We start from the raw sequence: 55,501 nt of genomic DNA on the forward strand, positions 1-55,501 counted from the left end.
AATGGTGAAGCCGGCCTCGCGCAGACGTCGGTGACGCTCACGCTGATGGGCAAGCGCCTTCGCGGGGATTATGTCGATGAGGTAGGCGTTGTTGATGCATAGGGCGGTCGTGATGCCGGGCAACGCGGTGAACGACGCCTCGAAGAACATGGGCCAAGGGAAATCGGCCTCAATGAGGAGAGCGCGGGCGAAAGACTCGTAGGGAGAGCGGGAAAGAGGTGAGGCGTGGTGGATTACGGCGCGGACGATGCAGCTATTGCGCACCCGGCCCATGTGGGCAAACTCTTCCTTGAGGTCTTCCCGGCTGAGGCCGGAACGCAAAGCCGAGTCGGCGGCGATGAGGCCGTCGGTGAAGCCGTGGTAGCGGGCGACGTCGATAACTGCGCGGGCCTTGGAAACGCAGCGGGTGCCGTCCACGAGGACGGGCTCGGGAAGGGAAGCCTTGCGATAAATGCGCTCGGGATGGCGGCGGTCCTTGTGGGGAAGCGTATTGGTGGGAAGGGCCAGTTCAATCTTTTCCTCGGCTGTGGCGATGACCCACAGTCCGTGCACGCGGGCGGCGGACTTGGAGATGAGCACCGCGGTATAGGCGCTGCGGGCGGCGGCGATGGCGCGCAGGCGCAGCTGGGAGGGGAAGTCGAGGTAATGGTAGTGATCGCGCCGGACTGCGATGCGCGGTGCGAGTTTGAGGTAGGTGCCGTTTTTCAGGTCGGTCCAGAAGGTGGGGTGGTTGGCGCGGATAGAGTCGATATTGGTCAGTGGTGGTGTCATGCCTCCTAGGAAAGGGCACGTTGCCGGCCGGCGCGAGGAGGTGGCGGCCGGGCCTGTGGATAACAAGGCCCCAGAGAAAGGCGAGTGAGCGAAGTGGCGGCTGGGAAAGTTGCGGCCACAGTTATCCACAATCGGGGACGACATCCCTTGCGCGCGGGTGCGAAAACGGCAAAGCCCGCGCCGGCCACAAAGAAGTGGGCGCGGGCGAGGTCGCGGCAGGAACTAGACGGCTGGGGGAGGGGTGACCTTATCTAGCTGCTCGGTAATCTGCGGCCATAGCTGGCCCATGATGTCATCCCAGGTAAGGATCCATACGGCATTGTCTTTATCGGCCTTGCCCACCATGACAAGCTGCTCGTTGCGAGCGCGCATATGGTCCAGAGTCTTCTGGACGGTGGTGGAAGAAGACACGGACAGGGCAGGGCGGGAGAACTCGAGAACCGGGGTCTCTGGTTCTGCCAGCAAGGTATCGCGCACGTGGACCACGCGCGGGACGCGGGAGTCCTTAGGGAAGACCAGCACGCGCATGATGTTCTTGCGCACAACGAGGTCTTGGAGGTCTTCCACGGTGGCGTCGGAAGGCAGGGGCACTACCTCAGAACCATGCTCGCGAGCCATGGCACCAACGGTGGAGTTTTCCAACTCGATGACATCAGAAATCTGGTTAGCAGACTCATCGTCCAACGCACCGGTCTCGCGGGAGTGCTCGACCAAGGTGCGCAGGGTTTCGGCGTCGTAGCCGGCCGCACCGGCGCGGTCGACAGGCTCTTCGCCGGCTAGGGACACCATTTTGTTGGCCATGACGTTGATCCACTTCAGCAGCGGGCGGAAGATCCACACGAAGCCACGTGCGGGGACCGCGATGAACTGCAGGGCGGTCTCCGGGTGGGTAATCGCCCAGGACTTCGGCGCCATTTCACCCAGCACGAGGTGAAGGAAGGTGACGATGAAGAGTGCGAGGAGGAAGCTAACGACGTCGGCGATGCCCAGCGGTAGTCCCGCGGCCTCCAACGGTGCCATGAGCAGGTGGTGCACCCAGGGCTTGGTCACAGCGCCTAGCACAAAGGTGGCGGCGGTAATGCCCAGCTGCGCGCCGGCGAGCATGATGGTCAGCTCATTGAGCGAGCGCAGGCCGGCGCGGGCGGTGCGGGAGTTTTCCGCATCCTCTTCCAAACGGTTGCGGCGAGCGCCCATCAAGGAGAACTCGATAATCACAAAGAAGCCGGAAGCGGCGATGATGAGCAGGGTAACGAGGAGGTTAAACCACCAAGATTCGGTCATTATGCATCCTCCTTCTTAGCGTCATCATCGGAGTGGTCGGAGTAATCCTCCACCAGCTCGATGGCAAGGACGGACGGCACGTGGCGGTCCACCTCTTGCACTCGCAGGCGGATGGAGCGAACGGGCGCCTCATCGTGGTCCACCCAGTCATCGGGCTCGGCTTCGAGCTGGATGGTGTGTTCCTCGCCTACCTCAGGCAGCGCACCGGAGTGGGCGATGATGAGGCCAGCGACGGTCTCAAAGTCGCCCTCAGGCAGGTCGTGGCCGATGGCGCGCTCGATTTCATCAATCGGCGTATCGCCATCCACCACCCAGTGGGAATCGTCCTGCTCGGTGATTTCCTCGGTTTCTTCGATATCGTGCTCATCGGTGACATCGCCCAAGATTTCCTCGGCCAAGTCCTCCATGGTCACGATGCCTACGAAGCCACCGTATTCATCGATGACACAGGCCATCTTTTGGTCACTATCGCGCAGCTCGTCCACGACATCCGGCAGCGGCATCAGCTCAGGGACCACCACGGGTTCCTGCATGATACTGGTGGCCTTGGTGGCGGCGGGAAGGTCGCTTCCTAGGACGTCGATAAGATGCACCACACCCACCGGGTTATGTTCGTCATCGATGACGGGGTAGCGCGTGTGGTCGGTAGACATCATCTCGCGAACCTCACCAAGGGTGGTGTCCGGATCAATGACGTCCACGCGGGAGCGCGGGATCATGGCGTGCTCTACGTCGTGCTCAGGGAAGTCCAGCAGACGGTCTAGCACCATGTAGGTATTTTCATCCAGATCGCCAGCCTCGTGGGAGGAATCCACGATGGATTCCAGGTCATCGGCGGTGGCGGAGGAGTCTACGTCTTCTACCGGCTCGATGCCAAAGACCTTGAGGATGGCATTGGAAGAATACTCAAAGAAGTGGATGAGCCAGCCGAAAATCCGCAGGTAGATTTGTGTGGATGCGGCCAGCCAGCGCGCCGTCTTCATGGGCGCGGCGATGGTGTAGTTCTTGGGGAAAAGTTCCGCGAAGAGCATGGTTGCAATCGTGGAGATGAAAAGCGCCGCGATGGTGCCCACGGTGACAGACACCGCGGACGGAACACCGACGCCGCCGAGTAACGTACCTAGTCCCTGGCCTACGAGCGGCTCCGCGACATAGCCGATGAGCAGGCCGGTAATCGTAATACCAAGCTGCGCGCCGGAGAGCATGAAGGAGGTCTGCTGGGTAATAGCCAGCGCGCGCTGTGCTGTTTTATCCCCCTCAGCAGCCTGGGTCCGCAGCTGTGTGCGGTCCACGGACATGAAAGAAAATTCCTGGGCCACGAAGTATGCATTCGCGACGATGATGAGGCCGATGACTACGAAGCCGGCCAGGATCATCACAATTGCCGATAACATGATTTACTCCCCACCGCCTAAAAGGAGGTAGGGACATCGACTCGGAGGTTCCACTGAGGGTGCCTTTCTACTTGGGAAGATGGAAACATACTACATGCTTAACCCCCATTTCAGCCATTTTGTTCCCTCCCTATTAGGGTTTTATCCATGACTGAACCCTTCGGGCTGTATATTCACGTTCCCTTCTGCGCCACTCGCTGTGGCTATTGCGATTTCAATACCTATACTCCGGGCGAGTTGGGCAGCCCGCGCGATCTCACCGGACCTTATCTGGATGCCTTGGACCGCGAGCTGGAGTTGGCGGCCGCGCGCGTAGGCCGCCCGGCCGAGACCGTCTTCATCGGCGGCGGCACGCCTTCCTTGCTGGGCGGGCAGGGGCTGACCCGGATCCTCAATACCGTCCGCTCCACCTTCGGCTTGGCGCCAGGGGCGGAGGTCACCACCGAATCCAACCCGGAGTCCACCTCACCGGAGTATTTCGCCCAGCTTGCCGACGCCGGCTATACCCGCATCAGCCTCGGCATGCAGTCCGCATCCCCCGGCGTCCTCCAAGTCCTGGAACGCGCCCATACCCCCGGCCGCGCCTTCGCCGCTGCTCGCGAGGCCCGCGCCGCCGGCTTCGAGCACGTCAACCTGGACATGATCTATGGCACGCCCACCGAAACCGATGACAACGTGCGCGAGACGCTCGACCGAGTGCTAGAAACCGGCGTAGACCACGTCAGTGCTTATTCGCTCATCGTAGAAGACGGCACCCGCATGGCGCGCAAGGTCAAGAAAGGTATCCTGCCTGCCCCCGATGAGGACGTGCTAGCCCGGCGCTACGAGATGATTTCTACCACCCTCGAGGCGGAAGGATTTGAGTGGTACGAGGTTTCCAATTGGTCTAAGCCCGGTGGCGAGTGCGAGCACAATCGCATCTACTGGGTAGACGGCAACTGGTGGGGCGCAGGCCCCGGTGCCCACTCGCATTTGGGCAACGAACGTTTCTTTAACGTCAAGCACCCCTCGCGCTATATTGACGCCCTCGGCCGCGGAGAACTGCCCATCAAAGAAACCGAAACGCTTACTGACGCCGACCGTCACATGGAGAAAATCATGCTCGGCCTGCGCCTGCGCGAGGGCATCCCGGAGGCCTGGCTCGATGCCCACGCTGCCCCGGCCCTTGAGCGCTTCATCGGCCGCGGTCTGCTCGAGCGCGCCGGCGATCGCGTACGCATCACCAAGCCCGGCCGCTTGCTGGCCGATGGCATCATCACCGATCTCCTCGTCGCCGAAGAAACCTAATCCCCCTCCCGTCTAAACTGGAAAGCACGTGAAATAGCCAAGCGAATAGGAGCGCCATAGTGTCTACCTCAACCGATGCCCGCCGCAAGGAAGTCCTGCGCGCCATCGTGGCGGACTATATTGCCTCCCAGGAGCCCGTTGGCTCTAAGTCGCTCTTGGAGCGCTACCAATTGGGCGTCTCCTCGGCCACCATCCGCAATGACATGGCCGTGCTGGAGTCCCAGGGCCTTATCTCCCAGCAGCACGCCAGCTCCGGCCGCGTGCCCACCCAGCAGGGCTACCGTCACTTCGTTGACTCCCTCCATGAGGTTAAGCCGCTTTCGGCCCCAGAGCGCCGCGCGATGCTCAACTTCTTGGAAGGCGGCGTGGACTTAGAGGATGTGCTGCGCCGCTCGGTGCAGCTACTGGCGCAGGTGACAAAGCAGGCGGCCGTCGTCCAGCTGCCCAACCTCAAGGTCTCGCGTGTTAAACACTGTGAGGTCGTGGCGCTATCCCCGGTGCGCCTGTTGCTGGTGCTTATCACCGATAACGGCCGCGTGGACCAGCGCAATGTGGAGCTCGATGAAATCATCGACCAGGATCAGACCTTCCGCTTGCGCGACATCGTCAATAGCGCGCTGGTAGGCAAGACGCTTAGCGACGCCTCCGTGAAGCTCGCCCACCTCGTCGATGACGCCCCCTTGGATATCCGCCACCACGTGCTCAAGGTGGCCACCACGCTCATCGAGACCCTCGTGGAACAGCCCTCCGACCGGCTGATTATGGCCGGTGCCTCCAACCTGACGCGTGTGGCGCGCGAGTTCCCAGAAGGCTTGCCCAAGATTATCGAGGCGTTAGAAGAACAGGTCGTCGTCCTCAAGCTGCTCGCCCGCGTGCCGGATCTCGGCAACGTCTCCGTGGTTATCGGCGAGGAAAACGAGGAAGACCAGCTGCGCCAAGCCTCCGTGGTAGCTACGGGCTATGGCCTTGGCACCGGCGATGAGGTAGCCACACTGGGTGGTCTCGGCGTGGTGGGGCCTACCTTTATGGATTACTCGGGAACAATTTCTAAGGTCTCTGCCGTTGCACGGTATGTGAGCGAAATTTTGGCCGGCGAGCAGTGCGAGTAAACTGGCTGGCCGCGCATAATTTTTTCAAGTTAACCCCGACAAGACGAATTAGAAGGAATATCTCTTACAGTGGCTCGTGACTATTATGGCATCCTCGGTGTTGATAAAAACGCAACTGACCAGGAGATTAAGAAGGCCTACCGCAAAATGGCCCGCAAGTATCACCCGGATCTAAACCCGGATGATGAAGCTGCCGCGGAGAAGTTCCGCGATGCCGCTCTGGCCCAGGAGGTCCTGCTGGATCCGCAAAAGCGCCAAATCGTGGATATGGGCGGCGACCCCATGGAGCAGGGTGGCGCCGGTGCCGGCGCCGGTGGCTTTAGTGGCTTCGGTGGCGGCGGCCTAGGCGATATCTTCGCCGAGTTCTTTGGCGGCGGGGCCGGCGGCTCCCGCGGCCCGAAGTCCCGCGTCCAGCCGGGTAACGATGCCCTGCTGCGCACCCGCATCACCCTGGAGGAGGCCTACACCGGCCTGAAGAAGAAGGTCACCGTGGATACCGCGGTGCTGTGCGATAGCTGCGGTGGTACCGGTTCCGAGTCCAAGGCCAAGCCGGTTACCTGTGATAACTGCAATGGCATGGGTGAAATCCAGGAGATGCAGCGCAGCTTCCTGGGCAACGTCATGACCACCCGCCCGTGCCCGAAGTGTCAGGGCTTTGGCGAGGTCATCACCGATCCGTGCAACCACTGCGCCGGCGATGGCCGCGTGAAGAAGCGCCGCGATATCACCGTTAATATCCCGGCCGGCATCAATGATGGCATGCGTATCCGCATGGCCTCCCAGGGTGAGGTAGGCCACGGCGGCGGCCCGGCCGGCGACCTCTATGTTGAGGTCCACACAGAGGAGCACCCCGTCTTCCAGCGCAATGCTGATGACTTGAACCTCACCGTGCGCGTGCCGATGATTGATGCCGCCTTGGGCACCAACTTCACCATCGACCAGCTAAGTGGCGAAGAGCTCACCATCGATATCGAGCCGGGCACCCAGCCGGGCGAGTCCATCAAGGTCGATGGCGCCGGCATGCCGCGCCTGCGTACCGATGGCTACGGTAACCTCTTTGCCCACGTGGACGTCGTTGTGCCGAAGGACCTGGATCGCAAGACCCGCGAATCCCTGGAGAAGATCCGCAACTCCCGCGACGAGGGCGCGCGCGTGCGTACCACCGGCGATGGTCAGGAGGAATCCTTCTTCAGCCGCCTCCGCGATAAGTTCCGCCGCTAATGTCGCTGCCCGTCTTCATCCACCCGGATCTTTCCGCCGCGCGCGCCGGCGAGGCCTTCAGCTTTTCCGGCCCGGAGGCCCGCCACGCCGTGACGGTCAAGCGCATGGGGGAGGGCGAGCGCCTCGAGCTTATCGACGGCACCGGTACCCGCCTCACCCTCACCATCACCGCTACCTCGGGCAAGGACTCCTTGGAAGGCACGGTCGACTCCATCGACACCGCGCCCGAGCCCACCCCGCGCGTGACCGTGGTGCAAGCCATCCCGAAATCCGAGCGTGCCGAACTCGCCGTGGATCTCGCCACCCAAGCCGGCGCCGATGAGATCATCGCCTGGCAGGCGGATCGCTGCGTGGCTAAATGGGACGGCAAGAAGGCACCCAAAGCGGTGGCTAAGTGGCAGGCGGCCGCCGATTCCGCAGCCAAGCAATCCCGCCGCGCTCGCATCCCCCAGGTGCGCGGCCCGCTGACCACCCCGCAGCTCGTTCAAGAGCTCACCGGTGGCCGCGACGGCGCTTCCTCCAACGCCCCCACTATGCTCGTGTTACACGAGGAAGCAACCGTCTCCATCAAGGACGTGCCGCTGACGGACAATGTCGTCCTGCTCGTCGGGCCCGAGGGCGGCATCGGGGACGCCGAGCTCGATCGCCTCAAAGAAGCCGGCGCCACACCCATCAAGCTCGGCCCGGAAGTGCTGCGCACGGCGAGTGCGGCAATGGTGGCGCTAGCGGCAATCGGCATGCGCACCGAGCGTTGGTAGGCGGCGCTGGTAGCCTAAAGCACGTGCCTATCATCACGAAGAAATGTGAGCTAGATTCCGCCTACGTCAGCAGCGTGCTGGGTAGTGCGGACGATAACCTGCGCGTGCTCAATAACCGCCTGGATGCGGACCTTTTTGCCCGCGGCAATGTCGTCACCGTCACCGGTCCTGATTATGAGGTGGCCCGTGCCGCCAAGATCCTCGATGAGCTCGAGGCCATCGCCCGCCGCGGCCACGCCGTGTCTACCGATACGGTCAAGCACACCATGGACATGGTGGCCGTGGAGGCGCCGCAGTCGGTGTCGGCGGCGCTGGCGGCGGACATCGTTAAGCGCCGCGGCAAAGCCATTCGCCCGAAGACGGTGGGCCAGTCTGAATACGTACAAGCCATCGACGATAATACGGTGGTCTTCGGCATCGGCCCGGCCGGTTCCGGCAAGACCTACCTCGCGGTAGCCAAAGCTGTACAGGCCCTGCAGGCCAAGCAGGTCTCGCGCATCATTCTCACTCGCCCGGCCGTGGAGGCAGGGGAGAAGCTCGGCTTTTTGCCGGGCACGCTCAATGACAAGATTGACCCTTACCTGCGCCCGCTTTATGACGCCCTGCGGGACATGCTCGACCCAGAGATGATCCCCAAGCTCATGGAGGCCGGCATCATCGAGGTCGCCCCGCTGGCCTATATGCGCGGCCGCACGTTGAACGATGCCTTTGTCATCCTTGATGAGGCCCAAAACACTACGCCGGCGCAGATGAAGATGTTCCTCACTCGCTTGGGCTTTGGCACCAAGATCGTGGTCACCGGTGATATCTCGCAGGTAGACCTCCCGCATGGTCAGGTTTCCGGCCTGCGCATCGTACGCCGCATCCTGCGCAACGTGGAGGATATCCACTTCGCGGACCTGGGCTCTAGGGACGTGGTGCGCCACCAACTGGTCGGGCGCATCGTCAATGCCTATGAGACCTTTGATAATAAGAAAGCCGCTGAATACGAGGGAATGGAATGAGTATCGAGTTTCTCAATGAATCCGGCTTCGAAGGCGTCAACGAGGAGATGCTGATTGACGTCGCCTCTTATGCTTTCGGCGCCATGGACATCAACCCCGATGCCGAGTGCACGATCACGTGTGTGGATTTGAAGACAATCGAGGACCTCCACGTGCGCTGGATGGATCTGGAAGGCCCCACCGATGTCATGAGCTTCCCCATGGATGAGCTCACCCCCGGTGCCATCGCTGGTGGCGGCCGCCCCGATGCCGCCGATCCAGGCCCAGCAATGCTCGGCGATATTGTGCTGTGCCCCGAGTTTGCCCTGCGCCAGGCAGAAGCCGCCGGACATTCCCTGGGCCACGAACTGGCCCTGCTTACTGTCCATGGTTGCCTGCACCTGCTGGGCTATGACCACTCCACTCCGGCCGAGGAGAAGGAAATGTTCGGCCGCCAAAACGAGTTGCTCGCGGATTGGTACGACGATGCGGCCGAGCGCGGAGTTTCCTATCAGCCCAAGCCCTCCGGCCCTAAGGCTTTTCCCGACGCCGCCGAACGCGCCAACTTGGACAAGCAGGTTCCCGGCGGAGGCATCCCTGCGGTGGGGGAGCCGCAGGGATGCCCGGAGGAATAATTTTGTCTTTTCTTTTGTGAGCGCGTGCGCCGCGTAGCACAATGGAAACCTATGACTATCCTTTCCATCCAGTCCCATGTCACCTACGGCCACGTTGGCAACTCCGCGGCCGTCTTTCCCCTGCAGCGCGCCGGCCATGAAGTATGGCCGGTCCACACGGTGAATTTTTCCAACCACACCGGCTACGGCGACTGGGGCGGGCCGATGATTCCGGCTAGCGATGTCACCTCCATCATCGATGGCATTGAAAAGCGCGGCGCTTTCCCGCAGATCGACGCCATCCTTTCCGGCTACCAGGGCGGCGCCGACATTGCCGACGCCATCGTGGAAACCGTCCGCCGCATCAAGGCCGCCAACCCCAAGGCCCTTTACGCCTGTGATCCGGTGATGGGCAATGCTAAGTCCGGCTGCTTTGTCTCCGATGAGATTCCGCCGTTGTTGCGCGATCGCGTTGTGCCCGTCGCCGATATCATCACCCCCAACCAGTTTGAGCTGGGCTACCTTACCGATTCCGAGGTTGGCACCCTGGACGAGACCCTCGCCGCAGTAAAGAAGGCCCAGGAAATCGGACCGAAGACCGTGCTGGTCACCTCCGTTAAGCGCCCCGAGACTGCCGACGACCAGATTGAGATGCTCGCCGTTGACGGCGACCGCGCTTTCTTGGTGTCCACGCCACTGTTGCCGTTCAAGCGCAACGGCTCCGGCGACGTCACCGCCGCCTTGTTTACCGGCCACTACACCGAGACCAGCGACGTCAAGGAGTCCCTGCGCCGTACCGCCTCTTCCGTATATGACCTGCTGGAAAACACCTACGAGGCAGAGACTGCCGAGCTTCAACTCATCCAGTCCCAGGACGTCTTTGCACACCCGCGCATGCAGTTCCACGCTGAGGAGCTTTAATCCACGCTTAGGCGTCATCTGCCAGATTTATCGGGTTTCAGCCGAGCTGAGAATTTCCCCTCAGCTCGGCCCTTTTATTCCATTAACAGCGACGTCCGGTGAGTCTCTCATGCGAGACTACTTCTCTGGATGAATAGTGTGACGCACTACTACAACATCAGTAATATGGCTCCCGTCACATCATCTACTTTGCGATAGGAGTCCACCATGTCCAGCACCGGCAGCATCAGCGCATCCCCCGACGGCCTGTTGATGGCCCTCATGCAGTACCCCGTTCCCGTGGTCAATACCCCGGAAGACGTCCAAGCCAGCGTGGACGAAATCTGCCGCATGGTGGGTTCCACCAAGGCGGGCTACCCAGACCTCGACCTTATTGTCTTCCCGGAATATTCATCCTCCGGTCTCAACACCAAGATTTGGTCCTATGATGAATTCCTCATCGGCCTCGATGACCCAAAGGTGGACCAGTTCAAGCAGGCCTGCAAGGACAATGATGTCTGGGGCGTCTTTTCCATCATGGAGCCAAACCATGAGGAAGGAAAGCCTCCTTTTAATACCGCCATCATCATCAACTCCGACGGCGAAATCGCCCTGCACTACCGCAAGCTGCAGCCATGGACCCCCATCGAGCCTTGGTACCCGGGCGATTTGGGCATGCCGGTTTGCGACGGCCCGAAGGGCTCCAAGCTCGCTGTAAACATTTGCCACGACGGCATGTTCCCTGAGCTCGCACGCGAGGCTGCATACAAGGGCGCCAACGTCTATATCCGCATCTCTGGCTACTCCACGCAAACCCAGGATCAGTGGATCATGACCAATAAGACCAATGCCTTCCAAAACCTGATGTACACCGCCTCCGTAAACCTGGCTGGCTACGACAACACCTTCTACTACTTCGGTGAAGGCAACGTCTGCAACTACGATGGCCACATGATTTCTGAGGGCCACCGCAATCCCGGAGAAATCGTCACCGCCGAAATCTTCCCTGAGCTGGCTGACAAGGCCCGCATCAATTGGGGCCTAGAAAACAACATCTTCAACTTGGGCAACCGTGGGTACGTGGGCTACCCCGGTGGCAAGACTGACAACTATCTCACCTGGGTCGAGGACTTGGCCAAGGGCGAGTACAAACTTCCTTGGGCTGACGACGTCCGCATCAAGGACGGCTGGAAGTACTACCCAGACGGCCCGCAGCTCGGCCCACTGCCGGACGAGTTTAAGTAAGCCCTGCTAATCCACCACCAAGGCCCTGCACCCGATTGACGGGTGCAGGGCTTTGACGTTGCTTAACGCTCTGCCTTCTATCTGTTAATACTCGTAGCCTCCAACCGCACCCGTATCCGAATCGGCTGGCGCATCCGTAACCGCGCCAGACTCTGGTGCGTAACCTGCATCTATATCGCCGTAGCTATCGGGATAGTCCGAATCGGAAGGTGGAAGACCTCCATTGCACAGTTCTGCCCATTCGTCGGGGTATTTATACCGCCCGTCCAGACTGCCGCAGACTCCTTCTGCGCGTGCAGATCGGCGGTGAGCGGGGGTATCGCATAGCTCTGTGGGCCTTTGCGTGCCGTCAGAAAAGGTACCGATGATGGTCAAGTTTCCCGGATCGCAATACAGCAGCTCCGGCTCGGCAGCCACGGCTTGGGGTTGGGTCTCCGGCTCGGAAGCGACGCTTTCTGCAGGTTCTTCAGTCATGGCCTCTTCACTGCTGGTGGTAGAAGAAGTGGTGGTTGAAGAACTGGAGGTGCTGGAAGAAGAGGTTGCGGAGGGACTCGTGCTCGTCTCTGGGGACGGTTCAGAATCTGGAGAGGAGCATGCGGAGAGGAAGAGAGTAAGTGCAGCGCCCAAAAATAGGGCAGGGGACTTGCGGGGCATGAAGGGACCTTTCGGAGAGTGAGCACGGTTTGTGCTGGGGAGAGAGGCTTCTCCATAGATTAGCCCTACTCTATGTACCTGGTAGAAATTGCCGTGAAGTAATCGGAGTTTTTGGCTCTGTGGGCTATTATTGCGGGTAATGAGTTCTGATTTTGATGCACAGTTTGATGCGGCATTCGAGGGTCTGCCAGAAGACCCCGATGATGCCGTGCCGGAAGGCGCCGAGAATACGGCAGCCCCGCTTGATTATTCGCAATACACCGATACCCCGGAGGGATTCCGTTCGGGCTTTGTGTCCTTTGTCGGCCGTCCGAATACCGGTAAATCCACGCTGACTAATGCCCTGGTGGGGCAAAAGATTGCGATTACCGCTGACCAGCCGGAGACTACCCGCCACACCATTCGCGGTTTGGTCCACCGCGATGATGCCCAGGTCATCGTCGTGGATACGCCGGGCCTGCACCGTCCGCGCACCCTCTTGGGTGAGCGCCTCAACGAGGTAGTGAAAGACACCTATGCCGATGTAGATGTAATCGGCCTGACCATCCCGGCCGATGAAAAGATTGGCCCGGGTGACCGCTGGATTCTGGAAAACGTGCGCAGCATCGCGCCAAAGACCCCGATCATCGGCATCGTCACCAAGCTGGATAAGGCCAGCAAGGACCAGGTAGGCGCCCAGCTGCTGGCCCTGCACGAACTGCTTACCCAGGATGACCCGAATGCGGTAGTCATACCGGTGTCCTCCAAGGAGGGCGTGCAACTGGATGAGCTGGTGCAGGTCATCGTGGACCACCTGCCAGAAGGCCCGAAGTTCTACCCGGATGACCACATCACCGATGAGGGCCAGGAAAAGCGCATCGAGGAACTCATTCGCGAGGCCGCCCTGTCCGGCTTGAAGGCGGAGCTGCCACATTCGGTGGCGGTGCAGGTTGATGAGATGCTGCCGTCGCGCACCCGCGAGGGCGTGCTGGATATCCACGCCATTTTGTACTTGGAACGCCCCGGCCAAAAGCGCATTATCGAGGGCAAGGACGGCCTGCGCTTCCGCCGCATTGTGGGCAACGCCCGCAAGGAAATTATTAAGCTGCTGGGCCAAAACGTGTACTTGGATCTGCGCATCAAGGTGTTGAAAAATTGGCAGTCTGACCCGAAGTCGCTGGGCAGGCTCGGGTTTTAAACCACTATGCGCGAGAACTATCGTGACCGCGCAGTGGTCATCCGCACCTATGACTTTGGTGAGGCCGATCGCGTCATAGTCCTGCTTACCCGCGATCACGGCCTCGTGCGCGCGGTGGCCAAGGGCGTGCGCCGGGCAAAGTCCCGCTTTGGCTCGCGCCTGCAGCTCTTCGTCAACCTCGATGTCCAGCTGTATGTGGGCAAAAATCTAGCCACCATTTCCCAAGCGGATACGGTGGATTACTTTGGCGCGCGCCTCATCGAGGACTATGAGCGCTACACGGCAGCCTGCGCGGTACTGGAGTCGGCAGAGCGCCTTGCTTTTGCCGACGCCGCCCATGACCCCTACCTCTACGAATCCGTCACCGCGACCTTGGAGCAGCTGCAAACCGCGGACCCAACCATGGCGCTGGATGCCTTTTTGCTGCAGGCGATGGCGCATGCCGGCTGGGCGCCGAGCCTGTTCAACTGTGCCCAGTGCAACCGGCCCGGCCCGCACCACGCCTTTCACCCGGCGGTCGGCGGGGCGGCGTGCCACGAATGCCGGCCGCCAGGTGCGGCCGAGGTGGATCCGGAAACCCTGCATCACCTGTGGCTTTTAGCGCATAACTATCCGACGAAGCCCACGAATGCGCAAAAGCAGGAGGGGAACCGCCTAGCGCGGGCGCACCTGCAGTGGCACATGGAGCGCAATGTTTCCGCATTGCAGGTTATGGAGCAGTAGAATATAGCCCGTGATTACGCCAGACCCGAACCGCACTTTGACCCCGCCGAATATCCCGGATGAGTTCCTGCCGCGCCATATTGCGCTGGTCATGGACGGAAATGGCCGCTGGGCCCAAGAGAAGGGCATGAAGCGCACCGAGGGGCATAGGCGCGGCGAAGCCGTGCTTCTTGACGTCGTCGATGCCTGCCTTGCCGCCGGCGTTCCTTATCTTTCGGCCTATGCCTTCTCTACGGAGAATTGGCGCCGCAGCCCTGAGGAGGTCCGCTTCCTCATGGGCTTTAACCGCGACGTGTTGCGCCGCCAGCGCGAGTGGCTCAATGAGCGTGGCGTGCGAGTGGTGTGGGCCGGCCGCCGCCCGCGCCTGTGGCGCTCAGTGATCAAGGAGCTCGAGGCTGCCCAGGAGCTGACCAAGGATAACACCAATATGACCTTGGCCATGTGCGTCAACTACGGCGGTAGGGCAGAGCTGGTGGATGGTTTTCGGGACATCGCTAAGCAGGTTGCAGCCGGCGAGCTCAACCCGCGCGATATTAAGGAAGAAACCATCGCGCAGCATCTCTATGATCCGGACATGCCGGATGTGGATCTCTTCCTGCGCCCGTCCGGTGAGAAGCGCACCTCCAATTTCCTACTATGGCAGTCCGCGTACGCGGAGATGATTTACCAGGATAAGCTCTTCCCGGACTTCACCCCGGAGGATCTCTTCGCTGCCATCGAGGAGTACGCGCGACGCGACCGGCGCTTCGGTGGCGTTAAGAAGTAACGCGCAGCAGCGAAGCGGTGTGCGTTTATAGCTCGGGGATAAAGATGTCCTCGATGCGGCAGGAGAAATGGCGCGCGATCTGAAATGCGAGGGGGAGCGAAGGATCGTAGCGTCCTTTTTCAATACTGATGACCGTTTGGCGCGAAACGCCTAGCTCGGTGGCCAAGCCCTGCTGGGAGAGACCTTGGCTCTCGCGAATTTCTTTGAGCCGGTTGTCCATGGCTTAGCTTGCCGCCCGCTTGTGGGCAAAGTAGCTAATGCCAAAGGTGCCGGTCACAAAGACTCCCAAGATGATAGTGAGCAGGGAGCCCGAAACGTGGAAGTCCCAAAAAGAAGAGACCACGCCGAGGCCGCCAATGCCAAAAAGCATGACGTGCAGGGTGTTTTCGGAGGCCTGCGAATACCAATGGGATTCGATTGAATTTTCCGGATCGGGTGTTGCTCCGCGAATGGTGGACTGATCCACCATGAATAGCCAGCTAGCCGTCGTAGCAACAGGCAGTAGGCACAGTGCGTACACGGTAAAGGCTAGTAGCGGGGAATCATCGTGTACGAACGTGGCCACAAGAGCACCGGCTGCCGCTGCGATGGCTGCGCCTGCAGCCACGGACAAAGTAATGAGTTTGGTTTGCGTGCCGCCAAACTTGGGGCGGCCAAAGCGGGTGGTCTCCAAGGAATTCTCCTGTAACAAGTGGTTGTAAAGCGTGCTTGACAGTTATCATATGTCAAATGTCCTTTACTGTAAAGGGTGCTTTACTTTTCAGGCTCAATTCATTCTTAAGGATGAGTGGCGGAATTTTAGGGTAGGGGCATGGCAGAAGACGACATCAGGCTAAAAGACGTGCTTATCGGAATAGTGGCCATTATTGCCATGGATGTTCTATTGGTAGTGACAGTTTTGTCATGCTGAAGGCCGGCTTGGCTACGCGTGGATTGGGTACGATTATGCCCGTTGCGCTTGCTTTTTCAGTGGTGGTGCCGACGGCGGCATTGGTGTATTACCTCAAGCGGCGGGGAATTAGTCTCGGCTTTCCTCCATTGGGCCGGCGTGGTTGGCACTTATTGTGGCAGGTTCCTCTCGCTATTTTTGTAGCTGGAGTCGCAGCCGCGATTGTGGGGCCACTGTTGGGGTTATCGCCATCGGAAAATGCATCCGCAGCTGATGGGCGCGGTGTGATGGTGGTCGTTTCTTTGGCTTGCTACCTTTTACTGGCACCGCTGGTGGAAGAAATTGTGTTCCGCCGCCTGCTGATGGGGTACTTGGATCGGAGCGTCCCAGCGTTTGCCAGCGTGATCCTCAGCTCGCTGTTATTTGGTGTTGCCCATATCGCGCCGCCGGTCATGGTGTATGCGACTTTTCTAGGAATGGGGTGCGCGCTAGTAACTCGTTTCCACAATTCGCTGCGTGCAGGCTTTATTGTGCACCTGGTTAATAATGTGGCCGTGCAGTTAATTGCAGTCTCGGCGCTATAGCCTAGGCATGTAACGCGCTGCCACTGTGTGCGACAAAAGAAAACCTCAGGCTCCGGGGTGGAGACTGAGGCTAGGGGGGGTGGTGGCTTCGCTAGGCGGAACGAGGGCGCCTACGCGGAGGCGGCGCAGTCGCTGCAGATACCAAAGACCTCGGCATCGTGGCCGGTGAGCTCGAAGCCATAGTCCTTCGCTACGGAGGTGGCCCACTTTTCAATGGGGCCGCCGTCGATCTCCTCGGTGCGGCCACACTTAGTGCATACCAAGTGGTGGTGATGGGCGTCGGTCTCGCAATGGCGGTAGAGGGTTTCGCCATTGGGCATGTGGAGTGCGTCCACTGCGTCGATATCGGTTAGGGACTGCAGGGTGCGGTACACGGTGGTCAGGCCCACCTTCTCCTCGCGCTCTTGAAGCTCGTGGTAGATCTCCTTAGCGGAGGAGAATTTCTCCATTTCCCGGAGCACCTCGACGACTGCGGTGCGCTGCTTGGTATTGCGCGCGCCTAGTTTGGGAATACTGTCGTGTAAAGCCATGACCGCAATATTATCAGTGCTTTTTCAACAACTGCATGCTCAGGCGGCTTTATATGCACGGAAGAGGGGGCTAGGAGGCGATCCTGGCGGCGTCGGCAAGCAGGTCCAAAACCTGCGGCGCAATGAGCGAGTAGGTTACCTCGCGGCCGCTGCGCTCGGAGTCCACGATGCCTGCCTGCTTGAGCACGCGCAGGTGCTGGCTGATAAGGGGCTGGGACTTGCCGGTGGCCTTGACCAGCTCATGGACAAAGTGATCGCGCTCGGCCAAGCGGGAAATGATGGCGATGCGTAGGGGCGAATCGAGGGCAGCGATCACGCCGGCAGCCGCAGAAGTATTTGGGGCCTTGTAAGTGGTCGTCATAGGGAATGTCACCTTCAATTAAATACCTATTACCTGTCGGTCACCCTTATATTACCCGATACGTGCAATACGTTGTATTTATTTCAGATTAAATTCATGCCCCAATCCCACCGCCGGGAAGTGCTTCGGGTTAGACTGAACGAGATTGTCAAGACTGTCCCCTACCAGAGGAGTCCGAAAACTAATGGCATCCGTCATCGATACCGTTGTAAACCTGTGTAAGCGTCGCGGCTTGGTCTACCAGGCAGGTGAAATTTACGGCGGTTCCCGCTCCGCGTGGGACTACGGCCCTCTTGGCGTAGAGCTCAAGGAAAACATCAAGCGCCAGTGGTGGCGCCACATGGTGCAGTCCCGCGCAGACGTCGTGGGCGTAGATACCTCCGTCATCCAGCCGCGTCAGGTCTGGGTGTCCTCCGGCCACGTCGAGGTCTTTTCTGACCCGCTGGTGGAATCCCGCCACACTGGCAAGCGCTACCGTGCTGACCACCTCATTGAAGCTTATGAGGAAAAGCATGGCCACGAGCCAGAAAACGGCCTGGCGGATATCAATGACCCAGAAACCGGCCAGCCGGGTGACTGGACCGAACCGAAGGCCTTCTCCGGTCTGCTCAAGACCTTCCTGGGGCCAGTCGATGATGAGCAGGGCCTGCACTACCTGCGCCCGGAGACCGCACAGGGCATCTTCGTTAACTTCAAGAACGTGATGACCTCCTCGCGCATGAAGCCACCGTTTGGCATCGCGAACATCGGCAAGTCTTTCCGCAACGAAATCACCCCGGGCAACTTCATCTTCCGTACCCGCGAGTTCGAGCAGATGGAGATGGAGTTCTTCGTCAAGCCGGGCGAGGACGAAGAGTGGCACCAGTACTGGATTGATGACCGCTACAACTGGTACGTGGACCTGGGCATCAAGGAAGAAAACCTGCGCCTGTACGAGCACCCGAAGGAAAAGCTCTCCCACTACTCTAAGCGCACCGTGGACGTCGAGTACGCCTTTGGCTTCAAGGGCTCTAAGTGGGGCGAGCTGGAGGGCGTGGCCAACCGCACGGACTATGACCTTTCCGTTCACGCCAAGGGCTCGGGTGAGGACCTGTCCTACTACGACCAGGCCAATGACGAGCGCTGGATCCCGTACGTTATCGAGCCGGCCGCCGGCCTGGGCCGTTCCATGATGGCCTTCCTGGTGGATGCCTACGATGAGGAAGAAGCTCCCAACGCCAAGGGCGGCACCGATAAGCGCGTCGTCCTGCGCCTGGACCGCCGCCTGGCACCGATCAAGGTGGCCGTACTGCCGCTGTCCAAGAAGGAAGAGCTCTCCGAGCCTGCCCGCAAGCTGGCCGATAAGCTGCGCGCTTACTGGAACGTGGACTTTGACGTTTCCGGTGCCATCGGCCGCCGCTACCGCCGCCAGGATGAGATCGGCACCCCGTTCTGCGTCACCTTCGACTTCGACACCCTCGAAGACGATGCCGTAACCGTGCGCGAGCGCGACACCATGGAGCAGGAGCGCGTGAAGCTCGATGACCTCGAGGCTTATCTCGCTGCCCGCCTGATTGGGTGCTAGGGATGCATTACACCAGCTGGGATCGCTCCGATCGCACAAAGCCCGTGCTCTTGGCCGAAGATGGCCCGGAGCAGCTGGGCGTATTCTCGGAGCATTCCGCAGAGGTGGACGGCCACTTCTGGCGCACCGAGGTCAGTGACCTTGGCGCTTCTGCCACGCTTGCCGATGGCTCCATTTACCGCCTCGCCGGCCGCCCCGGCCGCGACAAGCGTCTAGAGGCATCGCTCAACGGCCGAACGTTTACCTTCATCAACGAAAACAGCGGCGACTGGATCATCGATGACGTCGATGACGAAAAGGTAGGGCAGTTTACCGCCCGCAATTCCGGCGTGCGCAAGGCTATCCTCGAATTCGAGCACGATGCCGAGGGCCTGACCGCCGCGGAAATCGCCGGCCTAAGCTGGTTTACCCGCGTCATCTTGGATGCCACCACACAAGGCAAAGCCTGGGCCTGGATCATCACCTTGGTTCTGGCATCCATCGTCGCCCTCGTCGCACTATTCGTCCTCTAATGCCTATCCAGTGGACCTGGCGCGCGGGCGCGCTCACCAACGCCGAGGGGCACGAGCTTGCCTCAGTGCGCGACGGCGTGCTTGCCACCGCGGCCGGCGAGCGCCTCGCAGTAGAATCCTCGCTGGATTCTTCCTCCCCGCAGTTCTTCCTGCGCGCGCAGACCGCCGCGGGCGAGGATTTCTCGGTCACCCAGGCCGGGATTACCGTCACCCGCCTGCGCGCGACCTGCGCCGACCGGGAGTACCTTCTCGAGCGCCGCAACCCCTTCCGTCGCGAGCGTCGCATCGTGGCCCGCGTCGCGGGCGCCGAGGTTGCCAGCACCGCGCCGGCCGGCGATGGTCTGCGCGTGAGCGTGGGCGTGGGCGTGGGCGAGCTGCCGGAGCTCGACGCCATTTTCTTGAGCTACGCCTGCTTGCTTCTCGACGCCACCCCGCGCACCCTGCGCACCTAGCCCAGCGCCGGGGAGAGCTGGGAGCCGGGGCACCCGCGCGCGAGCCTAGGGCAGGGCTGCCGGGCCGTGGGGGCGGACTGGGCAGGCTAGGCGGAATGGGCGGGCTAGAAGGAGCCGCCGCGGAAGCCGCCTCCGCCGCCACCGCCGAAGTCTCCACCGCCAAAGCTGCCCCCACCGAAGCCGCCGCCTCCGAAACCACCGCCGAAGCCGCGGCCGCCACTGAGCATTTGGCCAAGGACCATACCGGTCACGACATTGCCGGCGGCGTTGCCCATCTGCTGGCGCTGCTGGCGGCGACGGTGCTCGTCGATGTCATCCTTGGCGCGCTGCAGCGCCGCCTGGGCGGCGGCCACCGCCTCGCGGGAGGACTGGAGAGCGGCGCGGATATCGCTGCGCTCGGTGTGGAGGGCTTGGGCGTGGAGACGTTTGGCGTCGGCAAGCGCGGTGCGCGCACCCGAGCCAATGATGCGCCCGCGGGAGGAAATGAGGTCCTCTGCGGCCTGGATATTGGATTCCGCTACGGAAATCTGCTGGCGGAAGAGATCCAGCTGGCGCGCGTGCGTGGAGGTCTTTTCGCGCACGCGGTCGAGCGCTTCATCTAGTTGGGTATCGATAGAGGTCAGCGCGGTGTGCTGGCCCAGAGGATCCTGCTGGCCGTGGGCCTTGGCCTTGTTGACGGCGGTGCCGGCGCGGCCGAGCAGATCCTCGAGGGCGTCCCAATCCGCGGTGGTTCCCTGGGCCTTGCCCTGGCGCTCGAGTTCGCGGGCCTCGTCGATCTCGCCTTCTACCTCGGCGATAAGCCCCTCGAGGTTGCCACGCGCGGTGGCGATATTCTCCTCGGCATTTTCCACGCCGGAAATGAGGCGGTCCGTCATCTCGCAGGCGTGCTCGATATCGCGAATTAGTCCCACGAGCGGGCCTTGTTGGCCGGCCGGCTGCTCTTGGACCTTCCGGGCCTTGTCCAAGAGCTTTTCGGCCTCATCCAGGGAAGCGGCGGCAAGCTCGGGGTTATCGGCAATGGAGGAGAGTACGTGCTCGTCATAGTTGGACTTCAAGCCGGCCAATGTGGATTCGGCCTCCGGCAGGCGGGCGCGCAGGCCCACGGTGCGCTGGGTGAGCTCATCTAGCTTTTCGTCGGAGTGGATGAGCAGATCGCGCATCTTGGCAAACTCCTCGGCCTGCGCATCGAGGGCATCATCGGCCTGGCCGCAGGAGGAGACGATTTCTACCAGCATCTGGCGGCGCTCGGCCGGGGATTCCGGCACGGCATCATCCAAGCGCTGGCGCAGGTGGAAAGCCTTTTGCAGGGTAGAGGTGGAGTGGTTCATCGCCTTGGTAAATGGGCGCACGCGCTCTGGGCCGAACTCGGAAAGCGCGATATTGAGCTCCTCCTTGCCGCGGCGAATGGACTCATCGGTAGAGACCAACTCCTCCTGGGCCAGCTGGTCCAAAGTCTCCAGCGGCAGACGGCCCAGCTGATCGGTATCGCCCGGGGCAATTTCGCGGGCCGACTCCAGCGTCTGCGCATTATTCTTCTTGGTATTGCGGCGCGAGTAGTACATGATTCCGCCACCGGCGGCGACGATGGCGGCCGCGCCACCGCCCAGCCACGCTAGGCCAGAGGAGTCGGAGGAATTGGAGGTAGGGGAGTTGCCCAAGGCGGCGTCGGCAAGCGCGAGGGCCGAAGCACCGTACTCATCGCTGGCCAGCTTGTCATAGGCGGCGTCATACATCTGGTCGAGACGGCCCTTGGGCCAATCCTTGCCGGTCTGCACGCCCATCTTGCGGTCATTGATGGATAGCGCATAGACCGCGGAATTCGGCCCCTTGTCCTTGACCGTCGCTGCGGCAAAGGTTTCTGGATCCGTGCCCAACTCATCAGTGATGTAGACAAAAAGGGTTCGGTGTTTCTCTTTTTGTAGCTGGCCAATCTTCTCCCGGAGCTCGGCCTTTTCTTCGGTGCTTAATACGCCCGCATCATCGGTGACCTTGTCCTGGAGGGTTGCAGTGCCCTGCGCCACCGTGGTGGTCTCGGCAGCGAAGGCAGACCCCGCACCGATAGAGGTGCAGCCCAAAATGAAAGCGGCGATGGCCGCGCGGCCCAAACGTGCACTCAAATTCATGCCCACCACTTTACCGGCTACCCTTCGCCCTCCGGCGGGTAGTGTAATAGGGCAGTGAAGTACGCAATTGTTTTAGGAACCGCCCAATATGACGGCCGCCCCTCCCGCATTTTGGCCGGCCGCCTGCGCCACGCCGGTGAGCTAGCCACGGCCGAGCGACTGGAGGTCATTACCGTGGGCGGCAAGCTGCCCGGGGATAGGTTTACTGAGGCCGGTGTTGGCCGCAGCTACCTGCGCGAGCACTTCCCGCACCTGACCGTGCACGCGGTGGAGGAGGGGATGGATACCCGCAACTCCCTGAAAGAGGTCAAGCAAGCGTTCGCGCTTTCCGACGCCACCATCATCACCGATCCCCTCCACCGCCTGCGCACCGCGCTCATCGCCCGCCAAGAGGGCATCAAGGCCACCGTCTCCGGCACGCCGTACTACCCGGCCGCGCGCTTTTCTACGCCGTGGTGGCGCTACCTTGCCCACGAAACCGGTGGCGTGGCCTACGCGCTGGTGGCCGACCTGTTACCAGCCCGCGGTGCCGCTGCACTGCGCAATGGTTTCTACCGCGTGGAGCGGGTGCTGCGCCCGAATCAAAAGCTGCGGCATCAGACGATTGAGCAGGAAGACAACCGCACTTAGGCCACGTTGCTCACCCAAAAGGCCAGTTCACGGAATAAGCTTGAGGCCGTGTCCTATTCTTATTCCGCCGCCGACTTTGCTCGCTTGGCTGATGAAAAGCCGAAGGGCTCAGCCTTCCATACCGTGGAAGAACATCGCGGCGTATTCGCCCGCGACCGCGCCCGTGTGCTGCATTCGGCAGCCCTGCGCCGCTTGGCCGATAAAACTCAGGTCGTCGGACCGCGCGATGGCGATACTCCACGCACCCGCCTGACCCACTCGCTGGAAGTAGGCCAAATTGCGCGGAGCATCGGTGCTGGACTCGGACTCGATCCTGACCTATGCGATATGGCAGGGCTTACCCATGACATCGGCCACCCACCCTACGGTCACAATGGCGAAAATGCGCTCAATGAGGTTGCGCTCAATGGTTTCGAGGGCAACGCCCAAACCCTCCGCATCTTGACCCGCCTGGAGCCGAAAGTCATCGTGGACGATGACCACGGCGAACCACAGAGCTTTGGTCTCAACCTCACCCGCGCGGCCCTCGATGGTGCCTGCAAATACCCCTGGACCAAGACCAACCCGGATGGCACCACCAACCGCAAGTACGGTGCCTATGACGAGGATGCGCACCTTTTGGACTGGCTGCGCGAGGGCCATAGTGATAATCGCAAATGTATCGAAGCCCAGGTCATGGACTGGTCCGATGACATTGCTTACTCCGTGCACGACGTGGAAGATGGCATTATTTCCCGGCGCATCTCTTTGAACGTTCTGTGGGATTTGGTGGAGCTAGCCCAGCTGGCAGAAAAGGGCGCTAAAGCCTTTGGCGGCACAGCCGACGAGCTCTTGGAGGCGGCCGATAGCCTGCGCAACTTAAGCGTCATCAACGCCATCGGTGACTTTGACTATTCTTTGCGCGACTACGCCAACTTGAAGAAGATGACCTCGGAGCTCGTGGGACGCTACGTCGGCGCCACTATCGGCGCAACCAGCGAGGCTAATTCCGAGCTCATCGCCTCCAATACCCTTGGCCGCATGCACGGTGACCTCGTTGTCCCCAAAAAGGCCGAGGCCGAGGTCAAGCTGCTTAAAACCATCGCGGTTCTCTATGTCATGGATGAACCCGCCCATCTTGCACGCCAAGACCGCCAGCGTGAGCGTATCTACCGCGTCTACGACTACCTCGTCGCAGGCGCCCCCGGTTCCCTCGATGCCACCTTCCGGCTGTGGTGGGAACAAGCCGGTACCGACGCCGCCCGCGACCGCGCCATCATCGACCAGATTGCCTCCATGACCGAGTCCCGCCTGGAGCGCTTGGCCCGCCGGAGCGCGGAGCTTTCGGGGTTCCTCAGCTAAACCTGGCCCACCCAGTGCCGCACTAGAGTTAGGTCGAGACTCATCAGGCCGATCTGAGCGCGAAAAGGCCGAATTGAGAGCTCAAAACCCTCAATTCGGCCTCATATCTATGGACCTAACGCCTCGGCTCCCGCTCCAGTCCCAGAGCCCGAGTCGCTAGCGCACCAACGCGACACCTTGGTCCTCGAGCACGCTAGCTACCGCCGCTAGGTCCTCGCCTTCGATATCCATATTGGAGGCAACGATGACGCTGGTACGCTGCTCGCGTAGGAAGTCCGCGAGGTCATCGAGGTTGCGTGGCCCACAATCTTCGCAGCCGCGGGTGCGACCGAGTGCGTTGAAGAAGTCCGCGCGGGTGCGGATGTGTTCAGTAATGAGGATGCGTTGCATTATTACTCCTCCGCGTCTGGGATAGAACAGAAGCTTTCATAGTGGTCATCGGTGTAGTACCACACCTCCGGGTCGGTTTCGCTGCCGCCGCCAGTGATGATGCGGCGGGCACCGCGGTTCTTGCTGCCCGGGGTTTCTACCGTGTATTCGCGGTAGTAATTCTTGTCCTGCTGGGGCAGCCGGCCCTCGTAATTGCCAAAACGGGCGTTGTCATTATCTGGGTAGTCGTACGGTCCGCCGGCCAAAATATCGTTCGCGGTGTCGTTCGCCTCGGCAGGGAGGGAAGACATCTCGCAAGTATCGGCGTCGCCAGTCTTAGCGCCGCCTGCGGACTCGGACGGCGAAGAAGTAGAGGAATCGCCATCGCCGCCGAGGTCGAAACCGAAGTAGCTTGCTACGACGACAAGCGCAAGGCCACCGAGGGCAACGGGGAGCGATTTCTTGGACGCTTTGGACTTGGGCATACCTTTATTGTTGCAGGTGCGGCGCTAAAAGTATAAATCGCCCCGGGTCAATTGCGAGGCCAAAAATTGCCCCGTCACGGGGGTAGGTAACAGCATGTGGAAAGTACCCCAACAGAGGGTGATTTGCGCCCAAACTGTGAACCCTGGCGAAGGGCACCTTCCTGTCCTAGGCAGTTGAGCGTTCCCACCGCGCGCGGGGTAGTCTGTACGCATGGCAAAAGGCAGAATTCCGGACAGCGACATCCAAGCTATCCGTGAACGCGCGCCTTTAGAAGAGATCGTCGGCGAGTACGTGCAGCTCAAGCCCGCCGGTCATGATTCGCTCAAGGGGCTCAGCCCCTTCAAGGATGAAAAGACTCCGTCTTTTCACGTGCGCCCGCAGCGCGGCTACTATCACTGCTTTTCCACCGGCAAGGGTGGTGACGTCTTTAGTTTCCTGATGGAAATGGAGCAGGTCTCCTTCCCAGAAGCGGTGGAAGCAGTAGCGCAGAAGATTGGCTACCACATCAATTATCAGGGTGGCTCCACGGGCGCGCGCAATGAGAAGCCCGGCACGCGGCAGCGCCTCATTGCCGCGAATAAGGCGGCGCACGAGTTCTATCGCCAGCAGTTAGAGACGCCGCAAGCAGCCACCGCCCGCGACTTTCTGCTGGATCGCGGTTTTTCCCGCGAAGTCATCTATGACTTCGAGTGTGGCTATGCCCCAGAGGGATGGGATACGGCCACCAAACACTTGCTGCGCTTAGGCTTTTCCTTTGAAGAACTGGAAGCAGCTGGCATCTCCAAGATGGGCAAGCGCGGGCCCATCGACCGCTTCCATCGTCGCTTGTTGTGGCCGATTAAGGACCTTTCCGGCAACGTCATTGGTTTTGGCGCGCGCAAGCTTTTCGACGACGACAAGCTCGGCAAGTACATGAACACCCCTGAGACCATGCTCTACCGGAAGTCTAAGGTGCTCTTTGGCCTCGATTTGGCCAAGCGCAATATCGCCGAACAACACCAGGCCGTGGTGGTAGAAGGCTACACGGATGTCATGGCTATGTATGCCGCAGGCGTCAAGACTGCCGTTGCTTCCTGTGGTACCGCTTTTGGCGGCGAGCACCTGCAGGTACTGCGCCGACTCATGCTGGATGATTCCTACTTCAATGGCGAGCTCATCTATACCTTCGACGGCGATGAGGCAGGGCAGAAGGCCGCCATGCGTGCCTTTGACGGCGAGCAAAAGTTCACCGGTCAATCCTTCGTTGCCGTGGCCCCCGATGGCATGGATCCCTGTGATCTGCGTCTGCAAAAAGGCGATGCCGCCGTGCGCGAGCTCATCGCGGACCGCATTCCAATGTTTGAGTTCGTCATTCAATCCGTTATTGCGGAGTACAGCATCGACAGTGCCGAAGGCCGCCTGCAGGCCCTGCGCCGCGCGGTACCCGTGGTAGCGCAGATCCGCGATCAACCTTTGCAGCGTGAATACGCCCGCCGCTTAGCTGGCTGGGTGGGCTGGCCTGATCCGGAAGAGGTTCTTCGACAGGTGCGCGCGGAGGCGCGCAAGCCAAAGAAGGCCGAAAAACCCACCATTCGCCGCTTCGAAAATGCGAAACAGCAGCCGGCACAACAAGACGTGCCGATGATCCATCCGCCGAGCCCGAAGGAGACCCACCTGTGGCCCCAGCGCGAGGCCCTCAAACTGGCCTTGCAGATGCCGCAGGTGGCGGGCTCCTACTTCGACGGCATTACTGCCGACGCCTATACCAACGACGCCTACCGCCTCGTCCGCCAAGCCATTTCTACCGTGGGAGGCGCAGCTCAGGGTGCTACCATGCCGGCCGTGGAATGGATCGCCGCGGTAGCCGGTGAGATGCAGGATCTCACCGGCCGCAACTTCGTCTCCGAGCTTGCTGTAGAGGCCATTTTGCCTACCGACGTCGGCCCCGAAAAATACGCCGACTCCGTTCTCTCCCGCCTGCAAGAAACCGTGGTGGGGGACCAAATCGCCCAGTTGAAGGCTCGTCTTGGCCGCATGCGTCCCTCCGATGATGAGGCCAGCTATAACTCGCTTTTCGCTGACCTCGTCGCTTTAGAGCAAGCCCGCCGTGAGCTCAATGACCGCGCCTTCCGTGGCACGCCTCCCCAGGCATAAAAATCTCCCCTCGGCGCGACCCCAAATAAGGTGCGTGCCGAGGGGAGGGGAGGAGGCCTAAAAGCTAGTCTGCAATCGACCTAGTCCTCATCGGGCTCATAAATGCGGTCCGCATTATCCATCTGCGATCCGCGCAGCCGGCCCTTGCTGTTGCGCTTGGAAGACAAATCGCGAACCTCGCGCATACGCGGTTCCGGGTCCAAGCGGTTGGCCACCGCCTTACGTGCAGAAGTGACGGCGGACTTGGTCACGGGGGAGTTGACGGCCTTTTCGTAGGCGCCCTTGATCTGGTGGTAGCGCTTGCGGCCAGCCTTAGTGCCAAAAACGTATCCTGCTGCGGCGCCGAAGACGAATTGGATCATTGCTTAGCGTGTCCCCTTATTCCTGTGCGAGTAAAAGTTCCCCACCAGCCTACCGCGAAGCTTTGGCGCGCGCCGCCAACCACGAGTGAGGGGTGGCGCTAGCCCCGCATTGGACTAGCACTTTTCATGGCGCGCAATACGCGCTAGTTTAAATGTGTGGAAAATAACAAGCGCAGGGATTCGGCAGCGGCTTCAGCAGTGGCGCTGGCCGCGCTTTTTACCGCGAGCATTTCTGCGGAATCTTCCGGCCACCAACCGGATACCGCCGCGGCGCACCAAGGCCCCAATTGGGCTGAAGAACGCTGAGTGGTGACCGCAAAGGTCTAACCGCCAATCCACGATTGTGCATGTGAGTTTAGCGTCGCGTTCACTTCCCCTTAACTTTAGCTAGATATTATTCGTGGGAATTTGATACTAGCAAAAGGTTTCTACGTTGAACTATCGGAATAATCTTCGCCCCGCAGTCCGTGGGCTCGCCCTGTGCGCGGCTACTGGGCTGACTATAGCCCTCGCACCGTCGGCCACAGCCCTTCCCGTAGCCGTGCCCCAGCTGCGTGAGCCTGTCACCCAGCAGTCCACCGGCCCAGCCCCAGTCCAGCACCCCGGTGCCCCGGTACCAGAGCCGTTTAGCACGGACTATATCGCGGGCTTTGAATCCGATGTTTCCTCTTATCAATTTGGCAACTACTGGCAGGTAGTCCAGCTTTTTGATCACATCAAGGTCCAGCCAGAAATCCGCCAAGAAAATATGGACAAGGCCGTGGCCATCAATAACGCCGCAGCCGGTGACCCCGCTTTAATCCGCCGCGCGCAGGCCGATGCCAAGGCCAGCTCGACGAGCGTGCTCAAAGCCGTTTCTGACTCGATGGGCAAGAACCTAGGCGATGCCTTCCGCGCCGCCTTGGCCGAGCACCGCCTGCCCAAAACCGAATACCTCTTGGGCAATGGCTACGCCGCTCGTGCGGGTGGGCTAGCCAATTCCACCATGTCAGAAAAGTACTACTTCAACTATCAGCGCCCGTACCAGCGCGCGCCGCAGGCGATTAAGCGCTATGACGATGGTTCCAAGGACCTTTACCCCACCTCGCCAGCGTTCCCCTCGGGTCATACCAATCAGGCAACCTGGATTACCACGCTGATGTCCTTCATGTTGCCTGAGGTAGGTCCACAGCTCATGCTGCGAGGCGCAGAGGCCGGCAACCACCGCGTGGTCCTAGGAGTGCATTACCCGCTGGATGTCATCGGCGGCCGCATGACTGGCCAAGCCGCCGCAGCCGACCGCCTCAATGACAAGCGCATGCGCAATGCTCTCTGGCAAGCCTCGATGGAAGTGCGCAAGGAGATTAAGTGGCGCACCGGCAAGACGGTGGAAGAATTGGTGGCCCAGGATAGGGCAGAGGGTGCCGACTATCAGTCCACCGACGATGCGGTAGAACAGTACTCCACATTCATGGACTATGACTTTGCCCCGCGCTACCGCACCGACGTCCCGATGGTCGTCCCGCAGGCCGCTCCAGTGCTGCTAGCAGCATCCCACCCAGAACTGACCTGGGATCAGCGTGCCGAGGTCCTCCGCCAGACTGCGCGTCCAGCCGGCAATCCATTGGATTGGCAGGCAGAGGGAGGCTCGTGGCAACGCCTCGATCTAGCCCGCGCCATGGCGGCCAAGGTGACCGTCGCCCCAGACGGCGGCGTGAGCGTCAGCGAATGAATTCAACAATGCCGGTAGCTTAACCTGAACTTTGTGGCCTAGTCGGATTGAGAGTTAAAGTATTTACAACTTTCCGTAAACGCTTGATCAACACCAAAGGAGTTCTATGCGTAGGGCTAAGGTTATGTGCGTTTATGGCACCCGACCGGAAGCTATCAAGGTGGCACCGGTCATTAAGGCGCTGGATAAAGATGAGCGCTTTGATTCGATCCCAGTCTCTACCGGTCAGCATACAGAGATGCTGGAGCAGGTCAACACCATGTTTGGCATCCAGCCGAAGCACGATCTGGGGCTCATGAAACAGGGACAGGGGCTTAATGAGCTTGTCTCCCGCGCCATTGCTGGATTGGGCTCCATCATTGAAGAAGAGCTAGACGTCATCATCTCCTAGGACGATACCTCTACCGCTATGGCTGCAACACTCGCCGGTTTCCATCGCTGGGTAAAGATCGTTCACCTTGAAGCCGGTTTGTGTACCGGCGATATCCACTCGCCGTTCACTGAAGAGGCGAACCGTAAGCTCATTGGTCAGGTAGCCGAGCTGCACTTGGCTCCAACCGAGGGATCGATGGAGAACCTACGTCGCGAGAATGTGCGTTCCAAGGGCATCGTGATTACCGATAATACCGTCATTGACGCTCTGCTCGAAGTAGCATCGTGGAATACGGAGTTCGCGGACACTGCCCTGCCGGAAGCCGCAGACTCCGATAAGCGCCTCGTTGTGGTTACGACCCACCGCCGTGAGAACCTTGAGGCGATGAAGGAAATTGGTGGTGCAGTTAAGGACTTGGCAGAAGCTTACCCGGAGATTAACTTCGCACTGCCGCTGCACCTCAACCCTAAGGTGCGCCAGGCTGTTCTGCCAGAGGTCGACCACTTGCCGAATATCATCATCACGGATCCGCTGCCTTATGACCAATTTACGCAGCTGCAAAACCGCGCAACCATCATCCTGACTGACTCCGGCGGAGTCCAGGAGGAGGCACCAGCATTGGGCAAGCCGGTGCTAGTCATGCGCCAAAACACCGAGCGCCCCGAAGCCGTTGTCGCCGGCACGGTTAAGCTGGTGGGCACTAATCGCGAGCTCATCGTGGCAGAGGCGAAGCTTTTGCTTTCCGACGGCGCCGCTTTCGACGCCATGGCCAACGCCGTTACCCCCTATGGCGACGGCAAGGGCGCGCAGCGCGCCGTCGCCGCCATCGCGCAGCTGACCGGGGTAGGCGAGCGCGTAGAAGAATTTCTGCCGGAGGTCGATTCCTCTAAGGGGCCCAAGGCAAGGAATAACTCGCGCGCCTGCCGGAGAAAGCGGATATATTAAAGGTATGAAACCGCTGGATATCCGCTGTAACCACCGAGAACGCACGAAAGCTGCAGACATCTTAGGGGATGCGCTTTCGGCAGGGCAGATTGACCTCGATGATTTTGAAAAGCGCTCGGCCGCCTGCGTAAATGCAACGACCCGCGCTGAGCTCATCGAGCCGCTGGCTGACCTTGTAGAGGACCCAGAAGTTCTCCTTTTTGGACAAGAAAGAAAACTCGCAAAAGCCTACGCGGGGCAGCAAGAATCCAAAGCCATCGCCAAGGTGGAGCAGGCCATCCGACAGGTACAGCCGAGCGTGCAGGAGACCCGCTCCTTTGCGGTGGGGATTTTTGGCGGTTCCACTGTCAGCGGTGGGGCAGTAGCTCGTTCCCTGACGGCCTTGGGCCTTTTCGGCGGCGTGGACATTGATCTCACGGGCGTAGCCCTGCACAGTCGTTCTACCACCATCGAGGCGGTGGGCGTCTTTGGTGGCGTGGATGTCTATATCCCCGAAGGCTTCCGCGTCCACGTCGGCGGTGTAGGCCTTTTTGGCGGGCATGACCTCAAGGTAGAAAACAGCGCCATTCATCCGAATGACCTGCCAGTGGACGCACCAGAAATCAACGTCAATTGCTACAGCCTCTTCGGCGGCGTAGACGTTCACGTGGGACGCCGCTACGGCGGTTAAGCAGGCTTAGAAGCTCGAGGGAGTATCAAGAGTTACGGCTTGGCCTCAGACTCGCTTACAGCACTTTCCGGCCCCTTCGAGCAAGCTTTGGAGACACCCGCGCCAGTCTACTGATTACTAGGAACATTTAACGCGCTCGGGGCGCTCTACGTATCTAGAAGCCGGTCTAGAGTTGTGGACAATGGTACAACCACTCGCACCGGTGTTTAGCCGCACGAAACCGCTGCCTCATGCAAGGCAGCAGGGCGTACCAAGGCACATGGGCTTCCGGCTTCAACTGGAAAAATAGGCCTGAAGCCGAGATCTACAGGGCATTCTTTAAACCTCGTTAGCAACTCATGAACCTGGCAGGGCAGTATCGCCAGACAATATTGTGCAGACCACCAAAGTCGACGGACAGGTGGAGACACGAAAAATCTACGACAAACTAATCCAGGATTCTCCTCAACACTGCCGTCCGATGGCCTCAAGGATCCCCGCTTGGTTCTCTTACTCGGCCGTATTCGAGCTTAATGCACTTGTGTATAAGCAGTACTTCCACCGCAGCGCCTAAAGATTGAAGCCCTGAAGAAATATAGACAAAACGCAAATAATCCCGCTTAGTGTTACTAAGCGGGAACTTTGCTCCTCCAACTGGGCTCGAACCAGTGACCCTTCGATTAACAGTCGAATGCTCTGCCAACTGAGCTATGGAGGATTATGCGTACGCTGTACATTGAACTTGCGGTTCTCTGTGCAACGAGAATTAACTATATAGGCCATCGGTTAAACAGACAAACCAGCAGCTCATGGCTAGGTTTATGTTCCTTAAGTAGTGGAAGTTGAGAAGTCCTTCGTGGAGCGAATGGTATTGTTTTGCTGACAAGTTGAGGTCTTCCGGATTTAGTGAGGCTTGAACGGTTTTAGCAGAGAGGTTTGGGATGCGTGTACTGATTGTGAGCCTACTGGGCTCCGGAAATTGGTGTTCCCCAGCGAAGACTTGCTTGGATTAGTGAAATCCTCGTAAATGCTGGTCACTAGGTGCTAGTAATCGCACCGCCTCCAAACTTCAGTAGAAAGGTGAATTTAAGAACTTGGCTAAGGAAGCAACCTTTTAAACCAGCAAAATCCATTGAATGCGGTGAGAAGGGCGAGCAGATACTGAGGACAGGTTTTGTTCCTGCTGGCCGTTCTTTATCGCTGAGAATTCAGCATCAAGGCACTGTTGCGTTGGGGATGCTCTGGGCAGCTGCTGCTAGGCGGAAGATTGTCGCTGAGTTTCAACCTGACCTTGTAGTGGGAACCGTTCCGGCTTTACCTACTGTGGTTGTTGCTCGGTTGGTATCGGGATTTTTGAAGGTTCCGTATGCAATTGACCTCCGTGATGCGTGGCCCGACTTGTGACGAGATTGGGAAAGTGGAACGAAGAAGTTGGGACGCCATCTATACGAGAAAGTCTGCTAAGTAAGGGCCCAGCTCAGGCTCTTGTATTCTTTGTAGAAAAGGTGGTGGAGTCTTGTCTCAAAGTACTGGGTCGACGCTGGGCACAGGGTACGAAGCAGTACGAGGGGTGGGGGTGGTTAGGTGGGGCGTCGGCAAGCTGGGCGGTGGCAGAAGACTCGCTGGTGAGCAGGGGGAAGGCGGGGCGTCTGTGTGGTACGGATTTTTGGGGGAATCCGGACAGATTAAAGGCAAGAAGCCTCCTAGCCGCAAGGCTACAAGCATCACAATTGGTCGGTCTTTCATATTTTCCTGGGCCTTGGCGTTGTGCGCATCCGTATGTCGTTTCGTTTCATGCCTTAACCCAGCAGACGCTGGTAGCGTTTGGTTACATACCGCAACCAGCAGCCACGGGAGGCCTATTTTATGGACGGCGATATTATTGGGCTGCTCGTATACGCCGGGTTAGTACTTGTCATGGTGCTCTACTGGACCTACTACATCCGATATGTGCGGAGGAACCCCAGATCAGAAAAGTGGTACGACGAACTCGCCTGGGAAGGTGCAGTAAGTGATGGCGTCCTCTTCTATTATCCTTATAGCACGCTAGTTTTGGGTGTTGGCGGTATCGCAGGGTTGGTCGATGGTGCTAACCCTCCCGAATTTGTTGGCACGGTGCTGAAGGTTGCGCTCATGGCAGCTTTCGTCCTCGGAGCCGTTGGATTTACAGGTGGGTTCGGGGTTCCGCTTCCGTGGCCTTTTGTTCCGCGTTGGGTCGTAGACATCCGCAAAGCAAAACGCACTCGGGGGCGCGAGCGCAGACAGGCCAGAAAGAGGGAAGAGGAAGAATAGGCCTGGCTATTTTCCTGTGTCGGAGCCCGTTGAAAATCTTGGCCATCACGCTGGAGTTACTACAGTCCCGTAGCAAAGCAATCGAAGATGGTATGAGGCGTTTGGGTCCAAACTCTGCTTTGGTGATGTACATCAGCACGGAGATGGATCCGTAGATTAGGGCCGCTAGAGCAGTAGTCGTGGTAGACAACGGGTTTGGGTATTCAGATGTTGGAAAGCCCAATTCTCCTTTGGATGGGGCTTTAATGGCGCACCGTGATGTAAAACAAGGCTTTGCGTGACATGGGTACGGAGCTAAGGAATAGAAGGGGATGCGGACGAAATCTTAGATGCCGACGGGCACTATTCCTCGGTCGTGTTTCCCGATTTGGTCATTGAGCCCACCGCCGCCATGGGTGAGATGATTCGGGTGCGCCAAGAGCATGGCGGTTCGGTGTTGTTGGCGGTGGAGGTGGGGCCGCCGCAGGTGTCGAATTATGGCGTCTTTGATGTTGAGGTTACTGACGATGATCGGGTGAAGAAGGTTGTGGGCATGGTGGAAAAGCCAGCGGTTGGGGATGTGCCGTCGAATATGGTGGCTACCGGTCGCTGCCTTCTGGACCGTACGATTTTTGGCGCTCTCCGCCGTATCACTCCCGGCAAGGACGGGGAGCTGCAGCTTCCCGACGCCATCACTCTCCTCCTCTCCGAGGGGCATCCCGTCCATGTTGTGGCTCATGAGGGGATCCGCTATGACCTCGGCAATCCCGCCGGCTTCATTCCCACCAGCGTCGAGTTCGGCCTGCGTCACTCGGAGTACGGCTCGGCCCTGTTCACCGACCTGGAGGTCCTGCTGGAGAAGTATCGGGGTGAGGTGGGTAGGGGTTTGGGGGAGTCCCGACCACGAGGTGAAAGCGATTCAGATGAAAGCTCATCAGAGTGGGAAAATGAATAGGTTACCGAAGATATGAGCTCTAAATCGCGTATATGTAAATAGGTGGGAGAGTCGCTCCGAGCTATAGTTGAAGCGTCAATTAAATACAATCTCATCTCTTGGGGAAACTTATGGCCTCCGGTAAGAAAATTGTAGGCAGCATCGCTGCTCTTTTTGTCGTCTCTTCTCTTCTCAGTCAATGCTCCGACGCCGACGAAACGAAGAGCACTGAAACTACTACAGTGCGAGAAACCGCAACGGTAACCACTACTGCTTCCGAAACCGTCCAAAGCTCGACGCTAAATCAAGCACCGGAATCTACTGCCCCAGTTGAGTTTGAGGAGCCAACGCTGGATCCGCAGGTAAGTCCTGCCGAAGCGGCAGAAGAAGTAGTAGATGTGAACGGGGATGCCGATTCGGATGCGGATGGTGGTGTGCATGGATTCGTTGCTCCTGCGCCAGTGATTCAACAGCAGTCAATCAATGATGGTGGTGGTGAATCGGCTGGTGGTGATGGTGGAGCAGCCAGCTATTACCCTAATTGTGCAGCCGCTCGCGCTGCAGGTGCGGCGCCGTTGTACGCCGGTCAACCAGGCTATAGCTCGAATTTGGATCGAGACGGTGACGGCGTCGCCTGCGAATAGAGGAGCCTAAAGTTGAGAGGATGCCCGCCTGTGCAGGGTGTCCTTTTTCTTTAGAGGGAAAAGAAAAACGATCGGACGAGCCTAGGTCAGAACCTGGAAAGTTTGAATCGTGCTTGGGGGCTGACCGCAATTCGTGTACACGTAGTGGAGCTACCTAGTGGTTAGGCAGCTATTTCTTTTCTGCTGGTGGTTAGACCAATGCGGTTCTCGAAGTCGACGGGGCTGACCATCCCGAGTGCGGAGTGCCGGCGTCGTCGGTTGTAGACTACTTCAATCCAGTAAGCAACGGCCTTGCGTTCGGCATCGCGGGTTGGCCAGCGCTTACGGTCGTAGAACTCGGTTTTAAGCGGGCCCAGATTTCAATTTCAACAACGAGTTTATTAGCCCAGAAGATCAAAGAGACTTCGCTGCTAAGGCGGTAAAGCGCGCAGTCAAGCGCCACGGGGAGAGGTACAAGAGCTTAGGGGGCAAGCTATTGCTCCGGCAAAGTTGGCCACGACTTTGACCGAGCTCATGGGCACGCTGAGTGGCGACACCGAAGAAGGCTGGTGCTCTCGTTGCTTGACCAAATCCACCCACAGGAAATCGAAGTCCAAATCGCTGTACGTGTGCGAGAACTGTGGTTCGGCGACGTCCCATTGCACCGTGCCCCAGTGTGATAACTTCGCCGCTGCTGGCCTGGGCTTGGTGGCTTTGCCGGCCGTGTGTGCAGAACACCTTCATCAGGTTCCGGACTTTGAGTGCCTTAATCACCGCATTGATGACCTCACCCAGTGGCGTGAGCTCCGTGAATTCAAGGCAGCCAATGTTGGTCGCGCGGCCAAGCTTGCTGCTGTTGGTGCCGGCGCTCTAGTTCTCGGAGTTGCCGGTGGGTGGGTTGCCGCACCGATGGTAGGCAGCGCTTATGGGACCACGATTCTTGGCTTATCTGGCGCTGCTGCCCACAATGCTGGCCTAGCAGCTCTTGGCTTCGGCTCCCTAGCCTCAGGCGGATTGGGGTGGCTGGCGGAAGCCTGGTCGTTACTGCTGCCGGTGGACTGCTCGGCTCCGCATACGGAGTAAAGGCGCTTAACTCTTATGTCGGTGAGGATGACTCCTTTGATATGCAGTGCGTCCGCAGGGGGGGGTGGCACGCCCGTTCTCATCGCCCGTGGCTTTACCACTGAGAAGAAGCTGGATTGGCATACCGAAGTTAAATCGGTTGAAGCTGCGTCCCCCGATTCTCCGATTTACCTGGTGAATTGGGGCAGCAAGGAAATGCTGGAGCTTGCTGGTTTCCTAGCTCCAGGTGCTGGCCTCGCTGGTGGGGCTGTTCTCAAGGGAATGGTAAAGCATGCTAGCAAGAAGCTGGCGAAGAAAGCGGGGCCTGCTGGTTTCGCACTAGGCGCCCTGGATTTGGTCAAGAACCCGTGGACGGTTGCAGTTAACCGTGCGAATAAGACTGCCTTGGCGCTCGCCGCAATTATTCAGCGCTCCAACCTGGAATCCGTGGTGCTCGTAGGGGGGCATAGCTTGGGTGGCCGCGTCATGCTCAACCTCGCTACTGCGCTAGCAGGCGCTGCCGGAACTGAGAATGAGGTACGCGTTGAAGCCGTGTATCTTCAAGGTGCGGCCATTGGTCAAGATGCGACGCGGGATTCTGTTGGTGAAGCCCTATCTGGTGTAGTTCACAACTATCACTTCCACAATGACGTGGTTCTTGGTCGACTGTATTCTGCAGCGATGGGCGGCAGGAAGGCGATAGGCTTCGAGGGCCTGGACGCCTCGTTTGCGGTCAATCACGACGTGAGCGATGCCGTTAAATCACATTCTGCGTATTACGAGAATGTGGAGTTATCTAGGGCTCTTGAAGGATAATCAGCAAACTCGTCCCTGTGTGTGCAGAGGCAACTGGAAAATTACTTCAATCTGATGGTCGACCCCAATCGGAGCGTAGGGAGGCGAGTAAGGAGTTCAGCTCGCTCGAGCTCGTCTGGGACTATTTTAGCGAGGTCCAAATCGATCAATTAGTGCGGTTAAGGGAAGCCCGAGAGGAACCCTAATTGTTAAAAATCGACGAATTTATAAATTAGGCGCTCCAGCTGGCGGGCTAATTGATAAAATCGACGATTTTAAAAAAAATAAGGTTTTGGCCTTGCTGCGGTGCCGAGGGGTCTTCGGGCGTCGACAAAAGAGGCCGTACAAAGCATAAAAATACCCACGCTGCGCGCCTAGTGGCGCGGCGTAGGCTGGGGAGAGGAATAGAAATTAGTCCTGTGCAACACCAACGTTGACTTCGATGTTGCTGCGGGTGGCCTTGGAGTAAGGGCACATCTGGTGGGCGGCGTCGGCAAGCTCTTGTGCCTTGTCATCCTCAACGCCTGGGATGGTGACCTCGAGGTCAACGCCGAGGTAGAAGCCCTCGTCGTTCTTGCCCAGGTTAACGCGGGCGCCGACGGAGGAATTCTCCACGTCAACGCCCTTGTCCTTGGCCACTGCCTTCAGTGCGGAGTGGTAGCAAGCGGCGTAACCGGCAGCGAAGAGCTGCTCCGGGTTGGCGCCCTCACCGCTGCCGCCCATCTCCTTCGGGGCGGTCATGGTGAAGTCCAGATCGGAATCCTTAACCACAGAGCGGCCGTCGCGGCCCGCTCCGGTGGAGAGTGCTTCGGTGGTGTAAACGGCGTCCATAATGACTCCTTTTCTATCGGGTCTTTGTACGTCCGCCGATTGTACGCAAGAACGCTAGTCTTCGACGACGGTCACGGTGACCTCGATATTGCCGCGGGTGGCGTTGGAGTAGGGACAGACCTCATGGGCGGCGTGGGTAAGGGGCTGGGTAGCGGTGCGCTCTTACCGCCCGTTGTTGGTGGATCTAGGCCTGACCTATCCGCAGTACCTGGTCATGCTGGTGCTATGGGAGGCGGATGAGCCGGTGCCGCTGAAAATTCATCGACTCCCTGCTGGGCCTGGATAGTGGCACGCTCATGCCGCTGCTCAAGCGCCTGGAAAAGCAGAGCTATGTGGAGCGCTGGTGCGACCCCGATGATGGGCGCTGCACCCTCGCTGCCCTGACTGCCGATGGTGCCTCCCTTCGCACCCGTGCCGAATGCATCCCCGAAGCCATGGCCGAGGCTATAAGGAGGTAGGCCTCGACCTTGCCGAGTTCAAGAAATCGCTGGACACCCTCGCCGGCGTGCCTGTGGACGTGGAGCTGCCGTGGCCTTCATATAGCAGATGAGGAAGGCTATACTGGCTTAAGAATTTTGGCTTTATACACGTAAAAATTGTTTCGTACTATGAGAGGAGGGGTCATGGCTACAGCAGTAGACGTCGCGCAGGTTATCTACAACAAACTGGGGTGGGTCGATGCGTGGAAGCTGGAGAAGCTTACGTATTACTGCCAAGCATGGAGCCTGGGCTGGTACGGGCGACCTCTTGTCTCGAATGAGTTTCAGGCGTGGAAAGACGGTCCGGTTGAACCCGACCTCTATCGCGAGAATAAATATCAACGCTCCGAGAAAACCTCTACGGTGTTACCGGGAGCTGATGTAGAGGCTATAGGGGACGAAGCCGAAAAGATCATCGATGCCGTGATTGCCTTTTATGGTGATAAGACATCCGATGAATTGATTGAACTTACGCACTCGGAACGTCCATGGATCGTCGCTCGTGGTCAGATGGGCCCCGAGGCGAATGCTAACGAGCCGATTTCGCAGCTGGAAATGAAAAAATACTATGCCTTGCAGGAAGCTCGTGGTGCTGAAGGGCCGACGCGGCCTATGCTTTCTGTGCAGAATCTTTCCGGTGCCGACCTACAGCAGCGCTTGCAAGCTTCAGTAGAACGCTGGAAGGGCGCTCTTGAGATCCTTGCAACCCGATGAATGAGTATTGCCTTCCGGTGGAAGACGTAGTTCGACTGAACCATCAACTCATCGGTCGGGATGGCAACCTCCTCGACCGCTCGAAACTTGAGTCAGCATTGGCCACCCCTTTACAGACCTTCGGCGGCGAGTACTTGCACCCATCTGCACTGGATAGGGCTGCAGCGTTGTTGCACTATCTGGCAAAAGCGCATGCATTCGTCGACGGCAATAAGCGAATCGCCTGGGTATGTGCCTCCACCTATTTAGAAATCGAAGGCTTTGGGCTGGGGCCAATCGCCGATGAAGAGATTGTGGAGCTCGTTGAAACCGTGGCCGCTGCGCGCGATAAGAAGGAAGGCTTCATTGCAGAATGGTTTGCTGAACGGTTGATCTAGTTCGGTCTGGTTAGTTCCTGGAGTAGCGGTTAATTGGTAGTGGCCACGCGCTTGGTCCACACGCTTCGGTCCGCGGTTTCAAAAGAGGCGCGCACCGTTTTATCGCCGGGCTTTTCGCAGGTGAGCACCCGCTGGTCGCTGCCCATGCGGCAATCCAGGTTATAGGACTGTTTGGTCACTGGGCTGCTGGCAGTGATATCTGCGTGGTATACCGCCGTTACTGTGGGATCTTTCGAACGCATGGTGTAGCTAGCCTGCATCGCGGCGTCAAAGACCGCGGCGGCGAATTCGCAGGAGGTGGCATCGCCGGCGTCGATGGAATCGCCCGATGAAGATGTGCCGCAGTAGCCGCCAATCTGGCCTACGGTGATGTTGTGGTTGCCGCCGGCTGGCGGAGCGGGCTGATCCGGTTCGGCCTGTTTAGTGACCGTCTCGGTGCGGCGTTGCTTCGTGTCCTTCTCCGGGCTGGATTCTTCTTCGGCTTCGCCCGCGGCAGAGCTATTGTCCTGTGCGGTGGAGAAGGCCGGCTCGTTTTCCGGCGCGGAGTTGTTATCGGAATCGGAGCCGGTGCCGCAGGCGCTCACGGTGAGGCCAGCGGCGAGAAGGATGGACGCTACGGGGAATAAGGAAGGGCGCTGCATAGGGATACTGTAGCGCCCTTCGGAGCGAGGCGCGCGGCTAGTGATCCATGCAGGCGGGTGGAACTGGCGCACCTTCTGGCGGTAGCACCTTCGGGTACTTCTTGGCTGTTCCAGAAGAAGTAGCCGCGCCGGGTGCACCGCTGCTTGCGGTGGCATCGGCGTTGCTGGTGGGGGAGGGGCGGTGGGGAGTGGGGTCCCAGTGGGCGTCGACAAGCTTGCGTTGACACACCCAGCCCAGGGCCAAAATGGCCAGCGCGATAAGGGCAATGAAGACGAGGCCCAAGGCACCATCGGCGTGGATGGACCAGCCCAGCAGCAGGCCGAGCCAGCCAAAGTCAGCGTCACCAAAAGTGGTATTCGCGGAGCCGAAGGAACCAAGGACACCGAGAAGGAATGCCGGCAGGAAGGTAATAATGAGGCCATTAACAAAGGCGCCTAATGCGGCACCGCGCCGCCCACCGGTGGCATTGCCGTAAACGCCTGATGCGCCGCCGGTGAAGAAGTGCGGCACCAAACCAGGCAGAATCAGCGCAATGCCAAAGGCTGGATTGAGCCAGGTGGAAAGGACGGCAAGGCCGACAAGTCCGCCGAGGAAGGAGGAAATGAACCCAATGAGAACTGCGTTCTGAGCATAAGGGAAGACGATAGGCGCATCCAGTGCGGGGATCGCGCCGGGCACGACCTTGGCGGCGATGCCTTGGAATGCGGGTACGAGCTCGCCCAGGATAGTGCGGACACCAAAAAGGATGACGGCCACGGCTACGCCGAACTGGAGGCCTTGGGTGACGGACTGCATCAAGAAATTGCCCACATTGTTAGCACCATCCGGGAAAGCCGTAAAGGCTTCTTCAGTGCCGGCGCGAGCGATGAAGAGCACGGCGAGGACCACGTACATCAGTGCCATGGATAGCGCGGTTGCCACCATGGAATCGCGCAGGAAGCGCAGGCCTTCCGGGAGCTTTAGGTCCTCGGTCGAGGGGGACATCTTCTTGCCCTTGCCGCCTACTAGCTTGCCCACACCACCGGCGGCCAAGTACCCGGCCGTGCCGAAATGCCCGATGGCGACGGAGTCATCGCCGGTAATGCGGCGGGTAAATGGGTGGGCGATAGCCGGGAGCGAGACCATGAGGATGCCGAGCAGAGCCGCGCCAAAGGCGATGACGACCCAGGACGAGTACCCGGCAGGTGCGAGCACCATCGTGAGAAGTGTGGCCATAAAAAGGACGTGGTGACCGGTGAGGAACACGTAACTCATGGGCGTGAAGCGGGCGAGGAGCAGCGAGACCACAAAGCCGAGGATCATGATCCAGGCGACCTGGCTGCCGAACTGGTCTTGTGCAATGCCTACGATTGCCTCATTGGTTGGCACCACGCCTTGCGCGCCAGTAGCGCCCGTAATCATGGCGCCGAGCGGCTCGAGCGAATCGGTGACAAGGCCGGCGCCGGCACCGATGAGCAAGAAGCCAAGTGTGGCCTTGATAGCGCCGCCGATGGTTTTACCGGTGCCGCGTCCCATCGCGGCCAATCCGACCGCGGTGATGATACCAATGAGGAATGCCGGTACGGAGAGAATCTCATTAACCAGGAAATTTGCTATAGCAAGAAGAAAATCCATGAGGATGCTCCTTAGATGTCATAGAGCTCGCGCAGAGCCCCATCGATTTCAGACATAGAGGTGAAGTCTTTAATGACATGGACGGGAACGCCGACATCGCCAAGCGTTGCGGCAATTTCGCCGGAGGTGAGCAGAAAATCTGCCTCGCTCGCACGCCCCTTGGCGGAGATGGTGTCCGTGGCTTCTACATTCAGGTACGGTCCCCAGCCCCATTCGTCCAGGACCTGCTCGAGCGTGTTCTTAAGGAAGAGCGAAGTGCCCAGGCCATTGCCGCATACGGTGAGGATCTTTCCCTTGGACGCGACAGAATCTGCGGCCGTATGCTTTGCCTCTTGAGGCTCGGATGCTTGTTGGGGCTTGGCCGCCGGCTGCTTCTTGCTTTGCGTGGTTGCAGTGAGCACCGCCCGGAGTTCCTCTTCGGATTCCACCCGATCGAGCTCGTCACGCTTGGTAGCAAGCAGTTTTGCCAGTTGTTTCATCGCGTGCAAGTGCTCGGAGTCATTGCGCGCGGCAAACGCTACGACCAAGTCGACGGGATCGTTGGAATCGTGGCCGAATTTCACCGGCTCATCTAGGCGTACCCACGACAGCGATGTCTCTTTCACCGCCTCCGAGGGCCGTGCGTGTGCAAAGGCGAATCCCGGCGCAACCACGATATAGGGGCCCGTCTCCTCCACGGAGTGCACCATTGCTTCCGTGTAGTCTGCGGTGATCGTGTCTGCGTCTTCGAGCAACGATCCTGCAAGCCGGATAGCTACTCGCCAGTCCTTGGCAGTGCCGTGCAGTTCCACCGCGCCGGGCACCAAAAGGGAATCTAGTGTCGCCATATGTATCTCCCATCACAGAAGTAGTAACATCGGGGTCAATGTCACTGATGATTCTATGCTGTGGAGAAACCGGAGGTAAAAGCAGGGGTAACGTTTGCATAGACCTAGTTTCGAACCGCCTCGAGTTGAGTGGGATTAAGGCTGGGCAACCATTTCCACCTCGGAACTGGAGCTAGATGGAATGAGTGTCTTTCTCTTTTTTCTTGGGTAACTCCGGGCTCGAGTCTTCGTCCTTTGGCGCGGGATCCATCGGGGTAGACTCCTCCAGTTTGTAGGTCTGCGAGCCCACTTCTTCCTCGCCGTATTTTTCCCTGGCTACCAGTTCTACTGGAGTGGTGAGGTCATCAAGCTCGAAGGCGGCGGAACTCTTGACCGTGCCGCCCTTTTTGATCTTGTCCAACATGTTGTCAGTATCGATGTATTCGCTAAAACCGGTTTTGAGCTCATTGATGGAGTTCTCGTCGTTATCCTGGATTGCGGTGAACAGCGAGGAGAAATCCGCAGTGCGCAGCTCTTTGTCCGTCTTATTGGTCATCTCGTAGTCAAAGACGATGATGGGCTTATCGCCAATCCGGTTTCCAGGGGAGCCCGGATCGATAACGTGGTGTCCGGTGATCTTGACCGTAGCGGTGGGTAGCTCCAGAGTGTTGTCTTTGAAGGATCGGGTGGAATCGGTGTTTTGGAGCTCATTTTTGGTTTTGGGCTCGTCGCTAAATTTCTTTAACGCGACGTCTAGTGAGACATTGTCGGTATTGAATGTGAATTTGAGCTGATCGTCTTCGAGCTTGAAATCTAGGGTATCCGGCATCATGGCATCGGATACAGCGTCCACGCCACCGGCGTCTTTTTTTGGAGGCTACCGTTTCGCCCTTGGCGGCCTTGGCAGCATCAAAGGTTCCAATCCACAGTGGTTCATCATTGTCGGAGCCGTAATCCCACTCCACGGTGATGACCTCTTCGGTCACGCTAGCGGTAAAGGTGGATTTGTGGTCACCTTCGCCTATTTTTTGTTCCCACGTGCCAATGACATCCTTGGCGTCTTCGTTGGAGCTGGCATTGGAGTCTTGGCTGTTAGAGGAGTTCTCGTCGGAGTTAATGGAGGGGGACTGGTCCGAGTCGGCTGAGCAGGCGGACAAGGTCAGGGCAGCGGCGATAAGGAAAGGAACTGTGATGTGGCGCATAATTTACTTATACCGGACGGAGCTGCACTGCGCTGGACAAATTGGTCTTTGGCGCCGCATTGGCTACTCTTTTATAAGCGGATATTCACCCTTGTGGTGTGTGATCCGCGTGGGGCTATAGCTCAGTCGGTTAGAGCTACGGACTCATAATCCGTTGGTCGCGGGTTCGAGCCCCGCTGGCCCCACGGTGTAGGGGGGGGCAAGGAGGCGTCGGCAAGCAGTGCCGGCGCCTTTTGTGTTTATCTGCGCATATGGGTGTGCTGATTGCACAAGCGCGGGCGGTGAAGTCTAATAACCATATGGTTGAAGTAGATCCGCTCATTGAATCTCTCTACCGCTGGTCCGATATCAGTGGTGTGCTGCTGATGGGAATTATCGGTGGCACTATGGCGCGCAAGCGCGGCTACGATATCATCGGCTTTTTCTTCATTGCGATGTTTTCTTCCCTGGGCGGCGGTATGGTGCGCGATGTACTCATTAACCGCGGCACCGTTGCGGCAATGAGCCAGCCGGAGTACCTTTACCTGGCCTTTGCCGGTGCGCTCATTGCACGCTTTGTCTACTTCAAGGGCAAGACCTGGGATTATCTGCAGGCGCATGGCGACGCCGTCGTCTCCGGCCTGTGGGCCGCCACCGGCGCGGTGAAGGCCATTACCTACGGCCTGCCGCTTATTCCATGCATCATGATGGGCGTGTTTACCGCCACGGGCGGATCGATGATTCGTGACATCGTGATGGGGCGCGAGCCGAGCGTATTTGGTGATAACCAGCCGACGGTTATCCCGGCTGTTGCTTGCGCTGTCATCGTCTTGGTGGGCCACCACTTCGACATGATGGCGGTGGGCATGATCGTCGGGCCGCTAGTTTCTATCTTCTTGGCGCTGCTGGGCATCTGGGCCGGCTGGCGCGTGCCCGCCTACCAAGACTGGGCACCTATTAATGACACCGCCGCACAGGTTAAAGTGTTGGCCAAGAAAGCCGAAAATAAAAGCCGTGCAGTGGGCCGCCGCCTAGAGCCGCACCGCCTACGTTCTTGGCGCCACCGCCAGATGGAGGCCGCGCTGCAGCGCCGCATTGAAAAGGAAGTGCGATCCGGCAAGCGCCGCAAGGAGGCCGCTGCGGAGGCTAGCGAGTTTATGGAGTCCTTCGAATCCGATGTGGATCAGCTCAGCGCAGTGGTAGCAGAAAGTGATGACACGGACTTCGGCGTGGACCTCACCGGTGATTCCTACAATGAGGAGGAACAGGCCTCCCACGAGGAATCTCAACGCCTCCTTGATGCCATTTTGGAAGATGACAAGCTTACTGATGAACTCATTGATCGCCTCATGAAGCGCTATGACTCCCGCGACTAGGAGATAGGCTTAGCGCCCAACCGCACCGCAAAGCTGCGGGTCCGTGATATAGCCTTGCTCGCAGCCATATTGGGTCTGGATTTCTCCGGAGCTCTTATTCCGGTTGCCATTGGCATCGTTGCCATAGCCGCACAGGTAGGCCGGGCACTCTGCACTCGGCCCATTGGGCGCTTGTACTGGCGGTTGAGCGTTTGATTCCTTGCATAACGCGGCAAACTCCACCCAGGTGCCGTCCGCGCATTGGTACTGCGCGGTGTTTTCCTGTTGCTGGTTTTCGGTAGCCGGTTGCACGGCTTCCTGATTTTCGGTTTGCGGTTCGGCGTGCTGCGCGGCCTCTGTAGTTGCTACTTCCGTGGTCACTTCTTCTGTGGATGTTTCCTCGGTGCTGGATTCTGTAGAGCTCGTCTCGGAGGCCGTTTCCGTAACGGTTTCTTTGACCGTGGAAATGGTGGTGGCGGTCTCGTCGCTGCCGCTGCAACCGGTGGCAAAAAGAGCTAGGGCGAAGAAGGGAATAAGGAATGATTTCTTCATGCCCCACACAGTAGACAAACAAGGCGGCCGATGCACGAGTTTGTGCAGGGCATAGGGGAGTAGTGGCTGTGCTAGGGGGAGTGTTTGCTCGGTTGCTGGCAGCAAACTGGCACCCAGTTTTCAGGCGCGCGCCCTACTCTAGAGACATGAATCTGAAGTATTACTCCTACGAGCTGTGGAGCCTCTTCGTCGACCACGGCTTACCGCTTATCGCGCTGCTGCTGATCGGTATTTTGATACCGCGCATCGGCAGGCTGGCAATCCGCATCATGGAGCGCCGCCTCGATGAAGAGGAAGAAGCCACCAAGGCCCGTCTAGCGCTTACCGGTGCGCTGGTCTACATCGTGCAGGCGGTCGCGTACTTCCTCATCATTTGGGCTGCCCTGACCAATATCGGTGTACCCGCGGTAGGCGCGGCGGTGCCGGCGACGATAGTTTCGGCCGCCGTCGGCTTTGGTGCCCAGTCCATCATCGCGGACTTTCTCTCTGGCTTTTTCATCCTTTCGGAAAAACAATTTGGTGTGGGCGATTACGTCAGCTTTGATGGCGTGACCGATGTGGAAGGCACCGTGGTGATGCTGACCTTGCGTACCACCAAGGTGCGCACTCCCACTGGCGAGCTCGTCACCGTGCCCAATAGCTCGGCCGGCGCGGTGACCAACTATTCCCAGGAATGGTCGCGCGCCGTGGTCAACTTTGACGTGCCGGTGCAAGAGGGCGAGACCCTGCCAGAAATTACCCGCCGCGTGCGCACCATCTCCGAGCAGGCGATTCGAGAGCCGTCCATCGCCGTGGATGTCAACGGCGAGTTGGAGGTGCTGCCAGCCACCCAGTTGGTTGCCCCGCAGGCCGCCGGCCAATCCTGGCACGTGACCTACCGCGTGCTGGTCACCGTTAACCCGGCCCGCCAGTGGGCGGTGGAGCGTGCCATCCGCTCCGCGTTGTTGTCGGAATTCTGGGACCACTACAACGTGGCCGATCTCGATGAACTGCAGCGCCCGCTGACGTCATCGCAGGGAATTACCGCGGCTCAGGAATCCGTCAAGGATGCTTCCACCGCAGGGGAGGGCTCCCACCCAGAGACGAAGGTGGAGCGCAGTGCCGACACCGAGGGCGCTGAGGTGGATGGCCCGGATAGCGATGGCCCTGGAAAACCCGCACTGCCTGATGCGGATGACCAAGAATCAGAGTCCTCCCAGGGCATCTGGCGTGGCGTGGAGACCAATAGCAAGTTTCAAAAGATCGCCACCTTTGGTGGCCGAGTCCGCGCATCTACCACGGGCCTTATCCTCGCGCTTCTTGTTGTCGGTGCTTTGACCCTGGCCTCGAGCAACCCGGATGATGCCGACGCTGGCTGGCTCTCGCCCGAGCATTGGCGCAATAGCGGCAAGGAAACCTCCTCCTCGCAGCCTGCCGAAGCCCCCTCAACCGAACCCACCCCTGAAATCACCGAATCCGGCACACAGAGCGAGCCGAGTGAGGAGGGCGCTGCTCCTTCTGCGGCCACCAACCCACAGGGCACTAATGATGCTGGCACGACTGATACGCCTGCCGGCGACAGGCAGGGACCGGGCGCTACTGGTAATGGCTCCCCGGCCCAGAGCGCAGCCACCGGTGCAGACAACGCGGGGACAGATTCCGGGAACGGGACCGGCGCCGGCACTGCGCCCGCTGCGGGAGGCGATGCTGGCGACGGCGCCCAAGTTTCGGGAACCGCCGGTAGTACGGGCACAGAGATTCTGGTTGAGCCGCGTTAATAGGCCGTGCCCTCTATCTCGACCACTGCTCCCTATTGTGGTTGGCAAAGCCGGCATAAACGCTCATGTCATCGCCATTGACGTGCAGGAATGATTTTGTGTGGCAAAGATGAAATAGTGCGCTTCGGCCGCGCGTTGCACTGAGCATGACTTCACTTTTCGAACCACTGGAACTCGGCCGATACACGTTAGACAATCGCGTGACCATGGCGGCGCTGACCCGCCAGCGCGCAGGTGAAAGTGGTGTCCCTACCGAGCTGCACCAGAAGTACTACTCGCAGCGTGCCACGGCCGGGCTGGTGGTCACGGAGGGAACCTTCCCGGCATGGACCAACCGTGCGTTCCCAGGGCAGGCAGGCATTGCCACCGAGGAGCAGGCAGAAGGCTGGCGCGCCGTCGCAGACCGCGTGCACGAGGAAGGCGGCACCCTGTTCATGCAGATCATGCACGGTGGCCGCACTAGTCACCCGGACCTGATTGACGGTGCGAACCCGGAGGCGCCGAGCGCCTTCGATTGGGGCGGAACCGTGCGCGGTTTTTCCGGCAAAATGGATGCGCCGGTTCCGCGCGAGCTGAAGAAGGAAGAGCTGCCGCGCATCGTGGACGAATTCCGCCAGGGCGCACGCCGGGCTATTGACGCCGGCGTCGACGGCGTGGAAATCCACAACGCGAATGGCTACCTGCTGCATGAGTTTATGGCGGCTTCGTCCAATAAGCGCGAGGATGAATTCGGCGGCAGCCCGGAAAATCGCTGGCGCCTGCCGGAAATGGTCATCCGCGCCGTGGCGGAGGAAATCGGCGCCGACCGCGTGGGCGTGCGATTCTCCCCGGCGCACAATGTGCAGGGTGTTATTGAAGACGATCAGGAAGATATGCTGGCCACCTACGGTGGTCTGCTCGATGCCCTGGCGCCGCTGAACCTGGCTTATGTGTCCCTGCTACACAGCGAGCCGGAAAGCGAGCTTATCGCCACACTGGCGCAAAAGGCCCGCGCAAATGGCGTGACCAAGGTGCTGATGAATGATGGCTTCCCCACGGTGACTTCTAAAGAAGATGCCCAGCGCGAAATCGAGCTGGATTACGTGGACGCCGCAGTGGTGGGCCGCCAGCTCATCGCGAACCCGGACCTGGTGCGCCGCTGGCGCGAGGGCCTCGAGCTCAACGAGCCGGACCAGGATACGTTCTACCTGGGCGGCGAGCGCGGCTACATCGACTATGAGTATGCCGCGGACTAGGGAAGAATCCGCGGCACCAAAGGGGGCCCGAAAGGCGGGCGAGTGATAGGTAGTGAAATTCCCCAGAGAGAGGGTATTTCACTATTACTATCGAAGGTGTACTACTCGTTCGTTAACACCGAGTTCCTGTCATGTGACAGAACTTACAACTACGTGGTGTAGCCCTCGCCCGGGCGCCAGGTCATGGTCAGGGCCTCGCGTACTGGGGACTTGACGGTGAGCAGGTTATCCACGCGCAACCAGTGCATTTCCGCCGAATCCGGGCGCACGGTGACATAGCTGTAGCCGTGGTGGTCCAGATCCACGTGGCGGGTGTGCGGGTTGGCGCCCATCAAGTAGCGCTGGGCCAGCTTGGAAAGCTCATTGCCTTCCGGAAGTTTCAGCTGCTCGTTCACATTTGGCGCAGACACGGAGGCGCAGACCATCTCGGCGCCAAAGATGCGGCCATCCTTGCTGATATTATGCGCCCACTCGGAGTGGATATCGCCGGTGACAAAGAGGGTGTGGGAGTCGTGCTTAGAGAGGGCGTCGATAAGCAAGCGGCGCTCCGCTGAGTAGCCATCCCACTGGTCGCCGTTGACCGGAATGCCGGTGATATTAGAAGACAGCGAGGAAGAAACCGGCGCGGTCCTGTCATCCTTTTGCAGGTTAGCCAGGTTCATGGGGGAGAACATGACGGAATTGCCCAGCATATTCCACTTGGCAGAAGAGGTCTCAATCTTATTGAGCAGCCAGTTGTACTGCTCGGAGCCGAGCATCGTGCGGCCTTCGGCGGCCATCTTGCGCGGGCCAAAGCGCACCTGCTCATCGCGGTAGGTACGCAGGTCCATCATGGTCAGCTCCACCAGGTCACCGAAGGTCAGGCTGCGGTAGAGGTGGCCCTGCTCCGACGGGTTGGTCGCGCGCACCGGCATCCACTCAAAGTAGGCCTGCATTGCTGCCTTGCGGCGGTCGAGGAAGGTGCCCTCCTTGCCCTCGGTATGGTTTTCAGCGCCCTCGCGCCAGTTATCGTTGGCCACCTCGTGGTCATCCCACACCACCACCCACGGCAGCGCACCGTGTGCGGCCTGCAGGTTCTCATCGGTGCGGTAACGGCCGAAGCGGATGCGGTAATCCTCCAGCGAGATAATCTCGTGCGCCGGGTGGTGCAGGCGCACCGGGCCATAGCCGGCGTACTCACGCTGCGGATACTCGTAGATATAGTCGCCCAAGAAAATCATGTAATCCAGCTGGTCCGCGCGGCCGCGCTGGGCAATATCGCCATAGGCATTGAAGAATCCGGACTCCCAATTGGCGCAGCTAGCCACGCCAAAGGTCAGCTCCTCCGGGGAGGCGCTCAGCGCCGGGGCGGTCTTGGTGCGACCAATGGGCGAGTACTTATCCTGCGCCTTAAAGCGGAAGAAGTACACGGTCTCCGGCTCCAAGCCGTGCGGGTCCACGTGCACGGTGTGGTCCTGGCTGACATCGGTGGTCACTTCGCCCCGCTTGACGACGTCCCCAAAGCCCTCATCCTTGGCAATTTCCCACTCCACCCGGGTGGCCTCGCCCAGGCCGGATCCCGGCATGGCATCGTCCTCCGGGGTCACGCGGGTCCACAGGATGACCGAATCCGGGATCGGGTCACCCGAGGCAACTCCGTGGAGGAAGGGTCGCTCGCCCAGCTTGGGCTCCACCATGTGCTGCTTCACGCGCGGGGACAGGCTGCTTTGGGCGTTGGCGGTATTCGCGGCGGCAGTGGACAAAGCGATAGCGGCGCCGGCGGTGCCGGTGGTCTGCAGGAAGCGGCGGCGATTAACTGCGCTGCCCGTGTTCTTAGAATCATTAGACATGGTTGAAAGTTTTCTCATGTCTAATGGGTGTGCAACCGTTTCCTGCCCGATTCCATAAAATGTTCTTGTTGTTTTAACCGGTGGTTTACTTGGGCGGCCGCCTGTGGGCCTGACGAGTTTGGCGGTTGGGTGGTTTCGAGGGGGCTTTCGCCGGCTTCTGTGGCTTAGGGCCAGTCTGATCGGGCTGAATTGAGGTCTTTAGGGCTGAATTGAGGGGTACATTCGCTCAGATCGGCCCGATCACCTTGGACCTAAGGTGTGCGGGACCCAGTAGACCTAAGGTATGTGGGATTCGTGAACCCAAGGCGTACGCAGGCCCAGTAGGCCAAAGGAGTGACCGGTTCGAAAAGGCGCGCCCAAAGCGGTCCAGTCCTTCCGAATGCGGCTCAGTAGGCTGGAGGATATGAGTGAATTTAGCCAAATTAGCCAGTGGCCCGCGGATACCGTGGCCGGAGCCTTGCTGCACCGCGGCGAGGTGCAAGAAACGGTGGGGGATACCGCCCGTGAGTTACCGGTGGCATCGGTGACCAAGCTGGTTGCGGCCTACGGTGTGATGCTGGCCGTGGAAGAAGGCGCGGTGGAATTGGAGCAGCCGGCCGGTCCGGAGGGCTCCACTCTCGAGCACCTGCTTGCCCACGCCTCTGGCATTTCCTTTGACTCCCGGGAGCCGCAGAAGCCAGTGGGCGAGCGCCGCATCTATTCCTCGGCCGGTTATGAGTGGGCCGCGGATACCGTGGCCGAAGCTACGGGCATGGACTTTGCCGAGTACCTGCGCGAAGGCATATTGACCCCGCTGGGCATGAAGTCCACCCGGCTCGAAGGCTCGGCCGGCCATGGCCTGGTTTCCACAGTGGAGGACCTCGCGGCCTTTGCCGCGGAAGTTCAGGACCCACAACTCCTGCACCCCTCCACCGTGGCCGACATGCGCCGCGTTCACTTCAATGGATTGCGCGGCATTGTTCCGGGCTACGGCAGCTTCAAAGACTGCACCTGGGGCCTGGGCTTTGAAATCCGCGGCGATAAGGAACACTGGATGGGCTCCTTGCCTGCCGACGCCGTCGGTCACTTCGGCATGTCCGGCACCTACCTCTGGGTCGCCGGCGACTATGCCATGGTTGCGCTCACAAACCGCGACTTTGGTGAGTGGTGCAAGCCGCTCTGGCACGATACAAACACCGCCATCTGGAATTCTTTGTAATCTGCCAGCTGTGACGGAGCGAGCGCCTTCTACTGGGAGAAGTGGCGCGGTGGAAGGCTCCCCCCGTGGGGCGGTGAGAAGCCGGGGAATTTCGTGCGAAAGGGGGCCATCTTGCGTGGGAAACTGGCATGAGCGCATGGGCGGCTGTTGCGTGAGGGCCTAGTTGGGCTTTCCGGTGCGTGAGCAGGGCTTCTGTCATCTGCCGTCAAGGAGAGCGGGAATTTTCTCAACAAACTCCAAATTTCACATTTGTAACACTGGTTTCACCTGCAACTTTAGCCCCAGTCTGTACCTAGGGTTGAGGTTTAGCGAATGGGGGTTGAAGTGAAAGTTGAGGGTTGTAGGGAGGGGTGTGACGCAGGAAAATTAGGAGCAGACGCATCAGACAGTTCGTTGGGGAAGACGAAGCTCGTCTTGCATCGCGCCGGGCCGGCAGGCCTCGTGCGGTGGTGATCTATGTCGAGGGAGAATCGGCTATGAATACGTGCGTTAACCCTGCGCCGGTTGAACAGCCGGCCTCCACCTCCACGTGGCCCTCCGTCAACGGTGGCGCCACCGTGGTCACCGGTGTGCTCAAGATTTCCGGGATGCCGCGCACGCTGCGCTCGGAGATTGAACACGCCATGGATCGGTGCATCCGTACCGAGTCGGAATTTATCATTCCGGGCGATGACCCACTGACCGCTCAGTGGTGCACTCGTTGGTTCCGGGATGGGCTTTCCGTCGCGGCGCTTGCCCAAGGCGGCAGCGCCTGCGCCAACGCAGGCAGCGGTATCGGCTGCCACCAGGTGCTTACTGGCACCCGCGAGGAGCTGGACGCGCTTGACTGCGTCGTGCGCTATCTCGCGCAGCGCCACGGTTTTACTGCTGCCGTGCGCCTGCCACAATAAGCGCTCAAAGGGGCTGGCCAGCCTAAGCTGGGTCAGCCCCTTTGAGCTGCGGTGAGCATGCAGCGCGGCTTAGTTATCCTCTGCGAACGGATCGAGGATCTTATCGGGCAGTTCGGCCACGGATTTCAGCACGGCAGAAGGGCGGTACGGGTAGCGGGAAATTTCTCGGTCATCGGAGATACCGGAGCGCACCAATACCGTGCGCATACCGGCCTCAAGGCCCGCCTTCACGTCGGTATCCATGCGGTCACCAATCATGACCGTGTGCTCCGAATGAGCACCAATATGATTGAGCGCCGAGCGCATCATGACTGGATTGGGCTTGCCCACGTAATAAGGCTCGCGGTTGGTGGCGGCGGTAATCAGCGCGGCCACGGCGCCGGTGGCCGGCAGTACACCCTCAGGAGCCGGGCCGGTGACATCCGGGTTGGTGGCGATAAAACGTGCGCCATTGCGAATGAGATTGATGGCGTTGGTGATGGCTTCAAAGGAATAAGTGCGGGTTTCACCAAGCACCACGAAATCTGGGTCATCGTTGGTGAGGATCCAACCTGCCTCGTGCATGGCGGTGGTCAGGCCGGATTCGCCCACAACGTAGGCCTTGCTGGAGCTTACCTGGCTGGAAAGAAAGTTCGCGGTAGCGGTAGCGGAGGTCCAGATGCGCTCAGCGGGAATGTCTAGACCAGTATTGCGCAGGCGTGCAGATAGGTCCCGCGGGGTAGACATGGAGTTATTGGTCAGCACCATGTACTCGATGTCATTGTCTTTAAGTGCCTGGATAAATTTATCGGCGCCAGGGATCATCTCACCTTCTTTGATGAGCACGCCGTCCATATCGGATAGATAAGAAATCATTGGTTATCCTCCACATATTCGGCGATATCGCCGATGGTTTCGCAGTTGAGCATCGTTTCCTCAGAAAAGCGCACCTGGAAGGCTTCTTCCGCGCGCACGGTCAGCTCCACTAGATCTAGCGATTCGACGCCAATATCCTTCAGCCGCGTATCCCGGCTCAGATCTTCCTCGGTCCCGGTGACCTTGTGGATGAGTGCGATGAGCTGGTCGAGAGTATCTCGCTCCGGCTCCTTGTCCGGCGCACTCGCATTGAATTTTGCCTGCAATTGGGCACTGAGGTCGTTTGCCATGCCCACCAGTCTAGTATTGATTGCGTTATGGCATTGAGAAAACGTTCTTCCGTTGTGGCGCGTAGTTGGCTCAAGCGCCTGCGCCCCTCGCACCGCGCCGAGCTAGAAAAGCTCTATGGCGGATTGCATGATCCCTCTACCGAGCCGGGGCTTACCCACATCAGCGCGTCCGGCACCGTGGACCACGATGGCCTAGACATTGCCTGGTATGAAGTTGGCCAGGAGGACGCCCCGGTGACGGTGGTCTTCATCCACGGCTATTGCCTGTCCTCAGAAGCCTATTATGACCAGGCCAATTACCTGCGTGGCCGCAATGTGCGCGCACTCTTGGTGGACCTGCGTGGGCATGGGCAGTCCTCCACGGTCGACCCGGAAGAGTGCACCGTTGACGCGGCTGCCGACGACGTCCTAGCCGTCATCCGCGAGCGCGCTCCCCGCGGCGACTTGGTCATCGTGGGCCATTCCCTGGGAGGCATGGTTGCCTTGAATCTTATCCGCCGTGCGCCGACCGAGGTTTATGGGCGTATCAAGGGCGCGTTGCTGATTTCTACCTCTATGCGCCGCTTTGCGGCCAAGGGCGTGGCCCAGATTTTGCAGTCCAAGTCCCTGCACGCGCTCTACCGCCTGTGCCTGCGCTTGCCCGGCCGCGTCGATAGCGCCCGCTTTGAAGTTGCTCGCTTTATCGCCCCGCTTTTTGCCGTGACCTTGGCCGGCTTTCCCCAGATGGAGAAGTTGCAGTTCCACGTTGCCATGCTTCTCGATACCCCCTTGGCCTCCTATTCCGGTTTCTTCGACGATCTTCTGGAACATTCCGAATACGGCGCCGCCGAAAGGCTAGCGAAGCTCCACGGCGAGGTAGTGGTGGGCACCGCCGATATTGTCACCCCGCGGTCGCAATCCGAAGTCCTGTGTGAGAATTGGCCCGCCGCGAGCCTGCAGACAGTGGAAGGCTCAGGACACATGGTGATTCTCGAAGATCCTGAGGCTATCTCCACGGCCCTCGGCCGCGTCCTCGACGCGATTTAAGCTGGCCAGCCCCAGAGCCTTTCTTAGGGCACGCAAAAGGCGCCGCGGCGGGAAGCCGGCGGCGCCTTACTTGCAACGCAGTGGTGCGGGTCTAGCCCGCACCAATACAGGGTTAGTCCTCGATGTGGGTGGTAGCGGTCGGATCATCCAGCTTGAGATCCTTGGCTGCCTTCTCCACAACGGAGCGCTCAATCTTGCCCTCGCGAGCTAGGCCGTCGAGTACGGCGACGACGATCGACTCGGCATCGATGTTGAAGTAGCGGCGTGCGCCTTCGCGAGTATCAGAGAAGCCGAAGCCATCCGCCCCCAAGGTGATGTAGGTACCTGGGACGTATGGGCGGATCTGCTCCTGCAGCTCGGTGGTGAAGTCAGAGACGCCAACGAACGGACCCTCGTAGCCCTTGAGCTGGGAGGTAGCAAATGCCTCGGTCGGCTCCTCACCCTTGCGCAGGGCCTCCTTATTGCGGCGGGCACCGTCGCGGGCCAGCTCGTTCCAGGAGGTGACGGAGAAGATGGAGGCCTTGACATCGAAGTCGTCGGCAAGCAGCTGCTGCGCGCGCAGCGCCTCGTGCACGCCCACGCCGGAAGCCAAGATATTGGCAGCAATAGAGCCGCCCTCAGCGGTGTTGAAGTGGTAGATGCCCTTGTGCAGGCCCTCCACGTCCAGATCCTCCGGCTCGGCCGGCTGGTGCACCGGCTCGTTGTAGACGGTGAGGTAGTACATGATGGCCTCGTTGTCCTCGCCGTACATGCGCTCAATGCCGCGGGTGACCAAGTGGGCAACCTCGTAGCCGAAGGCCGGGTCATAGGAAACTACAGCCGGGTTGGTAGCGGCCAGGACAGGGGAGTGGCCGTCCATGTGCTGCAGGCCCTCGCCGGTCAAGGTGGTGCGGCCGGCAGTAGCGCCGATAATGAAGCCGCGGCCCATCTGGTCACCAGCTGCCCAGAAGGCATCGCCGGTGCGCTGGAAGCCGAACATCGAGTAGAAGATGTACAGCGGAATCATGGCTTCGCCCTGGGTGGCGTAGGACGTAGCTGCCGCGGTGAAGGAGGCGGCGGCACCGGCCTCAGAAATGCCCTCGTGCATGATCTGGCCGTCGGTAGCCTCGCGGTAAGAAAGCATCAAGTCGTGGTCAACCGGCACATAGTTCTGTCCGCGTGGGTTCCAGATCTTCATGGTGGGGAACCAGGAGTCCATACCAAAGGTGCGGGCCTCGTCCGGAATGATTGGCACAACGCGCTTGCCCAGCTCCTTGTTGCGCATGATCTCCTTAAAGGTGCGCACCAA

The 55,501-nt window shown here is 59.5% G+C and carries 60 protein-coding genes, 2 tRNA genes and 1 pseudogene (2 of these 63 running past the window's edge); 39 read left to right on the plus strand and 24 right to left on the minus strand.

The features are described 5' to 3' along the window. The 3 genes from QP971_RS04035 to QP971_RS04045 form a co-directional block, all read right to left on the minus strand. Positions 1-771, minus strand: partial view of a hypothetical protein gene (locus QP971_RS04035; RefSeq protein ID WP_284810927.1) — the 5' portion only. It extends 102 nt beyond the left edge of the window; the window shows 771 of its 873 coding nt (coding positions 1-771); the start codon lies at positions 769-771; the stop codon falls past the left edge of the window. 222 nt (positions 772-993) lie between these two features. Then, positions 994-2,052, minus strand: coding sequence for a CNNM domain-containing protein (locus QP971_RS04040; protein ID WP_005324190.1), 1,059 nt, complete (start codon positions 2,050-2,052; stop codon positions 994-996). Beyond that, entirely contained in the window at positions 2,052-3,446 is a 1,395-nt protein-coding gene (locus QP971_RS04045) for a hemolysin family protein (protein WP_284810928.1), read from the minus strand. Before QP971_RS04045 ends, QP971_RS04040 begins: the two co-directional genes overlap by 1 nt. A gap of 147 nt (positions 3,447-3,593) precedes the next feature. Between QP971_RS04045 and hemW the strand changes: the two genes are divergently transcribed. From hemW to QP971_RS04085, 8 genes are all read left to right on the plus strand, one after another. Next, positions 3,594-4,733, plus strand: a complete 1,140-nt coding sequence (hemW, locus tag QP971_RS04050; RefSeq protein WP_284810929.1) for a radical SAM family heme chaperone HemW — start codon at positions 3,594-3,596, stop codon at positions 4,731-4,733. A 59-nt stretch (positions 4,734-4,792) separates the two neighbouring features. Further along, positions 4,793-5,842: a heat-inducible transcriptional repressor HrcA gene (gene hrcA, locus QP971_RS04055; RefSeq protein WP_284810930.1), complete on the plus strand. Its 1,050-nt coding sequence runs from the start codon at positions 4,793-4,795 to the stop codon at positions 5,840-5,842. Positions 5,843-5,911: 69 nt separating this feature from the next. Continuing rightward, positions 5,912-7,063: a molecular chaperone DnaJ gene (gene dnaJ, locus QP971_RS04060; protein ID WP_269953561.1), complete on the plus strand. Its 1,152-nt coding sequence runs from the start codon at positions 5,912-5,914 to the stop codon at positions 7,061-7,063. Beyond that, a complete protein-coding gene (locus QP971_RS04065; protein WP_284810931.1) occupies positions 7,063-7,821 on the plus strand; it encodes a 16S rRNA (uracil(1498)-N(3))-methyltransferase in 759 nt (252 codons plus the stop codon). Before dnaJ ends, QP971_RS04065 begins: the two co-directional genes overlap by 1 nt. Positions 7,822-7,844: 23 nt before the next feature. After that, complete coding sequence (locus QP971_RS04070; protein ID WP_284810932.1) at positions 7,845-8,825, plus strand: PhoH family protein; 981 nt, start codon at positions 7,845-7,847, stop codon at positions 8,823-8,825. Continuing rightward, positions 8,822-9,439 (plus strand): rRNA maturation RNase YbeY, encoded by a 618-nt coding sequence (ybeY, locus tag QP971_RS04075; RefSeq protein WP_284810933.1) that lies wholly within the window; start codon positions 8,822-8,824, stop codon positions 9,437-9,439. Before QP971_RS04070 ends, ybeY begins: the two co-directional genes overlap by 4 nt. Before the next feature lie 51 nt (positions 9,440-9,490). Beyond that, positions 9,491-10,339 (plus strand): pyridoxal kinase PdxY, encoded by an 849-nt coding sequence (gene pdxY, locus QP971_RS04080; RefSeq protein WP_284810934.1) that lies wholly within the window; start codon positions 9,491-9,493, stop codon positions 10,337-10,339. 207 nt (positions 10,340-10,546) lie between these two features. Beyond that, on the plus strand, positions 10,547-11,563 hold the full coding sequence (locus QP971_RS04085) for a formamidase (RefSeq protein WP_284791389.1): 1,017 nt from the start codon (positions 10,547-10,549) through the stop codon (positions 11,561-11,563). 84 nt (positions 11,564-11,647) lie between these two features. On the opposite strand, the gene QP971_RS04090 is transcribed toward QP971_RS04085, so the two are convergent. Further along, on the minus strand, positions 11,648-12,037 hold the full coding sequence (locus QP971_RS04090) for a hypothetical protein (protein WP_284810935.1): 390 nt from the start codon (positions 12,035-12,037) through the stop codon (positions 11,648-11,650). Here QP971_RS04090 and QP971_RS04095 point away from each other — a divergent pair. From QP971_RS04095 to QP971_RS04110, 4 genes are all read left to right on the plus strand, one after another. Continuing rightward, entirely contained in the window at positions 12,036-12,239 is a 204-nt protein-coding gene (locus QP971_RS04095) for a hypothetical protein (RefSeq protein WP_284810936.1), read from the plus strand. The two genes, QP971_RS04090 and QP971_RS04095, sit on opposite strands and share 2 nt — an antisense overlap. A gap of 117 nt (positions 12,240-12,356) precedes the next feature. Further along, complete coding sequence (gene era, locus QP971_RS04100) at positions 12,357-13,394, plus strand: GTPase Era (protein ID WP_284810937.1); 1,038 nt, start codon at positions 12,357-12,359, stop codon at positions 13,392-13,394. Positions 13,395-13,400: 6 nt separating this feature from the next. Then, positions 13,401-14,117 carry a DNA repair protein RecO gene (gene recO / locus QP971_RS04105; RefSeq protein WP_284810938.1) on the plus strand — a complete coding sequence of 239 codons (717 nt, stop codon included), beginning with the start codon at positions 13,401-13,403 and terminating at the stop codon, positions 14,115-14,117. A gap of 10 nt (positions 14,118-14,127) precedes the next feature. Further along, positions 14,128-14,883, plus strand: coding sequence for an isoprenyl transferase (locus QP971_RS04110; RefSeq protein WP_284810939.1), 756 nt, complete (start codon positions 14,128-14,130; stop codon positions 14,881-14,883). A gap of 25 nt (positions 14,884-14,908) precedes the next feature. Here QP971_RS04110 and QP971_RS04115 read toward each other — a convergent pair whose 3' ends face one another. Together QP971_RS04115 and QP971_RS04120 are read right to left on the minus strand one after the other, a co-directional pair. Then, entirely contained in the window at positions 14,909-15,103 is a 195-nt protein-coding gene (locus tag QP971_RS04115) for a helix-turn-helix transcriptional regulator (protein ID WP_049378541.1), read from the minus strand. Between the two features lie 3 nt (positions 15,104-15,106). Further along, positions 15,107-15,556, minus strand: coding sequence for a hypothetical protein (locus QP971_RS04120; protein ID WP_284810940.1), 450 nt, complete (start codon positions 15,554-15,556; stop codon positions 15,107-15,109). 272 nt (positions 15,557-15,828) lie between these two features. Here QP971_RS04120 and QP971_RS04125 point away from each other — a divergent pair, with 272 nt between their 5' ends. Beyond that, positions 15,829-16,356 (plus strand): CPBP family intramembrane glutamic endopeptidase, encoded by a 528-nt coding sequence (locus QP971_RS04125; protein ID WP_284810941.1) that lies wholly within the window; start codon positions 15,829-15,831, stop codon positions 16,354-16,356. A 110-nt stretch (positions 16,357-16,466) separates the two neighbouring features. Here the strand turns inward: QP971_RS04125 and QP971_RS04130 are convergent, their stop codons facing one another. Continuing rightward, positions 16,467-16,886 (minus strand): Fur family transcriptional regulator, encoded by a 420-nt coding sequence (locus QP971_RS04130; protein ID WP_049378544.1) that lies wholly within the window; start codon positions 16,884-16,886, stop codon positions 16,467-16,469. A 70-nt stretch (positions 16,887-16,956) separates the two neighbouring features. Beyond that, positions 16,957-17,247, minus strand: coding sequence for an ArsR/SmtB family transcription factor (locus tag QP971_RS04135; RefSeq protein ID WP_049378545.1), 291 nt, complete (start codon positions 17,245-17,247; stop codon positions 16,957-16,959). 184 nt (positions 17,248-17,431) lie between these two features. On the opposite strand from QP971_RS04135, the gene QP971_RS04140 reads away from it, so the two are divergent. From QP971_RS04140 to QP971_RS04150, 3 genes are read left to right on the plus strand one after another with little or no spacing between them, the layout of a single operon-like run. Continuing rightward, positions 17,432-18,811, plus strand: coding sequence for a glycine--tRNA ligase (locus QP971_RS04140; RefSeq protein WP_284810942.1), 1,380 nt, complete (start codon positions 17,432-17,434; stop codon positions 18,809-18,811). Between the two features lie 2 nt (positions 18,812-18,813). After that, complete coding sequence (locus tag QP971_RS04145; RefSeq protein ID WP_284810943.1) at positions 18,814-19,323, plus strand: hypothetical protein; 510 nt, start codon at positions 18,814-18,816, stop codon at positions 19,321-19,323. Further along, positions 19,323-19,775 carry a hypothetical protein gene (locus tag QP971_RS04150; protein ID WP_284810944.1) on the plus strand — a complete coding sequence of 151 codons (453 nt, stop codon included), beginning with the start codon at positions 19,323-19,325 and terminating at the stop codon, positions 19,773-19,775. The genes QP971_RS04145 and QP971_RS04150 overlap by 1 nt, the downstream gene beginning before the upstream one ends. Positions 19,776-19,879: 104 nt before the next feature. On the opposite strand, the gene QP971_RS04155 is transcribed toward QP971_RS04150, so the two are convergent. Further along, on the minus strand, positions 19,880-21,898 hold the full coding sequence (locus QP971_RS04155; protein WP_284810945.1) for a TPM domain-containing protein: 2,019 nt from the start codon (positions 21,896-21,898) through the stop codon (positions 19,880-19,882). Between the two features lie 54 nt (positions 21,899-21,952). On the opposite strand from QP971_RS04155, the gene QP971_RS04160 reads away from it, so the two are divergent. Together QP971_RS04160 and QP971_RS04165 are read left to right on the plus strand one after the other, a co-directional pair. Next, the gene (locus QP971_RS04160; RefSeq protein ID WP_284810946.1) at positions 21,953-22,528 is read left to right on the plus strand and encodes a YdcF family protein; all 576 of its coding nucleotides are present in this window, start codon (positions 21,953-21,955) and stop codon (positions 22,526-22,528) included. Positions 22,529-22,576: 48 nt separating this feature from the next. Then, a complete protein-coding gene (locus QP971_RS04165; RefSeq protein ID WP_284810947.1) occupies positions 22,577-23,869 on the plus strand; it encodes a deoxyguanosinetriphosphate triphosphohydrolase in 1,293 nt (430 codons plus the stop codon). A 156-nt stretch (positions 23,870-24,025) separates the two neighbouring features. On the opposite strand, the gene QP971_RS04170 is transcribed toward QP971_RS04165, so the two are convergent. Together QP971_RS04170 and QP971_RS04175 are read right to left on the minus strand one after the other, a co-directional pair. Continuing rightward, positions 24,026-24,259, minus strand: a complete 234-nt coding sequence (locus QP971_RS04170; RefSeq protein WP_198491854.1) for a barstar family protein — start codon at positions 24,257-24,259, stop codon at positions 24,026-24,028. Between the two features lie 2 nt (positions 24,260-24,261). Further along, positions 24,262-24,723, minus strand: a complete 462-nt coding sequence (locus QP971_RS04175; protein WP_284791380.1) for a guanyl-specific ribonuclease — start codon at positions 24,721-24,723, stop codon at positions 24,262-24,264. 211 nt (positions 24,724-24,934) lie between these two features. Here QP971_RS04175 and dnaG point away from each other — a divergent pair, with 211 nt between their 5' ends. Then, positions 24,935-26,857 (plus strand): DNA primase, encoded by a 1,923-nt coding sequence (gene dnaG, locus QP971_RS04180; protein ID WP_049378554.1) that lies wholly within the window; start codon positions 24,935-24,937, stop codon positions 26,855-26,857. Positions 26,858-26,937: 80 nt separating this feature from the next. Here the strand turns inward: dnaG and QP971_RS04185 are convergent, their stop codons facing one another. Further along, on the minus strand, positions 26,938-27,219 hold the full coding sequence (locus tag QP971_RS04185) for a hypothetical protein (RefSeq protein ID WP_284768876.1): 282 nt from the start codon (positions 27,217-27,219) through the stop codon (positions 26,938-26,940). 156 nt (positions 27,220-27,375) lie between these two features. Here QP971_RS04185 and QP971_RS04190 point away from each other — a divergent pair, with 156 nt between their 5' ends. From QP971_RS04190 to QP971_RS04205, 4 genes and pseudogenes are all read left to right on the plus strand, one after another. Further along, a complete protein-coding gene (locus QP971_RS04190) occupies positions 27,376-27,525 on the plus strand; it encodes a hypothetical protein (RefSeq protein ID WP_284768875.1) in 150 nt (49 codons plus the stop codon). Positions 27,526-27,652: 127 nt separating this feature from the next. Then, entirely contained in the window at positions 27,653-28,930 is a 1,278-nt protein-coding gene (locus QP971_RS04195; protein WP_284768874.1) for an acid phosphatase, read from the plus strand. A gap of 106 nt (positions 28,931-29,036) precedes the next feature. Next, positions 29,037-30,248: pseudogene (gene wecB, locus QP971_RS04200) on the plus strand (non-hydrolyzing UDP-N-acetylglucosamine 2-epimerase). Positions 30,249-30,252: 4 nt separating this feature from the next. Beyond that, a complete protein-coding gene (locus tag QP971_RS04205) occupies positions 30,253-30,918 on the plus strand; it encodes a DUF1707 SHOCT-like domain-containing protein (RefSeq protein WP_284768873.1) in 666 nt (221 codons plus the stop codon). A 624-nt stretch (positions 30,919-31,542) separates the two neighbouring features. On the opposite strand, the gene QP971_RS04210 is transcribed toward QP971_RS04205, so the two are convergent. Beyond that, positions 31,543-31,615, minus strand: a tRNA-Asn gene (locus QP971_RS04210). A gap of 1,148 nt (positions 31,616-32,763) precedes the next feature. On the opposite strand from QP971_RS04210, the gene QP971_RS04215 reads away from it, so the two are divergent. From QP971_RS04215 to QP971_RS04225, 3 genes are all read left to right on the plus strand, one after another. After that, a complete protein-coding gene (locus tag QP971_RS04215) occupies positions 32,764-33,189 on the plus strand; it encodes a hypothetical protein (protein WP_284768413.1) in 426 nt (141 codons plus the stop codon). Between the two features lie 322 nt (positions 33,190-33,511). Then, on the plus strand, positions 33,512-34,123 hold the full coding sequence (locus QP971_RS04220; protein WP_337887915.1) for a sugar phosphate nucleotidyltransferase: 612 nt from the start codon (positions 33,512-33,514) through the stop codon (positions 34,121-34,123). Between the two features lie 98 nt (positions 34,124-34,221). After that, a complete protein-coding gene (locus QP971_RS04225) occupies positions 34,222-34,746 on the plus strand; it encodes an excalibur calcium-binding domain-containing protein (protein WP_284768415.1) in 525 nt (174 codons plus the stop codon). A gap of 161 nt (positions 34,747-34,907) precedes the next feature. Here QP971_RS04225 and QP971_RS04230 read toward each other — a convergent pair whose 3' ends face one another. Beyond that, a complete protein-coding gene (locus QP971_RS04230; RefSeq protein ID WP_420361664.1) occupies positions 34,908-35,102 on the minus strand; it encodes an integrase core domain-containing protein in 195 nt (64 codons plus the stop codon). Positions 35,103-35,247: 145 nt separating this feature from the next. On the opposite strand from QP971_RS04230, the gene QP971_RS04235 reads away from it, so the two are divergent. Together QP971_RS04235 and QP971_RS04240 are read left to right on the plus strand one after the other, a co-directional pair. Next, positions 35,248-35,808, plus strand: a complete 561-nt coding sequence (locus QP971_RS04235; RefSeq protein ID WP_284839641.1) for a hypothetical protein — start codon at positions 35,248-35,250, stop codon at positions 35,806-35,808. Positions 35,809-36,069: 261 nt separating this feature from the next. Continuing rightward, positions 36,070-36,603, plus strand: a complete 534-nt coding sequence (locus QP971_RS04240; RefSeq protein ID WP_284810948.1) for a DUF726 domain-containing protein — start codon at positions 36,070-36,072, stop codon at positions 36,601-36,603. A gap of 390 nt (positions 36,604-36,993) precedes the next feature. Here the strand turns inward: QP971_RS04240 and QP971_RS04245 are convergent, their stop codons facing one another. Further along, entirely contained in the window at positions 36,994-37,413 is a 420-nt protein-coding gene (locus tag QP971_RS04245) for an organic hydroperoxide resistance protein (protein ID WP_284768419.1), read from the minus strand. A gap of 154 nt (positions 37,414-37,567) precedes the next feature. Here QP971_RS04245 and QP971_RS04255 point away from each other — a divergent pair, with 154 nt between their 5' ends. The 4 genes from QP971_RS04255 (at position 37,568) to QP971_RS04270 (ending at position 38,983) form a co-directional block, all read left to right on the plus strand. Continuing rightward, complete coding sequence (locus QP971_RS04255) at positions 37,568-37,699, plus strand: winged helix DNA-binding protein (RefSeq protein WP_284768420.1); 132 nt, start codon at positions 37,568-37,570, stop codon at positions 37,697-37,699. Positions 37,700-37,709: 10 nt separating this feature from the next. Then, positions 37,710-37,871, plus strand: coding sequence for a winged helix DNA-binding protein (locus tag QP971_RS04260; protein ID WP_284768422.1), 162 nt, complete (start codon positions 37,710-37,712; stop codon positions 37,869-37,871). Positions 37,872-38,036: 165 nt separating this feature from the next. Beyond that, positions 38,037-38,606, plus strand: coding sequence for a Panacea domain-containing protein (locus tag QP971_RS04265; RefSeq protein ID WP_284768424.1), 570 nt, complete (start codon positions 38,037-38,039; stop codon positions 38,604-38,606). A 17-nt stretch (positions 38,607-38,623) separates the two neighbouring features. Continuing rightward, entirely contained in the window at positions 38,624-38,983 is a 360-nt protein-coding gene (locus QP971_RS04270; RefSeq protein WP_284768426.1) for a type II toxin-antitoxin system death-on-curing family toxin, read from the plus strand. A gap of 29 nt (positions 38,984-39,012) precedes the next feature. Here QP971_RS04270 and QP971_RS04275 read toward each other — a convergent pair whose 3' ends face one another. From QP971_RS04275 to QP971_RS04290, 4 genes are all read right to left on the minus strand, one after another. Then, positions 39,013-39,624 (minus strand): hypothetical protein, encoded by a 612-nt coding sequence (locus QP971_RS04275; RefSeq protein ID WP_284810949.1) that lies wholly within the window; start codon positions 39,622-39,624, stop codon positions 39,013-39,015. Between the two features lie 37 nt (positions 39,625-39,661). Next, entirely contained in the window at positions 39,662-41,239 is a 1,578-nt protein-coding gene (ulaA, locus tag QP971_RS04280) for a PTS ascorbate transporter subunit IIC (protein WP_284810950.1), read from the minus strand. A gap of 11 nt (positions 41,240-41,250) precedes the next feature. Next, the gene (locus QP971_RS04285; protein WP_284768432.1) at positions 41,251-42,066 is read right to left on the minus strand and encodes a PTS sugar transporter subunit IIAB; all 816 of its coding nucleotides are present in this window, start codon (positions 42,064-42,066) and stop codon (positions 41,251-41,253) included. Between the two features lie 172 nt (positions 42,067-42,238). Next, positions 42,239-42,898 carry a DUF5067 domain-containing protein gene (locus QP971_RS04290; protein ID WP_284810951.1) on the minus strand — a complete coding sequence of 220 codons (660 nt, stop codon included), beginning with the start codon at positions 42,896-42,898 and terminating at the stop codon, positions 42,239-42,241. A gap of 460 nt (positions 42,899-43,358) precedes the next feature. Here QP971_RS04290 and QP971_RS04295 point away from each other — a divergent pair. Together QP971_RS04295 and QP971_RS04300 are read left to right on the plus strand one after the other, a co-directional pair. Further along, positions 43,359-43,432, plus strand: a tRNA-Ile gene (locus QP971_RS04295). A gap of 114 nt (positions 43,433-43,546) precedes the next feature. Continuing rightward, entirely contained in the window at positions 43,547-44,602 is a 1,056-nt protein-coding gene (locus QP971_RS04300; protein WP_284768434.1) for a trimeric intracellular cation channel family protein, read from the plus strand. A 9-nt stretch (positions 44,603-44,611) separates the two neighbouring features. Here the strand turns inward: QP971_RS04300 and QP971_RS04305 are convergent, their stop codons facing one another. After that, on the minus strand, positions 44,612-45,133 hold the full coding sequence (locus QP971_RS04305) for a hypothetical protein (protein ID WP_284768435.1): 522 nt from the start codon (positions 45,131-45,133) through the stop codon (positions 44,612-44,614). A gap of 146 nt (positions 45,134-45,279) precedes the next feature. Here QP971_RS04305 and QP971_RS04310 point away from each other — a divergent pair, with 146 nt between their 5' ends. After that, positions 45,280-46,890 (plus strand): mechanosensitive ion channel family protein, encoded by a 1,611-nt coding sequence (locus QP971_RS04310; RefSeq protein WP_284810952.1) that lies wholly within the window; start codon positions 45,280-45,282, stop codon positions 46,888-46,890. Between the two features lie 146 nt (positions 46,891-47,036). Then, on the plus strand, positions 47,037-48,125 hold the full coding sequence (locus QP971_RS04315; protein WP_284810953.1) for an alkene reductase: 1,089 nt from the start codon (positions 47,037-47,039) through the stop codon (positions 48,123-48,125). Positions 48,126-48,274: 149 nt separating this feature from the next. On the opposite strand, the gene QP971_RS04320 is transcribed toward QP971_RS04315, so the two are convergent. Then, the gene (locus QP971_RS04320; protein ID WP_284810954.1) at positions 48,275-49,954 is read right to left on the minus strand and encodes an alkaline phosphatase D family protein; all 1,680 of its coding nucleotides are present in this window, start codon (positions 49,952-49,954) and stop codon (positions 48,275-48,277) included. Positions 49,955-50,357: 403 nt separating this feature from the next. On the opposite strand from QP971_RS04320, the gene QP971_RS04325 reads away from it, so the two are divergent. Both QP971_RS04325 and QP971_RS04330 read left to right on the plus strand, forming a co-directional pair. Next, the gene (locus QP971_RS04325; protein ID WP_269953195.1) at positions 50,358-51,152 is read left to right on the plus strand and encodes a serine hydrolase domain-containing protein; all 795 of its coding nucleotides are present in this window, start codon (positions 50,358-50,360) and stop codon (positions 51,150-51,152) included. Positions 51,153-51,628: 476 nt separating this feature from the next. After that, positions 51,629-52,042, plus strand: a complete 414-nt coding sequence (locus QP971_RS04330) for a hypothetical protein (protein ID WP_239274625.1) — start codon at positions 51,629-51,631, stop codon at positions 52,040-52,042. A gap of 69 nt (positions 52,043-52,111) precedes the next feature. Here the strand turns inward: QP971_RS04330 and QP971_RS04335 are convergent, their stop codons facing one another. Together QP971_RS04335 and QP971_RS04340 are read right to left on the minus strand one after the other, a co-directional pair. After that, positions 52,112-52,897 (minus strand): HAD-IIA family hydrolase, encoded by a 786-nt coding sequence (locus QP971_RS04335; RefSeq protein WP_049377740.1) that lies wholly within the window; start codon positions 52,895-52,897, stop codon positions 52,112-52,114. Continuing rightward, the gene (locus tag QP971_RS04340) at positions 52,894-53,187 is read right to left on the minus strand and encodes an acyl carrier protein (RefSeq protein ID WP_284788867.1); all 294 of its coding nucleotides are present in this window, start codon (positions 53,185-53,187) and stop codon (positions 52,894-52,896) included. Before QP971_RS04340 ends, QP971_RS04335 begins: the two co-directional genes overlap by 4 nt. A gap of 27 nt (positions 53,188-53,214) precedes the next feature. Between QP971_RS04340 and QP971_RS04345 the strand changes: the two genes are divergently transcribed. After that, entirely contained in the window at positions 53,215-54,213 is a 999-nt protein-coding gene (locus tag QP971_RS04345; protein ID WP_284810955.1) for an alpha/beta fold hydrolase, read from the plus strand. A 112-nt stretch (positions 54,214-54,325) separates the two neighbouring features. Here the strand turns inward: QP971_RS04345 and aceE are convergent, their stop codons facing one another. After that, positions 54,326-55,501: the end of a pyruvate dehydrogenase (acetyl-transferring), homodimeric type gene (gene aceE / locus QP971_RS04350; RefSeq protein WP_284788865.1), read on the minus strand. Its footprint extends 1,572 nt past the window's final position; the window shows 1,176 of its 2,748 coding nt (coding positions 1,573-2,748); its start codon lies beyond the right edge, outside the window — the gene reads right to left on this strand; the stop codon is at positions 54,326-54,328.

Origin of the sequence: Corynebacterium marquesiae (genome assembly GCF_030229635.1) — a bacterium.
GTDB classification, from domain to species: Bacteria; Actinomycetota; Actinomycetes; order Mycobacteriales; family Mycobacteriaceae; genus Corynebacterium; species Corynebacterium marquesiae.

Coding starts and splice junctions, on each gene's coding strand:
- QP971_RS04260 (WP_284768422.1), top strand. CDS start 37,710: ATGCCGCTGCTCAAGCGCCTGGAAAAGCAGAGCTATGTGGAGCGCTGG.
- QP971_RS04275 (WP_284810949.1), bottom strand. CDS start 39,624: ATGCAGCGCCCTTCCTTATTCCCCGTAGCGTCCATCCTTCTCGCCGCT.
- QP971_RS04145 (WP_284810943.1), top strand. CDS start 18,814: ATGCATTACACCAGCTGGGATCGCTCCGATCGCACAAAGCCCGTGCTC.
- QP971_RS04170 (WP_198491854.1), bottom strand. CDS start 24,259: ATGCAACGCATCCTCATTACTGAACACATCCGCACCCGCGCGGACTTC.
- QP971_RS04240 (WP_284810948.1), top strand. CDS start 36,070: ATGGTAAAGCATGCTAGCAAGAAGCTGGCGAAGAAAGCGGGGCCTGCT.
- QP971_RS04300 (WP_284768434.1), top strand. CDS start 43,547: ATGGTTGAAGTAGATCCGCTCATTGAATCTCTCTACCGCTGGTCCGAT.
- QP971_RS04320 (WP_284810954.1), bottom strand. CDS start 49,954: ATGTCTAATGATTCTAAGAACACGGGCAGCGCAGTTAATCGCCGCCGC.
- QP971_RS04265 (WP_284768424.1), top strand. CDS start 38,037: ATGGCTACAGCAGTAGACGTCGCGCAGGTTATCTACAACAAACTGGGG.
- QP971_RS04205 (WP_284768873.1), top strand. CDS start 30,253: ATGAAACCGCTGGATATCCGCTGTAACCACCGAGAACGCACGAAAGCT.
- ulaA (WP_284810950.1), bottom strand. CDS start 41,239: ATGGATTTTCTTCTTGCTATAGCAAATTTCCTGGTTAATGAGATTCTC.
- QP971_RS04155 (WP_284810945.1), bottom strand. CDS start 21,898: ATGAATTTGAGTGCACGTTTGGGCCGCGCGGCCATCGCCGCTTTCATT.
- QP971_RS04115 (WP_049378541.1), bottom strand. CDS start 15,103: ATGGACAACCGGCTCAAAGAAATTCGCGAGAGCCAAGGTCTCTCCCAG.
- QP971_RS04090 (WP_284810935.1), bottom strand. CDS start 12,037: ATGACTGAAGAACCTGCAGAAAGCGTCGCTTCCGAGCCGGAGACCCAA.
- QP971_RS04150 (WP_284810944.1), top strand. CDS start 19,323: ATGCCTATCCAGTGGACCTGGCGCGCGGGCGCGCTCACCAACGCCGAG.
- QP971_RS04175 (WP_284791380.1), bottom strand. CDS start 24,723: ATGCCCAAGTCCAAAGCGTCCAAGAAATCGCTCCCCGTTGCCCTCGGT.
- QP971_RS04305 (WP_284768435.1), bottom strand. CDS start 45,133: ATGAAGAAATCATTCCTTATTCCCTTCTTCGCCCTAGCTCTTTTTGCC.
- QP971_RS04040 (WP_005324190.1), bottom strand. CDS start 2,052: ATGACCGAATCTTGGTGGTTTAACCTCCTCGTTACCCTGCTCATCATC.
- era (WP_284810937.1), top strand. CDS start 12,357: ATGAGTTCTGATTTTGATGCACAGTTTGATGCGGCATTCGAGGGTCTG.
- QP971_RS04245 (WP_284768419.1), bottom strand. CDS start 37,413: ATGGACGCCGTTTACACCACCGAAGCACTCTCCACCGGAGCGGGCCGC.
- QP971_RS04095 (WP_284810936.1), top strand. CDS start 12,036: ATGGCCTCTTCACTGCTGGTGGTAGAAGAAGTGGTGGTTGAAGAACTG.
- QP971_RS04330 (WP_239274625.1), top strand. CDS start 51,629: ATGAATACGTGCGTTAACCCTGCGCCGGTTGAACAGCCGGCCTCCACC.
- QP971_RS04285 (WP_284768432.1), bottom strand. CDS start 42,066: ATGGCGACACTAGATTCCCTTTTGGTGCCCGGCGCGGTGGAACTGCAC.
- ybeY (WP_284810933.1), top strand. CDS start 8,822: ATGAGTATCGAGTTTCTCAATGAATCCGGCTTCGAAGGCGTCAACGAG.
- QP971_RS04340 (WP_284788867.1), bottom strand. CDS start 53,187: ATGGCAAACGACCTCAGTGCCCAATTGCAGGCAAAATTCAATGCGAGT.
- QP971_RS04085 (WP_284791389.1), top strand. CDS start 10,547: ATGTCCAGCACCGGCAGCATCAGCGCATCCCCCGACGGCCTGTTGATG.
- QP971_RS04125 (WP_284810941.1), top strand. CDS start 15,829: ATGCCCGTTGCGCTTGCTTTTTCAGTGGTGGTGCCGACGGCGGCATTG.
- QP971_RS04335 (WP_049377740.1), bottom strand. CDS start 52,897: ATGATTTCTTATCTATCCGATATGGACGGCGTGCTCATCAAAGAAGGT.
- QP971_RS04310 (WP_284810952.1), top strand. CDS start 45,280: ATGAATCTGAAGTATTACTCCTACGAGCTGTGGAGCCTCTTCGTCGAC.
- QP971_RS04215 (WP_284768413.1), top strand. CDS start 32,764: ATGGACGGCGATATTATTGGGCTGCTCGTATACGCCGGGTTAGTACTT.
- QP971_RS04065 (WP_284810931.1), top strand. CDS start 7,063: ATGTCGCTGCCCGTCTTCATCCACCCGGATCTTTCCGCCGCGCGCGCC.
- dnaG (WP_049378554.1), top strand. CDS start 24,935: ATGGCAAAAGGCAGAATTCCGGACAGCGACATCCAAGCTATCCGTGAA.
- QP971_RS04315 (WP_284810953.1), top strand. CDS start 47,037: ATGACTTCACTTTTCGAACCACTGGAACTCGGCCGATACACGTTAGAC.
- pdxY (WP_284810934.1), top strand. CDS start 9,491: ATGACTATCCTTTCCATCCAGTCCCATGTCACCTACGGCCACGTTGGC.
- recO (WP_284810938.1), top strand. CDS start 13,401: ATGCGCGAGAACTATCGTGACCGCGCAGTGGTCATCCGCACCTATGAC.
- QP971_RS04135 (WP_049378545.1), bottom strand. CDS start 17,247: ATGACGACCACTTACAAGGCCCCAAATACTTCTGCGGCTGCCGGCGTG.
- QP971_RS04130 (WP_049378544.1), bottom strand. CDS start 16,886: ATGGCTTTACACGACAGTATTCCCAAACTAGGCGCGCGCAATACCAAG.
- QP971_RS04045 (WP_284810928.1), bottom strand. CDS start 3,446: ATGTTATCGGCAATTGTGATGATCCTGGCCGGCTTCGTAGTCATCGGC.
- QP971_RS04345 (WP_284810955.1), top strand. CDS start 53,215: ATGGCATTGAGAAAACGTTCTTCCGTTGTGGCGCGTAGTTGGCTCAAG.
- QP971_RS04325 (WP_269953195.1), top strand. CDS start 50,358: ATGAGTGAATTTAGCCAAATTAGCCAGTGGCCCGCGGATACCGTGGCC.
- hemW (WP_284810929.1), top strand. CDS start 3,594: ATGACTGAACCCTTCGGGCTGTATATTCACGTTCCCTTCTGCGCCACT.
- QP971_RS04185 (WP_284768876.1), bottom strand. CDS start 27,219: ATGATCCAATTCGTCTTCGGCGCCGCAGCAGGATACGTTTTTGGCACT.
- QP971_RS04140 (WP_284810942.1), top strand. CDS start 17,432: ATGGCATCCGTCATCGATACCGTTGTAAACCTGTGTAAGCGTCGCGGC.